This is a genomic window from Undibacterium sp. GW821-FHT11B02 (assembly GCF_058808955.1).
In genome coordinates this window covers 1-56,757 of record NZ_JBXASD010000021.1, presented here as the reverse complement: position 1 = coordinate 56,757, position 56,757 = coordinate 1, and the positions used below count along the sequence as shown (strand labels likewise).

Genomic DNA, 56,757 nt, shown 5'->3' with positions numbered 1-56,757 from the left:
GGGCGAGATCGATACCAAAAAATGGTTCTTGCCACAACTGGGTTTGCTGTGGGAAATCAGCCCGCGTGACCAGTTCTTCATCAACGCACAAAAAAATCTGCGCCAGTTTGTGACCTATGGCGGTGGTGGCGCATCCCCATGGAGCCTGGCCAGCCAGTCGGCCTTTGATCTGTTCAAGAACACGGCACAGCCAGAAACATCGGTCACCTATGAAATGGGCTGGCGCGGCAAGCGCAACCTGGATCTGGGCGTGCTGGACAAGGTGGATGGCCAGGTCAATATCTATCATGTCGATTTCAGCAACCGTCTGTTGCAGATCAGTCCGACACCAGTGATTTCATCCATCGTTGGCGGCAACCCTGTGCTCGCCAACGTCGGCAGCGTCAGCACTGACGGCATTGATATCGCCGGTACTTTGTTCTTTGGTAAAAACTTCAGCTTCTATAATGCACTGTCTTACAATCGTTCCGTGTATGCTGATGACTATAGCAATGGCAAGGCACTGGTGGCAACCGCAGGCAAGCGTGTACCCGGCAGCCCGGAATGGATGAACAAGTTCGTCGCCACCGCCACCTTTGGCAATATCGAAGCGCAACTGAGCGGTGATTACGTCGGCAAGCGTTATGCAACTTATACCAATGACCTGTCCGTCGATAGTTACTTCATGCTGAACCTGGGTGTGACGGCAAAAATCCCGCTGGAAGCAAATGGCTTTTTAAAAAATGCCAGAGTGCGTTTGAATGTCACTAACCTGAACCAGGTCACCGGCACATCGGTGGTGGTGGTTGGCGCAGCCAATGGCACTTACAATACCTTCCCGATTGCACCGCGCCAGGTGTTCGTCACTTTTGGTGGCAGCTTCTAACAACCTGTCTACGATCTTACTGCGCGCGCGTGATCGGGGCTCATGCGCTGCTCAAAATGCTCATGTACTAGAGTACATTCCGCTTTTTGCGCTGCTCTTCACTCCCGCTGACGCTCGCTCGCTACAGATCGTAAACAGGTTCTAAAGGAAAATAACATGAGTATGCAACGTAGACATTTTATGAAAACAGCCGCTGCATCTGCCGCGCTGTTGGGTGGCGCGCAATTTGGTTTGATACCCACTGCGCTGGCAGCAGGCAAAAGCAAGGTAGAGTTGTTTGCCCACCGTGGCGCATCTGCCCTGCGGCCTGAACACACGCTGGCGTCTTATGCCAAGGCGATTGCCGATGGTGCTGATTATATTGAACCTGACCTGGTCATCACCAAGGACGGTGTGCTGGTGGCGCGTCATGAAGCATTTTTGAGTGAAACCACCGACGTTGCCAGCAGGCCGGAATTTGCCGCCAAACGCGCCAGCAAAAGCATCGATGGCAGACCACAAGAAGGCTGGTTTGTCGAAGACTTTACCCTGGCAGAACTGAAAACCCTGCGCGCCGTAGAACGCCTGCCCAAGGTGCGCCCGCAAAACACAGCCTACGATGGCATGTTCCAGATTTTGACCTGGGAAGAAATCATCGATTTCGCTGCCGCCCATGCAGCGACGACAGGGCAGGTGATAGGCTTGATACCAGAGCTCAAGCATTCAACCTATTTCAACAGCATAGGCTTGCCGCTGGAAGACCGCTTCCTGAACATCATTGCCGCCCATGAATACACACGCCGCTGCCCGCTGGAGATACAGTCGTTTGAAGTCGCCAACCTCAAGTATGTCCGCAGTGTGCTGGGCAAGCGCCCAAATATCCGTCTCATGCAGTTGGTTGAGCGTGGTGATGTCCGTCCGGCAGATGTGGTCGCTGCCGGTGGTGACCTGACGTTTGGCAAAATGTGCAGCAAGCAGGGTTTGCGTGAAATGGCGAAATATGCTGACGTGGTGGCCCCACCCACCCGCGCCCTGATCCCCTTGCTGGCAGATGGCAAACTGGGCCAGCCCACCAGCCTGATCGATGATGCACATGAAGCTGGCTTGCTGGTACATACTTGGACCTTCCGCCCGGAAAACCGTTTCCTTGCCGCAGATTTCCGTGATGACAAAGGGGAAGATGCCCGGAACGAAAAAGGCTCAGTGGCAGAAATGCAGCGTTATATCGCTGCGGGCATCGATGGCTTTTTCTCTGATGACAGTGCTTTGGGGCGTAAGGCCATTTCTGGATGAGGTTGATTTTTGAGATAGAATCGATAGCGTAAAAATTTCATCGTTCAATCCAATACAACAACATGACAGCAACATGACTCAGCTTCTATTTTCTTATGGGACTCTTCAACAGAAAGAGGTGCAATTGGCAACATTCGGGCGTGAGCTAGTGGGGGCGGCTGATGAACTTCTTGGGTTTCATCAATCGATGGTGTTGATAGAAGATCCTGATGTGGTCAAAAAAAGTGGGAAAACGCATCACCCCATCGTGAAGCAGACCAATGTGCCAGAGGATAGGGTTGCCGGAACAGCTTTTGAAGTGACTGAGGATGAACTTGCTAGAGCTGACAAATACGAGGTGTCTGACTATAAACGCGTCTCGGCTTCGTTAGCTTCTGGTAGAACAGCCTGGGTTTATGTCGATGCTCGTTAATGTGCATACCAATTGGCAGCGAAAAAATGCTCAAGTAGACTGGCACGACTGAAATGTCGGTAAGCTGTTGAATCATAGCGTGTCAGTGCAGCCTTTGAACGTCCCATCTACGCTCTCCCTGTGTCCTGCGGAGCAGTGCAAAATGGGGGCGACGGAAGATGATATAGTCCCTTGTTGCATCGCATTTATGATAAGGCTTGCACAAAACTGCCCCAGCTGTGTTGCAGCTGGGGCAGTTTTGCCTTAGTCCTGATGATCAAGCTTTGGCAGCGATAATCTCTATCTCAACCAGAAAACCCGGCTTGACCAGGGCAGGGGTGATCAGCAACATCGATGCCGGGCGTGCATCGCCAATGAAACGACTACGCGCTTTAACGTAGTCAGCAATATCTGTCTCACGCGTCAGATAATGGGTTATTTTGACGATATCGCTTATGGTCATGTCGGCCTGTGCCAGCAGGCTGGTGATGTTGCTCCAGGCCAGTTCTGCCTGGTCGCTGACATTGTCGGGCAAGTTGCCTTCTTTATCCAAGCCTGGTGTACCGGAAGTAAACAACCATCTGACCGGGTTGGTAACTGAGTTAGAAACTTCAATCGCATCGCTGTATTTGCCTATCTGGCTGGCGATACCGATATTGTGAGGGATATGCATTTTCTGCTTTCGTTGTGGACAGGGATGTCCATTATCGGCAAGATAGCGTACTGACATTTCAGCCCGGGATGAAGTATGGACGACGCAAGCAATATTTCCACTAGCATTCCCCGCATTGCTGGCTTGTTGGCAGACCCGGCACGGGCCGCAATGCTTTGGACGCTGATTGATGGCACCACGCGCCCGGCGGGGGAACTGGCATTTGCGGCGAATGTGTCGGCGCAATCTGCCAGCGCCCATCTGGCCAAGCTGGTTGATGGCGGCTTGTTGCTGGCGCAGTCACATGGACGCCATCGTTATTTTCGCATTGCCAGTGCAGAGGCCGCCAGCCTCATAGAAAGCATGGCGGTACTGGGTGCAGCAAGCCAATCTGCTGGATCGCGCCCACCACCTCAAGCGGCATTGGCCCGCCGCATGCCCAGCGAATTTTTACATGCCAGGACCTGTTATGACCACCTGGCAGGTGAGCTGGCTGTACAAATACTCGACGCCATGCTGAAAGAAAATTGGCTGCAACCGGCAGGCAAGGATTTCAAGCTGACGTCGCAAGGTCAAGGCAAGCTTGCCGCATTGGGCATACACCCGAATGAACATGCCAGCAGCCGTCGCGTGTATGCACGCTGCTGCATAGACCTGACCGAACGTCGCCCTCATCTGGCTGGCGTGCTGGGCGCAGCGCTGCTGGATTTGTTTGTCCGTGAAAGCTGGATACTACGTACACCACGTTCGCGCATGGTCACCATCACACCCAAGGGCCAGCAGGCATTTCTGCAATTGCTGGGCCTGCGTGTTTAAAAGTTGCGGCTGGCTTTGTTCCTGCATCCCGGCTTGTCTCAATTTAACAACCACCTCTCACACCCGTAAACAAGCAAGTGCTTGATTATTTCGTCTGTGCTTGCGGTCCCGTCTGTTGCTAAAAATGATTAATGCATACAGAATGGTCTTTGGAATTGCTCCTGGCACAACAAGAGAGTGATCCACATAAAAATATAACGGAGACAAAATGCTTTTTAAAAAATGGCAGGCCGGCCTGTTGGCCCTCGCTTGTGGGATGGGTGTCGCCCACGCTGAAGAAATCAAAATCGGGTATGTCACTGGCCTGACCGGCCCCATCGCCATCACCGCCAATGAAGGCTTGACCATGGCGCGTGGTTTTATCGAACAGGTGAATGCCCAGGGCGGTATCAACGGCAATAAAATCACCCTGGTTGCCAAAGATGATCATTATGACGCCACCAAAACCGCCGGGCTGGTGGAAGACGCCATTACCAAAGATGGCGTGATGGCTTTCGTCAACACGGCTGGTACGGCCAATACCCTGGCCATCATCAAGTCTGGCACGCTGAACAAATATAAGGTGCCTTTGCTGGGTGTGTTCAGCGGGTCAGAAGCCATACGTGGTGCAGGGTCGGAACAGATTTTTCATACCCGCCCGAGCTATAACGACGAAGTATTCAAAATCGCCCGTATCGTGTCCACACTGGGTCTGAAAAAAGTGGCTGTCTTTTATCAGGATGATGGCTTTGGTGCCAGCATCAATGACAGCATTGCCAGGGCTGCGCAAGAGCACAAGTTTGAAGTCATCCTGAAAACTTCCTACAAATCTGGTGAAACCAATTTCAGCAAACAGGCCAAAGAGATTATCGCCGCGCAACCCCAGGCGATTTTTTTGATGGGTGTGCCAGAAGCGGTCATGCACTTCATGAAAGCCTATGACGCACCGACCGGCGCATCGCAAATTTATACCCTGTCGTTTGTGCCACCCAAGCTCTTGATTGATTTTGCTGGTGAAAGCCGCGTGCGTGGCCTGGCCATTACCCAGGTCGTACCCAATCCTGTCGGGGGTTCACTGCAACTGGCGAAAGACTATCAGGCATTGCTGGCCTCGCCCTATGGAAAGGGTACGATTGCCAGCCCGCTCAGTTTTGAAAACTACATGAATATGCGCCTGATGATGGAAGCGCTGAAAACCGCTGGTGCCAAGCCGACACCAGAAAAAATCACACAGGCACTGAAGGGGATGCGTAACTATCGTATAGGTGGGTTTGCGATTGATTTTGGTGATACCAATCGGCGTGGCTCGTCATTTTTGGATATTGCGGTGATTAGTATGAACGGACGGCTTGCTTATTAGTGGCTAGTAAAAAAATCGCTGCCTCATTTGACTGAGGCAGCGATTTAATTTTTGAGGCTGCCAGATTATGCCGCCAGACGCAATTGCAAGCCTGTGTCGGTATAGGTAGGTGTGGCGGTGAAACCATCTACCGTGATGGTAGTGAACTTACCTTTCAGGCTGCCTGCGGTGATGACGGTCAGCGTATCACCAACTGCTGGTTTATATCCGTTCATGAACTTGATACGCAGAGTGCCGCCAGCAATGGTCACGGTACTGCCAACTACCAGTTGGCTTTGTGCGCTGCGCAAATCCACTTCCAGCGTGCCTGTGGCTAACTGGGTGTATTTGCTGCTGATGCTGACATTGCTGGTGCTGTTGCAGATCAGCGTGCCAGCACTGTTGTACACATCGCCTGTGCCAAAGGCCGTTGCCGAATTGGCTTCCAGTGAGCCTGCATCCAGTTGCGTGCCACCAGTCCAGCTATTGTTGCCAGCCAGCTTCAGGCTACCGCTGCCCAGCTTGGTCAATTTCCCCGCGCCAGAGATATTATTGCGCCAGGTATCCTGTGCATTAAAGCTGCCTTTGCTGGCATCCATGGTAACCACCACGTTGCCAAAGAAACTGCCATAGCCATCAGCAGCAGCAAACAGGTTCAGACGACCCCAGCCTTCGGCATCATCCAATACCGGATAGCCAGAGGCGATGGCAGTGGTTTTCAGCACCACACGTCTTTGTGCATCGCTCAGGTAGGGCTGGCGTGTTTCCAGCAATACTTCAGCACCTTTTGGCACCACGGGTGCTACTGTGGTGCTGGCGATGGGGGCAAAGTTATACGTCAGGCGACGTTGGTAGCCAGCCTTGTTGGTGGCATAGTCAGCAAAGCGGTCCGTGGCTGTCGTGCCAGAATGGGCATAGGCATTGAAACCATCTGCGGTGGTATTGGTCAGGGCCATCAGCGCTGTGTGTGCCTGCGTGACTGCGGCGGCTTTTTTGCTGGCATTGGCCGGGTCTACCAAATTGGCGGCGGCTACGGCTTGTGCCAGCACGCGTCCGCTCATCACATCCAGTGGTGAATGCATGCCAGCGACGATACGGTTTTCACCCAGTTCCAGGCCACGTGCCAAAATTTCCTGGTAACGCTCTGGCATGACATAGGCCATGGCCAGTGCGTCACGTGTGGCTTCGGCTGCATGGCCGCTGGTGAAGCCACCATCGGTTGCTGGCGTGGTGCTTTCTGCCGGTATCAATGAAGGGGCAACGATGACCTTGCTGTTCCAGCGATAAGGGCGTGCGTATTTGTAAAAACGTTTGGCCGGTTCGGTAGAACCGTTGTTGCCTACCAGATTAACCAGGTCAACCACATTGCCAAAGCTGGTATTGGTGGTACTGCCCACGCCAGTATTGTTGCCTGTGTCATTGTACAAAACCGTGCCGGAATCAGATGCAATAGCAGTGATCGTGGTGGTTTGCTGTGCCGCCTGACGCCAGGCGCTGGTCAACGGGCCCATGCCATCTGTCACGCTATAACCCTTGCCACGACGGTCATCCAGATAGGCGGCCAGTTCCTGGTCAGCCGTGCGCTTGCTGGTGGTATCGATGACAAACTGAATATTCGCATCATGCACACCCTGGTTCAGGATAGTGCCGCCAGGTGTACCGTCATTCGGCAAGCCGGTCCATTTGGATGCCACGACCGCCGGGAAGCTATCTACCGCTGGTGCTGTCTGGCCCGCATCGACGATTTCTGTCAAAGGCTTCCAGATATCCTTAAAACCTGCCAGTACACGCACACCGGCATTAGTGTCCAGCGTGGCGTAACGGGCATCACCGCGCTGATTGGTAGCCACATTGTCGACAAAGGCAGGCACATTGGCAGCGGCAGGGGCTGTATCTACCACACCAGGGTCAGCCGGAGGGGAAGGAATGATCAGTGGTGTATCCACCGCAGCTGGAGTGCTGGAACCACCACAAGCTACCAACATCAAGGCGGTGCTGACCATGATCGCCAGCGGCAGGCGGCGAAATACATATAAATTGGACTTACCCAAAACCGCCCCAACTGCGTTGCAGCTCCTAGCCGTACTAAAGTACTGTCTTCGTCGCTGCGCCTTGTTGGGACAATTTTGTGTAAGTCCTGATAAATTTTGCATGATATGAAACCCGTTGGAATAAGTTTTAAAAAACCTTGGAAAAGCGTGTAGGAAGAAAGAATTGCAGCGGGGGAATAATAGAGGATGGGTGTGACGGTTGTATGACAACTGATGTGCAGCATAATGTGCGACAGGTTGTGTTGCCCCATGGAAATCCAATGTGGTGTAAACATCTCACCTTGTTGCTTGCAAGCGTGAAATCTTGTGTCAAGTCAATGTGGTAAAGGTTTTACCGCCTACCATGTGTCCAATCCATGCTGTTTCAGCATGCGACTCGGTAGTCCCTTATCTCTGCATAATGCTGCCCAAAGGATTGTTCATGAAGAATCTTTCCATCTCATCCCGCCTTATCGGCACTTTCACTTTAATTGTTGCTTTACTGGTGGTGGTTGCAGGTACCGCCTTTCTCAAGATGGTCGTCATGAAAGATGCGACCAGTGAGATCACAGGCAATTGGTTACCTAGTGTGGAAGTGGTCAACCAGATCAATTCGCGGACATCTAATTTTCGCATCATCGAATTCCAGCATGTACTCAATACCGATGATGCTGCCATGGCTGGCCTGGAAAAAAACATGGTGACATTACTGGCTACGCTGGATAAAGACTTGCAACGCTATTCCAAGCTCATCAGCAGTGAAGAAGAAAATAAGCTCTATGCCAGTTTTATGCTTGACTGGGGCAAGTATATGAAGATTCATGAGCAGGTGCTGGATCATTCAAGAAAAAATGAAAACGACCAGGCCAAGGCCATACTGGAAGGAGAATCAAAAAAACTGTTCGACAGTGCAAGTGACACACTGGCTAAACTGATAGAGCTTAATCATAGCGGTGCGATAGAGTCTGCAAAACAGTCAGACAATTCCTTCTATACGGCGAGGCTGACCATGGCGATTGTTACTGCCCTGGCGATTGTGTTAACGGTGATCAGCGCTTATGCCATAGTCCGTGCAATTACCCAGCCTTTATTGATTGCCCGACATGCGGCAGAAAGATTGGCAAATGGTGATTTGAGTCAGAAAATCGAAGTTGATTCAAACAATGAAATTGGGCGTGTCTTGCAAGCCATGCAAAGCATGCAGGAAGGTCTTGCCAATATCGTTGCACAGGTCAGGACCGGGGCAAATACCATTGCCGGTGCATCATCTGAAATTGCGACTGGTAACCTTGATCTTTCATCCCGCACTGAGGAACAGGCCAGTTCTCTGGAAGAAACGGCTTCGTCCATGGAAGAATTGACCTCTACCGTCAAACATAATGGTGACAATGCCCGGCAGGCAAATCAACTGGCAGTATCAGCGGCAGGTGTTGCCAGCAAAGGCGGGCATGTTGTGTCGCAAGTGGTAGACACCATGGGTATGATCAATGAATCGTCGAAAAAGATCGTGGACATCATCAGTGTGATCGATGGCATCGCTTTTCAAACCAATATCCTGGCGCTGAATGCTGCTGTCGAAGCTGCCCGTGCTGGCGAACAGGGCCGCGGTTTTGCCGTGGTCGCGTCCGAGGTACGTAATCTTGCCCAACGTTCTGCCAGTGCTGCCAAGGAAATCAAGGACCTCATCAGCGATTCGGTAGAAAAAGTCGCAACCGGCAGCCGCCTGGTTGACCAGGCCGGTATTACCATGAACGAAGTCGTATCTAGCATCAGTCACGTCACCGACATCATGGGTGAGCTGACCGCAGCCGGTCATGAGCAGGAAGCTGGTATAGAACAAATCAACCGTGCCGTGGCCGATATGGACTCTGTGACGCAAAAAAATGCAGCACTGGTAGAAGAGGCCGCCGCTGCAGCCGAGTCATTGCAAGACCAGGCAGCAAATCTGGTGCAACTGGTCAGCACCTTCAAGCTGAGTGAACACCAAACAGTTGCTGCCACGCCTGTGCGTAAAAGCACTGCGGCCCCTGCATCCGCCGGGGTGAACAAAAATGTTCGTGCTTTACCGGCTGCCAAAAAACCGGCAGCGGTGAAGCGGGCCACTTCTGCACCAGCGAAGGAAAATCCATCGGCTTCGGGGAAGGATGATTGGGAAGAGTTTTGATCGGGGTACCAGTTCCTTTTCCATCAAGGTGCAGCGCAGGACAGCGTGGGCAATGTGCAGGATAGAAAAAAGCATTTTCTTATCCATAGGTAAAGCGCGGGTTATATTTCCCGCAGATTTACTCACATCCTACTATCGTGCAAAGCCCCGCCGCTCAGGTCAACCATGTCGGCTGTAATGTCTGCATATTTGAGTATGCGCCCACCCCATTGCTTGATGAAGGCTTGTGCATCTGCCTCAGCAGCAAAGCTGGCGATGGTCGGCCCCATTGATCCTGCTCGTTTGCTGCCCAACACGAAATAGCCTGTCCTGGCGTCGAACCAGTTGTTTTCCGGCTTGTCCCAGTTGGCTTTGCCCATGTCTTGCACAAACACGGCACGTATGCGCCTGACTTGTTCAGGCAAGAGCACGGTATGGAATAATTCTATGGTGTCGCAAAAGAAGTCGGGCTGATCATTGCTTTCATACAGTATCTGTGCCTTGGGGCCGGGGTATTCTGTCAGCAACATGCCGTCCAGGCTGCAGGCAGTTTGCTTGCTGGGGTCTTGTGCATTGGTAGCCTTGTCGCTGGCAGCGGGGCTGCAGGCTGTCAGTAACAAGAGCATGCATATGGCAGGCAATCTGGTAACTCCAGAGGGGTGGTTTTTCATGATGTAAATCTCCAGCGGGCTAAGGCGAGTGGTGTGATGATCCAGCCTGCCATGACGGCATGCATGACCCATGGCTTGGCCAGGGCGGCAGGAATGATGCTGACGAGTCCATACATGGAACGTACGTCATCCAGGGAAAAAATATTCATAATGCGGAACACGTCAGCCGGGTTCAGCAATAACAGGTACACAAACAGGTCGCCATTGTATTTGTCGGCCATGCCAACCAGGGCACCAAGCAACACCAGGTCAAACACCAGCACAAAGAAAAACCACAGGGCAATTGCCATGCCGGAAGCGCGCGTGCGTTCACGGGCCAGCACCGACACCAGCATGGCCATGCTGAGAAAAACCAGGCCCAGCAAGATGGAACTGAAAACGAAGCTTAGATACTGGAACAGCCCATTCCATTGATAGCGCTGGAATACCAGCACCGCGACCAGTGAAAAGCCAATGATGGTGGACAAACCCAGCGCCGCCGCCAGACCCAGGTATTTACCCATCAATAGCTCAAGGCGGGTGATGGGCTGCGTCAGCAACAGGTCAAGCGAGCCACGTTCCCGCTCACCAACGATGGCATCAAAACCGAGCAATAAGGCGATCAAGGGGATCAGATAGATCACCAGGCTGACCAGGCTGGTGATGGTCACTTCTATGGATTTGATACCGATCTGTCCCTGCTGGGCCGCGCCGAAATAAGTGATGATCAGTGAAAAAGCAGTGAATACCAGCGCAATCGCCAACACCCATTTATTGCGTATGCGGTCGTGGAATTCTTTTGCGGCGAGGGTGAATATCTGTGTCCATTCCATATTGCGCCTCAATCGGTCAAGCCAAAAAACAGGTCTTCCAGTGAAGAATTCCTGATGTCTATATTGCGCAAATGCGGGCCAGCAAGCATGGCAGTCGCCAGTACCTGCATCTTGGCGGCTTGGCTGCAATTCACAGCGAGGCCACGGACATGGGGCTGGTAGCTGACACCAGGTATGCTGTCCAGTGTTTGCCGGACAGTCGCCATGGCAGTATCTGCCGCATGGTTGGCTACGTCATATTCCAACTCTATTCGCAAGGGCATGTGCATTTGTTCGCGCAACTCTGCGATACTGCCCAGTGCCTGTACCTGACCACTGAACAAAATGGCCAGCCGGTCTACCCTTTCCTGCAATTCAGCCAAAATGTGTGAAGTGATAATAATGGTGACGCCTTGCTCTTTCAGATCGTGCAAGACGCTATAGAAATGCCGTATCGCCACCGGGTCCAGGCCATTGGTGGGTTCGTCCAGAAACAGTACGCTGGGTTTGCCTATCAGGGCTTGCGCAAAACCAAGGCGCTGGCGCATGCCTTTGGAATATTCGCGCATGGGCTTGTTCATGGCAGCAGCCAGGCCGACTTGTTCCAGCAAGCCGGGGCAATGCTGTTTGTCCATACCTTTGAGGCGGGCAAAGAATTCCACGGTTTCCAACCCGGTCAAATTGTCGTACAAGACGATGTTTTCGGGCAGGTAACCGATCTGGCGGCGAATTTCACGAAACTGCCTGCCGCTGACCGCCGTATCGTTGATCAAGATGTCACCACTGCTGGGTTTGATCAAACCCAGCATCATCTTGAACAAAGTGCTCTTGCCAGCGCCATTCGGGCCTATCAGCCCAAAGATTTCGCCTGGACGTATCTCCAGGCTGACCTGGTTGATTGCCTGCAATTGCCCATAATGCTTGCTGACCTGCCTGATCTGAATGGCGGGCGCAGAGGCAGGCACGGGAGCAGATGAGCGATTATTTGCCGGGGAAGTATTTGCCATTCCAGGTTTTCCATTGCTGATGTTGTGCCTGCATACGCGGCTTGGGGTCGACCACCGTCGGCACGCGCAAGATAGGGAATTGTTGTGCCACCAGGCGCAATGCCTGTACAGCAGGGCTGGCCATCAATAGATTGGTGCCGGGGTGCTTCCAGCTCATGCGGTCAACCATGTCATTGGCTTCAAACGGGATATCACCTATGCCGTCTCCATTTCTGTCCCAACCGATATAACTGCTCCAGAAATTGCCGCTTTCCTTGCCCCAGATTTCATCCTTGGCCCCGACATAACGCACTTGCTCATGGTTGCCGATAAAGTCATTGCCTTCGACCTGATTGCGGGTAGAACCTGCCGACAAGTGCACACCTACATGATTATCGACGATCAGGTTACCGCTGATCTTGACGTATTCGACATCGTAGATAAACAGGCCGCGATTATTACCGGCGATGATATTATTTTCGATGACAGAATCCTGTATCGTGCGCAACATGATGCCATGGTCAGAATTACCCCAGGTGCGGTTATTACGCACGATCTGGTCACGGGTTTCCATCAGCGCCAAACCGCCACGGTTGTAATAACTGTCATTGTCTTCCCACAGGTTGTAGTAGGAATTCATATAGTGCGTGCCATAACGGCTGTGGTGCAGCCTGTTGCCCTTGAAGACTGCATGATGCGAGACATCCACATACAGGGCATCACGCACAAAGCTGATGTTGTTGGCCAATATCCTGGCCCCTGTGGTGTTATACAGTTGTATGCCATTCCCACGCTGCGACGAATTGTATTCGCGCTTGCCGGTGATCAGGTTATGTTCTATCAACACATCCTGGGATTTTTCTATCCACATGCCAAACAGGTTGTAAGTCAAATCACAATGGCGGATGACAGTGCGATGCGAGCCAGGGTAGACATACACACCCGCGTTCTGGTCCTTGAGGCTGTCGCCAGAATCGCGGATGATGAGGTTTTCCAGCGTGACATCGGTTGCCGTGATCCTGATGGTATCGCCGTGCAAGCCACCACTGATCGTGGGACGCGGCATGCCTGCCTTGCCCCGCAAAGTCAGCGCCTTGTCTATGTGCAGATTTTCGTCATAGCGACCAGCGGCAACCTCAAGCACATCACCGGGCCGCGCATGCTGTATGGCTGCCTGTATAGATTCGTTGACCCGCACATCGACAATAGCGGCTTGTACCTGCAGCGTGAACTGCGTGAGCAGCGTCGCCAGAGACAAGCCCACTAATAATGATAGCGGGGGCTTCATACGCTGAGCAACCCGAAAGTCTTGAGCGTGATGAAAAGGGTCGCGCCAATCAGCAGGTTTTTGAAAGACACATAGCACAACATATCCATCACACTGGCATAGCGGTAATTCTTCTTCCACCATGGGCCATCCTTGACATAGCGGCGACCCGACAGACGTATCAATACTTCATACACGCTCCAGCCAAACCACCAGGCAATAATGGCACCAGGCGACAGATTGCCAAATGCTGTCAGTACCCACGCCAGGCTGGCAGCCAGTGCCAGCACGATACCGCTGATTTGCAGCATGCGTTGTTTGGCCCAGCCCTCGGCACTCCATGGCCACAGATGGTCAATGATTTCCGAAACAATCCATCCCATGCTGGTACTTGCATTGTATGGCGGTGTGACAGGATCAGTCGGCATGCGCGGGTCAGGTATCTGTTTGACTTTGCTGGCTACCGGATAGATAGGGATGAAATAACCATCGCGGCCTATGGACTGAATCGGCAGGTTTTCACGCTCGCGCCGTTTTCTTTCTTTCGCCAAAGGTGGGCAAGCTTTGGGATCGGTGTACAAGACCATGCAGTCAAGGCAATGCAGGCATTCGCGATGGTCTATGCGGCCATCGGCATCAATCGCCAGCGAGCCGCAGCCCACCGCACAAGCCTTGCAGCTATTGCAGTCCTGTTTGCGCCGCAAGCCTGACCAGCGGAAGGTGCTCGGCACGGCCAGCGCAGCACCCAGCGGGCAGATGTATTTGCAATAGGGCCGCTCTATGAATAGCGAGATTCCCAGCAAGGTGCAGACGAACAAGCCATATGGCCAGGCGCGATGGGTAATACCAACCAGGAAGGTGGTCTTGAAGGGTTCAATTTCAGCCAGTTTTTCTGCCAGGCCCATGGAAAACATCGATACCGTTAGCAAGCCAAAGAAGATCACATACTTGAGCCACTTCAGCTTGTCATGCATCTTGCGGGGCAGATGTCCTTGCAGACGCCTCAGACCTGTCATGCTGCCGAATTTGTAGATAGCCTCGGACAATGAGCCGAACGGGCACATCCAGCCACAAAACAAACCACGGCCAAACAGGAAAACCGTGACGATGATAAAAATCCAGAACAGGAAAATAAACGGGTCAGTCAGGAACAAAGACCAGGTCCACTGGAACAACAGGGAATGGAACCAGGTCAGTACCTGGGTGACCGAGGGCTGCGCCATCAGGCCAAAACCAAGGAAAGAAATACTGAGCGCCCAGGCACTGTATTTGAAGATATTCACCGGCCATTTGTTTTTGTGAGTAGCACGGCGGGTCAATTGCTTACGCAGGGCATAGACCACGGTGACGGCTATCAGCAGCAGGGCGAACAGGGCGATTTCCACACGCTTGTTTTTCCAGATACGTTTCCAGGTGACGTCGCCATCTTCCACCTCTGGCCTGCCTGTCACCAGCATGGCATCGGGCAGCCAGTATTTGGCGTCAAAGGTGGTAAAGCTGCGCGTGCCAGTGGCACGGTCTACCCGGTTGCCAAGGAAAGACAGCTTCCATGGGTAAGCTGCAGAAAAGGATTTCGAACGGATGATAAAGATGGCAGATTCGTTATAGGACGGTGCACCGGCAGCGGTGATGCCGTACAGGTTACGGTAATCGAGGTCGCGGAAAGTGAAAGAATCTGCACCCTGCTTGACCTGCACCCGGTCATACATGCCACCACGGACAAAGCCGGAACCCTTGAATGATTCCTTGCCTGCGGTGCGGATAATGAAGATGGCATACTCATCCTCTTGTAATTGCGAACGCAGGTTATTCCAGACGCTTTCACCGATGAGGCTCTTGCCGATATCCGGATGATTCAGATCCCCAAACCAGAGTTCGATGAATGGTTCGCTGGATTTTTCCAACCCCAGTTGTTCGGTGCTGACCAGCAGGTGTTGCACACCGCCCTGTTTGACCAGTTCTTTCCAGTCATAGTTTTTGCCCGTGACCGCAAAATTGGCGGCTACCCGCTTGACTGGTGCCAGTATGCCGACCTGCCGCGCGATGGTACTGGCCGAGGTAGTCAAGACCTGGTTTTGCACCATCACCGTGACGGTCGCACCAGAGATTGCATCTACGCCAAGCACGCCTTCTTCTGGCCGGGACTGGCCAACCTCAATCTTGTCGGCGACGGATTTGCCCAGATACTGGTGGTTGAAATTGATCAGGGCTGATTCCGGTATGCCCAGCAACAAGATAGGTTCAGAATGTTTAATGACTTTGATGCCGACAAAGCGACCTTTGGTATCCATGCCTATCAGCGTGACCACTGGTTTGCCGGAATAAGCTGGCATGTCTGTGATATCAGTGGACAACATGACATAGCCGAGCAAGGTTTTCTTACCCGCAACAGCATCGCCATATGCCTCGACATAGGGCGGCTGGCCCATTCTTTCCGAAAAGCTGGTGGCACCAGGAAAAACGGCTCGGCAATCCAGCAGGGCACACATATCCCTGGCGGTTTTTAACTCTGGCGGCAGAGGTGCTTCATAAGTGTTGGAACCCGAGCTGGCACTGACACTGGCATGCGCGGTCCCCATGCTGGCGAGCAGCAGATAGCCCAACATTGCCAGCACGGCTTTCAGCAAACCAAAGGCCAGATTTTTTTTAAGTGACAACATTCATATCCCTGCAAGACTTGTGTGTTCGTCTTGTATTCGAAAAAAAGTGTTGCCCAGCACGCGCTGGGCAACACCTGAACTACAACAACTACCGGGTCAGGCTTCTACGATCATGCGGCTGCGCATTTCCAGATGCAGTGCATGGCAGAAATTGGTGCAATACATCCAGAACACACCGGGCAGGTCCGCCGTGAAACTGACAGAGGCTGTTTCCAGCGGGTTGACGACAAACTGGATGTTATATTTAGGAATCGCGATACCGTGGGTCAAGTCTTCGATTTTGTCGAGATTGGTCAAGATCAAAGTTACTTCATCACCCTTCTTGAGCTTGAATTCACGCAAGCTGAAAGCCGGTGCTTGCGAGGTCAACCTGACCGTGACTTTTTTACCGTTGCGGACCACGCCTGAATCCTTAGGGTCCTTGGTCGCCAGCGGGAAATCGTCAAGCGCATAGACTTGCTTGGGTTTCAGCAATTCACGTTTGAAGATGATAAAGTCATGCGGTTCGCCACGTACCGGGTGATCCGCCAGCAAAACCATTTTCTCGCCAGAGATATCAATGAATTGTTCATTCTCTGGATGCAGCGGTCCAACCGGCAAGAAGCGGTCTTTCGAGAATTTGCAACCAACGGCCAGGTATTTACCATCTGCCGCCTTGGTTTCTGATTGCGAGGCATTCAAATGACCAGGCTGGTATTGCACGTCCAGACGGTCCACGACATATTTGGCAGTCTTGTCACCCTTGTGGAACTTGATGGCGGCGTCAACATTCCATTTGACGATCTGGCTGTCAAGGAACAAGGTGGTGAAGGCATTGCCACGGCCATCAAAGGCAGTATGCAAAGGGCCCAGACCCAATTCAACTTCAGCAACGATACAATCGTCAATCTTCTCCATCTTGCCATCAAACCAGTCCAGCACCTTATTGAGTTCGATGACCGTGGTGGTAGGGGATAATTTACCGGCACAAATAAAATACTTGCCGTCCGGGCTGGCGTTGACACCGTGCGGGTTTTTTGGTACGGAGACATAGGCTGTCAACGCAGTTTTCTGGTCCTTGTTGGCATCGCGTGTCCCATCCACCACTGGCACTTTGGAATCACCTATCGTCTTGAATTTTCCCGCCTTGATTGCGGCTTCGACGCGACCGACGTTGAAGAACAGGCAGGCATCTCTTTCTGCCGACATCATGTCTTCATAATGCACACCCATTTCAGTGTTGTACTGATTGGTCGCTGCCAGTTTGCCGTCGTAAGAGGTGGCAACCAGGTCGCAATTGCCGTCGATCAGCACCTGCCAGCGGACTTCCATGCTTTCTGCATCAACACAAGAGAACAGTGAACGGTACTTGCTGCCGTCTTCTATGCCTGCGTTGGGCAAGGGAATGGCGAATTCGCCACCGCAAAAGACACGGGTGGTGTAATCAATTTTTTCATCGACAGGATCACGCTTGTCCGGGAAGATGCCATGGAAGCCCTGCACGTTTGGCAGATCAGTAATTTTGTCGCAGATAAAATAATCCAGACGTATGCGCGCCAGCCTGGCGTTGATCTTGTCGTTGATCCAGGCATAGCGTCCATCATAGTTACCGTCTTTGTAGGACGCGTGAACGTGATGGGTGTCGCCTACGTTATAGCGCAGGCGTCCATCCGGGCGTGTGCCCATGACTTTCTTGGATTCATTGGTAATGCCCCAGCCCACCAGCGCATCGGGTACAAAGCAGGGGATTCTTAAAATTTCGCGGCCAGACGGCATGCCCAGCACGCGCATGTCACCATTGTGACCGCCGCTCCACAAACCATAATAGGTATCGAGTTCGCCGGGTTTGAGGTGGGTGGCATTAGCAGCACCAGCAGCATGATCATTGCTGCCAGACGATGCAGCACTGGTTGTCGAAGCCGATGCAGAATGGGGTTTTTCTGAACAGGCAACCAGGCCGCCTATACTTGCTATGGCAGCCGTATTGAGAAATTTCCTGCGACCAAAGGTCAGTTTCCCGTCCGTGCCTTTCGTTTTCTCATCACTCATTTTGCAGTCCTCAATGGTAGTATTTGATGGTGTATTTGCTTGCGCAAAGTGCGTATTCGCTTACGCGTTTTTTGGGTTGGTACTTTTTCTTCTTGCTGCCATATCTGCTTTCGCATGCGACACGGCCAGGTGATGGCGTGGGCTAAATGAACTCGACAACGGCACGTATCTTGTTCGCATGGTTCAATTACTTCCTTGACCGTCGTCAAGGATTCCCAAGCGCTGCCCCTTAATGAAAAGCCCTTTGCGTTATCGCAAACTATGTGTGGCCTAGGTCTTCCGACGTATTTTTTTGTCGCGCTATCACGACTATTATTCGTGCACGTTGGCAGCATGACGACTAACATCACACGAAAGATATTCATGAAGATCAAGCATTTCTTACTCGCCACAGCAGGGGCTTTGGCGCTGAGCGCACTGGCTGCCTGTGGCAACAAGGAAGCAACTGCACCACAGCCAGATGCGGCATCGACACCTGTTGTAGTGGCTGCAGCATCAGCACCAGCAGCACCGGCAGAAAACCCGCTCGGTAAATCGACTTATGGCAAGACCTGCTATATGTGCCATGCCGCTTCAGTAGCAGGTGCGCCCAAACCAGGCGACAAGGCTGATTGGGGACCGCGCATTGCCCAGGGTATGGATGTCTTGTACAAACATGCGCTGGAAGGTTTTACTGGTGCCAAAGGCCAGATGCCATCGCGCGGTGGCAACGCCAAATTGACGGATGATGAGGTCAAGGCAGGGGTAGACTTCATGGCCAATCAGTCGCGCTAAATCAGCTCATTTCATCAGGCAGGAAGAAGCATGCAGCGTCGCCAACTATTGAAAGCAATCCCCGCCCTGGCTTCGATACTGGTGATTGCGCCTGTATCGGCCCAGGCTGCCCGGCAAGATGTTTTGCAAGTGTCACGCAAGCTCATGGGCACCAGAGTGGATTTGACACTGCAAGGTGCAAATGCACAAACCAGACAGGCAGCGGCGGATGCCGCCTTTGCCGAGATGGCGCGGCTGGAACAAATGATGAGCCGCTATGTGAACACCAGTGCGGTGAACGCCGTCAGATTGTTTGCTGGTATCCGGCCAGTGGCAGTGCCGGCACAAATGATGGAGGTGTTGCAGGATGCAAAGAAAGTCGCCATCAACAGCGGCGGCGCATTTGATATCACCGTAGGCAGCCTGAAGGACTGGGACTTTGATCCCACCCACCCGGTCTTGCCAGCCAAGTGGCAGGTGGCGGCACAACTGCCACTTGTGAATCATCATGACTTGCTGCTTGATGACAAACAGAGTACGGCATTTTTGCGCAGGCGCGGCATGCGTCTCGACCTGGGTGGTATCGCCAAACTGCCGATATTACGCGCCGGGCTGGAAGCCGCACGTCATAAAGGGATAGAAAATGTCATGCTCAATGGTGGTGGTGACGTGATGGTGCATGGCAGTTTGAATGGGGCACCCTGGCGCATCGGTTTGCGTGACCCCATGGTATCGGACCGTCTGCTCGGCGTAGTCACCTTGAATGACGGTGTGGTCGCCGCCTCTGGCGATTACGAACGTTGCTTTGTCCGTGACGGCCACAAATACCACCATATTCTCGACCCTAAAACTGGTTACCCCAGCCACGGCCCGCATGGATTGGCGCTGGTCAGCCGCAACCTGAGCAATGTAAATGGCCTGGGCGCTGCCATCATGGTTGCCGGTCTTGGGCAAGGGCAAACCTGGCTGGCAAAAATGCCTGCAGTAGACGCCATGGTGGTTGATGCCAGAGGCGAAGTGTGGTTGTCGCAGGGTATGCAACAGCGGCTGAAAACGGTGTGAATAGGATTTACACAAAACCGCCCCAGCTGCGTTGTAGCTCCAGCATTTAACAAAACCTTGTACTAAAGTATTGTCTTCGTCGCTGATGGTGTAGTCGGGGTTTCAGACAGTGATGTTCCCTAAAGCGATAGCTTTGCTGGGGTATTCCTGCGTAAACAAAAAAATTTACTGAATGCCGTCAATCAGCGCTGGTTTTGGGGTTGTCGTTGGTTTTGAATTTGCTGCTGTTTTTGACTTTTGCAGTTCCGCTGTGGCGATGCCGTTTGTGCGGTACAGAAAATGGAAAAAGAAGGGCCGATGTTTGAGGTGTAGCAGGGGTTTCGTGGTGCATGCACCACGCCTGCGTAACGGCAATCGCTTGCAAGCGATTGTGCGCCCTGCAAGGGAAGCGAGTTTCGGACCTTCCCATTTTTTGTACCGCACAAACGGGAACCCCGAAGGGGCAGCGACGCCGCGGGCGCATTCTTTTGCTTACTTTTCTTTGCAAGAAAAGAAAAGTGAGTAGCTGTCGGGCTACCCCCGACCTGCAATCGTAATTCACCAAATGAATGTATTAGAAAACGTGATCGTCGTGTCACATCGAATCAAGCAAACGGCGTACCACGAATGTCTTTGAAGCGCCATCATGATAGACTCCGGCCTGCGCCGGAGTGTCGTGAATGTTCAGGAAATGTTTATTTAAAACTGATCCCCTTATTCAATTTCGCCATCACATCATCCGGCACATTCTTGCTGCAGATCAGATAGCGTTCTCCTCCATCCGGCATATCACTCGCCTTGAACTGGCTGAACTTGTCCTTGGCCACATTCGATTGTTCAATCAGGTAATTGGCTTCCTCAGGTGCGGCGAACATCAGGTCGGCAGATTTGGTGGCGATCAGTTGCAGCATCTGCGTGTTGGTGCCGTTGGATACCACGGTTTGGGGTTTGAGCTTGGCCATTGCGGCGTCGATATGGTGACCATAAGAAAATTTCTCCTTGACCAGCACCTTGATGCCGGGCATGGTCAAGACTTCTTCCAGCTTGGCATTGTCCTTGATCTTGAAGCCGCTGCTGACGATCATGACGGTGGGTTTGTCGCGGTACAGAGCTTTGCTGAACTTGGCAAAGCCTTCGCGTTCTTCTGTTTTATACCAGCCTATGGCACAGGTTTTTTGCGTGTTTTCTTGCACCATGGCCAGTTGGCGGTTGGGCGCAACTTTTGACCAGGTAAAGGCGACACCAGCGCTTTTGAATGCATTGGCTGCGGGGCTTGCGGTCAATCCGGATGCAGAACCGTCTGGCTCTTCAACAATATACGGCGGGCGCACATTGTAGTTAAGGATAATCTTGTCGTCTGCCTGAACCTGGCTACTTGCAGTAACGGCCAGCATGGCCAGTGTGCAGAATTGAAAAAGTGTTTTTTTATTCATAGTGATCTTTCAAAATAGGCTCACGATAAAAACTGCTTTGACTGCAGTTCCATGTTAGTGGATGAATCTGATAAATTCCATGTATGGCTATGTTTTTTATTGCAGCAGATCTTGTAGCGCACGCGCTACCACCTTGGTCGCTTTCCGCAAATCCTCCAGGTTCAATCGTTCATCAGCCCGCTTGGCATGTGACTCCAGCACCGTACGCGGCCCCGCACCATAGATGACACCAGGAATACCCACTTCCGAGAATAAGCGCACATCGGTATACAAAGGCGTGCCCATCGCCGGAATCGCTTCACCAAATACTGTTTCGCCATGCTTTTGTATCGCATCCACCAGCGGTGTATTGCCGGGCAGAGGGCGCATGGAATTGGCCAGCAGCAGGCGTTTGATATCGACACTGATGCCGGGCAGGCTGGCGGCAGTGTCGGTGATCAGTTGACGCAGGGTGGCTTCCACTTCTGCCGGGTTTTCTTCCGGGATCATGCGGCGATCCAGTTTGAAAGTGACGCGACCAGGGATGACATTGGTATTGGTGCCACCTTCTATGGTGCCCACATTCAGGTAAGGGTGGGTAATGCCTTCCACCTTGGAGGTGATTTGCTTGTACAGCGTGTTTTGTGCATACAGGGCATTCAACATCTTGACAGCAGCCTGCAGGGCATCGACACCAGAATCGGGGATTGCCGCATGCGCCATCTTGCCGTGTACGGTCACTTCCATCTGCAGGCAACCATTGTGGGCAGTGATGACCTGATACGAAAAACCAGCGGCAATCATCAGGTCAGGCTTGACCAGCTTGTGCTTCAACATCCAGCCGGGGCCGACTTCACCACCGAATTCTTCGTCATAGGTAAATAACAGTTCCAGCGTACCAGCCTTGGGCTTGGCAACGGCTTCCAGTGCACGCAGGGCAAAGGTGTAGGTAGAAAAATCAGATTTGCTGACAGCAGTGGCGCGGCCATAGATATTGCCGTTTTCTATTTCACCGCCATACGGGGCTTTGGTCCAGCCTTCGCCGGGTGGCACTACATCACCATGTGCATTCAGCAAGATGGTCTTGCCGGGACCGTAGACGCGGCGCACCAGCAGGTTAGTGATGCTTTGCAGGCCAGCGGCTTTGACCTCGCTGTCGGGTACCGCATGTTTTTCTGCGTTGATACCCATGTCCTGCAACAGATCGGCAGTGCGGTCTGCATGTGGTGCATTGTTGCCGGGTGGGGTATCGGTGGGTACGCGTACCAGTTCTTGCAGGAACTTGACCTGTTCATCAAAGTGGCTGTCGATCCAGGCATCGAGTTCTTGGTAATGGTTCATGGTGGAGAGCTTTCTTGGTAAGTGTGATTGTGTGTGGCTGGGCGTGTGCATGTGCGTGTCATTTGTCACGCCTCGATGTAAAGTGTTCTACAAAATGGGCAAAAGCTTGCGCGGCCAGTGCGGCGTCTTCTGCCGTCATGATTTCATCCGGATGGTGGCTGATGCCGCCATTGCCGCAGCGTACAAACAGCATGGCAACATGACAGAGTGCGGCCATCGCCATGGCATCATGCCCGGCACCGGAAGGCAGGTAGCGCAAGCGCTGGTCGGAATGGACAATTGACTGTGCAAGCTGCTGTTGCAGCCATGGTGCGCAAGGTACGCTGGGGGCTTCATGGGTCTTGCGCAGATTGAACTGCACCTTGCGACGTGCCGCTATGCGATCGATTTGTGCCAGCACATCGGCCACAGCCTGTTCACGTATGGCATCCTGTTCCGCACGGATGTCGATTGAAAATACCGCCTTGCCCGGTACCACATTCGTGGCACCATTCGGTACATTAAACTGGCCCACCGTACCGACCAGACCTGGGATGTCCTGGCAACGCTGTTCTATATACAGGCCAACTTCAGCCGCTGCCATGGCGGCATCGCGGCGCATGCCCATGGGGGCGGTACCAGCATGGCCCGCCAGACCTTCCACTTCCACCATATAGCGGGTGGCACCTGAAATGGCGGTGACCACACCCAGCGCCAGGTTTTCATTCAACAAGACCGGGCCTTGCTCTATATGAACTTCGACAAAGGCCAGTACCTGTGCCGGGTCATACGCAGCCTTGACCAATCCGGCAGGGTGAAAGCCGGAAGCCGTCATCACCTCGCGCATGCTCAGACCGTTGTCATCCAGATTATCCAGTACCGTCATGTCGAACGTGGCTGCGACGGCACGGCTGCCAAGCAGGGTGGCTTTGAAGCGCACGCCTTCTTCTTCCGCAAAGCCGATGACCTCAATCGCAAACGGAAAACGCCTGCCTTCGGCATGCCATTGTCCTACGCAGGCCAGCGGCAACAGGATGCCCAGGTTGCCATCATATTTACCGGCATTGCGTACCGTATCAAAATGCGAGCCAGTCAGCAGGGCAGGGGCGTTGGGTTCCAGCCCTTCATAGCGACCAATGACATTGCCAGCCACATCGCGCCGTACGCTCATGCCGGCAGCACACATCCATTCGGCCAACTGGGCGGCAGCACTGTGGTGTGCCGGGGTCAGGTAAGTGCGGGTCAACATGCCTGGTGTTTCGGTATGTTGCGCCAATACGTCAGCCCTGTTCATGATTTGCGAGCCACAACTCGCGTAGGAATGCATCTTGCTCGACATCTTGGTCTCCTGCCTGCGTTGGGCCATTAATACGACCTTCAGTATGGTCTTCATAGTGGTTTCATGGCGGCCTGCTGTTTTTTCAACCTGGCGGATGCTGCTTGTCTGGTTTGAGAAGCACCATTTTGGCCAGTTTTTTGGATTCTACTATTGAATTCATTTATTGCATACAAAAATTGGATGCAGTATATTGAGTTTCAGATCGCTTCCTGACAAGCTGGCTTGGCGGTGAGATCTACCCCGTTTTTCTGTTATTTATCAAAGAGTTGTAGTCAGACCGTCACAGTCGTGCTAACCAGTCAATCAGGAGGTAATCGTGCAGCGTGTATATAAATCATTATTCGGCCAGGTGCTTATCGCACTGGTAGTAGGGATACTGGTTGGGGTCTTGTACCCCAGCTTTGGTGTCAGCCTGAAACCTATAGGCGACGGTTTTATCAAATTGATCAAGATGATTGTCCCCATGATCGTCTTTTGCGTCGTCGTCCATGGCATTTATGGTGCAGGCGAGTTGAAGAAAGTAGGGCGCGTTGGCCTGAAAGCCCTGGTGTACTTTGAAGTAGTGACCACGATTGCACTGGTGCTGGGCTTGATACTGGCCTTTGCATTTCATCCGGGGGAGGGCATGAATATCGTCCCTGCCTCGCTCGATGCCAGCACCCTGGGTACCTATGTTGACAATGCCAACAAGGTCAAAAGTGCAGGCTTTGCCGAATTTGTGATGAAATTGATACCGACCACAGTGGTCAGCGCATTCACGTCTGGCGACGTGTTGCAGGTCTTGCTGTTTTCGCTGCTGTTTGGCTGTGCGCTGTCATTGGTGGGTGAAAAAGCCCGCCCCATTGCCAACCTGATCACCAGCCTGTCAGAAGTGTTTTTCAAGTGCATGTCCTTCATCATCAAACTGGCCCCTCTGGGCGTGTTTGGTGCAATTGCCTTCACCGTGGGCAAATATGGGGTGGGTTCATTAAAGCAACTGGGCTTTTTGGTGATCCTGTTTTATGCCGCTGTCATCATCTTTGTATTTGTTATCTTGGGCAGCATATTGAAAGCAACAGGTTTCAATATTTTCAAATTCATCAAATACTTTCGTGAAGAATTGCTGGTGGTGCTGGCAACAGCTTCCTCTGACGCTGTCTTGCCACAGGTGATGAAAAAGCTCGAATACATGGGCATCAAGGACACCACTGTGGGTCTGGTGATACCCACCGGCTATTCCTTCAACCTGGACGCCTTTTCGATTTACCTGACACTGGCAGCGGTATTTATTGCCCAGGCCACCAATACCCCATTGGCGATGTCTGATTTGCTGGCGATATTGGCGATTGCCCTGGTCACTTCCAAAGGCGCACATGGCGTGCCAGGCTCGGCGATAGTGATTCTGGCGGCTACGCTGTCTGCCATCCCGGCGATACCGGTGGTGGGTCTGGTACTGGTGCTGTCGGTAGACTGGTTTATCGGCATTGCCCGTGCACTGGGTAACCTGATGGGTAACTGTGTTGCAACCGTGGTGGTGGCGTCATGGGAAAAAGACATCGACAAAGCCCGCGCCCATGCAGTCTTGAATGGCGACACAGCAGCGATTGCCAGTTATGATCTGGCAGCCAGTAAAGCAGAGCTGGTCGTAGCATGATGTTGTTTTCATTGACTGACTGAGCTAAGTCAACATAAGTGGAATAAAAATAACGCCCATGGATGGAAATCTATGGGCGTTTTGCTTATGGGGGTACAATCCACTAGCACTTATTGCAGCACGTTCAGTTTTACAGGTAAATAATATGACCGTTCCGATCCACTCAGACCAGGCAGACAGTTCTGAAGCCATTGCCAGCGATATCACCATGGCCATTGCCGAGCAAAGGCTGCCACCCGGCACCAAGCTCAGGGAAGAGGCGCTGGCGCGCATGTATTCCGTCAGCCGCACCAAGATTCGTGCTGCCCTGGTCATGCTGGCCAAAGACAAGCTGATTGATCTGGTGCCAGAAAAAGGTGCCTTCGTCAGCAAACCCAGCGAGCAAGAAGCACACGAGATATTTTCGGTTCGCCGCATACTGGAAACCGCACTCGTGCGTGAATTTATCGCCAAGGCCACCGCCGAAGATTACGCTAGCATAGAACAACACCTGATCCAGGAACGCCAGGCCATCATCGACAATAACGTGCAAGAACGTTCAACCCTGCTCAGTGATTTTCATATACTGCTGGCAAATACCGTCGGCAACCAGGTGCTGACCGATATCCTGGTGAAGCTGGCAGGCCGCAGTTCACTCATCACCATGCTGTACCAATCCAGCCGCGACGCCAGTTGCTCATCCGATGAACATGTAGAATTTATCCGCGCCGCCAAAGCCGGCGATGTAGAAAAAGCCGTGGAACTGATGGTGCATCATTTGCACCATGTTGAATCGGCACTGCAATTCAAGGAACCTGCAAAGAGCGACAAGAAGGATTTTATTTCAGCCTTGCTGGCTTGAGCTTTGAACTACAGGCTCACAAACAAAAACAGAGGTCATTGCTGGCCTCTGTTTTTATTGTCTGAAACAGCCGATAGCAACTGCCCGCAACTGATCAGGATACCATTGGCGCAGATGACGTAGATGATTCGGCAGCCTGCATCGCCGTCATCGCCTGTTGCACGGTCTCCAGATAGCTGGCTGCCTCTGCGCTAACGGCTGCATCCGGATAACGCTGCAAGATCACTCTCAGGATGCTGATGGCCTGTACATGTTTGCGGAAATGGTCGCCAGACAGGCGCGCTGCCAGCATATAAATGGCGGGTATATCTGCATGCTTGGGATGTTTTTTGTCAAAGCCCTGAATCATTTTCATGGCCCCTTTGAAATCACGTGCCGCATAGGCGGTGACTGCCATTTGCAATACATGGTCGGCCTGCATTTCAAAGGCCGGGTCACGCTTCTTTAACTCTGCCAGCAAATGCAGGGCTTTTTCATGGTAGCCAGCCTTGCTCAGCGCCAGCATATAACGCTGCCCCTGGTCCATGACGCGTTTTTCATCCTCCTTACGTTGCAAAAGCTTGTACAGCTTTTCATTCATGGTCAGGTTATCGCGGTCATAGCGCATTTCATCTTCCAGCATGCGGATGGCGGCATCCACTTCGCCTCTTTGCAACAATCCATCAATACGCTGTATGAACGGATCAGATGAGAGCGGGACCGTGTTTGTATCTTCTTGTGCACGCTGCGCATCAAAATCCACCTCAACCGGCATCCCCAATTGCTGGTGGTATTGGTACAGCACATAACCCATCATCGAGTAAGTCGCCAGGATCAGGTAGAAATTGATAAACGTGATCAACGGTACACTGACAAAGGGGGATAGGGTCGCCGGTATCACATGGCGCACGCCCTCAATCGCCAGCAGCACCAGCCCAAATATCGCCCAGACAATAAAGTACGAGGTACCCATGGCACGAATGAATAACAGGGACGTGAACGGGTTCAGTGCACGCCAGGCATTGTCTTCAATCGCCAGCACCATTACCGCTGCCGGTATCGGTATCGCAAACAGCAATGCGACCAGGTAAAACCATTTGGCAAAATGCACGTTTGGTTTCAAAAAACGATCCCATTTGTTGCCAGGGGTATTGCTTTGTGGTTCATCTGCAACGCTGTTGTCATCAGTGAGAGCCTGTTCCTGCATGGCAATTTTGCGTGAGGTAGCATCCTCCATGTCGCCGCCCTTGGAACCAGCCATGTCATATTGACCGCGTGTCTTTGGGGTGTCGGCGTCGTCATCATCGTCATCCTGTGCCGTGCGCTGCTGGCCCGCATAGATGTCATTACCCGCCTGGGCTGGCAATGAGGTTGCCGCTGCCGACATGGTTGGCGACACCTTTGGCACATCTGGCCGTATCGCAAAATTGGCGACAACCACCATCAACACAAAGTACAAGATAAACACCAGGTTTTGCTTGTAGGGACGCCTGTCCTTGTTACCAAATACCGTGATGTCATCCCACCTGGGTTCCAATTTGCCCATGGCTGCCATTTCCATCACTGCATAGGCGTAACGCAAAAAGAACAGCATCAACAAGCCACGGAACAGACCCATGGCAAATACAGTCACGATGCTGAGGGCAGACAACCCGGCAATCATGATCAGTGGGGCGGGCTTGAAAGGGAGCAAAAAAAATGCAGGCAAACGCCGCAAAAAAGGTGTGATATCGTCTTGATAGACTTTAACTTGATGTTCGGCGGACATGGCTTCCCTGAATGATTGTCTTACGCTCTTTGGCGCTAAACCTATGCTGGCAAGGCAGCACTATAAACGCAGTCCAAAAGGCTCGCAAGGCTGTTGCCGGCAGGTATTATTAATGAGCAAAACAATATATGCGATATGCTTAAAGCAGCAGTACAGACTAACGACTCAGGGCTGAAAGGCCGAATTGAATTTGGTGACCAGCAAGCGGACAATGTACTGGGTTTGCTTAACGCGGCGATAAAGAATGAGAGAAAGCATTGCCATGCAGAATGAGCCGCCAGGTATGAGCAAAGACCAGACAACCTCCAGCAAGACCGGCTATGGATTACACCCATCACCCCGTCAGCGGCAATTGAATGTGCAACAGCAAAATGCCTTGCTTAAACAAGGCATGGCAAATACCGTACTGGCATTTCGCAACAGACAGCCGGGTCAGGAACAATACCTGTGGATACTGGAATTGCTGGCCCATGCCGGGCTGCATCCTGATGAAGGCATTTTACTGTCGCATGAGTGGATACCTTGTGGCGGTCATGACGCTTTTGCCAGTGTATTCTGACTGACCCAGACAGCACGGTTTTTTGAATTGAACGGCGTTATAGATATCAGCAAAAACGAGCTCATAGAAATAGATAGGACTTACGCAAAACCGCCCCAACTGCGTTGCAGCTCCTAGCCGTACTAAAGTACTGTCTTCGTCGCTGCGCCTTGTTGGGACAATTTTGCGTAAGTCCTAATGGGATCTGTCACTTACGTGTCCGACAAGATAATTGTCAGTGCCCATTTGAAAGGTATTGGCAAAAGCTGGGGGCAACTGGCGGTGGAATTGTTGGGTGAAATTGTGCCGGAAGATAGCTGAACCTCACCGTTTTTGGTACCTGTATTGTGGCCACAACTGTTGAAACGACCAGGTCATCACACGGAAATTGGGCATTTTTCTGGTATTGTGGATGGTTGTGCCAAATAATCGGCAACCCTAAGCGGGACATAGGGGCGCTATGGCTTTTGGAAGATGTTAAACCGCACTACTCCTTGCACACGATATTAGCTGCTTGCGCGCAGACGACAAGTACATCACCGACGCATTTTTACAAAGGAAATCATGTCAAAGTCTTCCCCCAGATTAACGCTGCCAAGTACAAGCATAGGAGCGGGCATAGGAGCAGTACTTTTTTTCTGCTCTTTGTCTGCTTTTGCTCAGGAAGCCGTTTGTGAGGTCAAAGTATCCGGTACCGAAAACAGCTTCAAAATAAAAAATACCAGCGATCCTTTTGCTTTTGATACCCACGATCTGGATGGCGGTTTCCGCTTCAGCGCCCAGGTGTTGCAAGATCTAAAAACCGGACAAAGCAAGTTAAAAACGTTTACCTACCACGAGTCAAAGAAACGCTATGTGCTGGTCCATGCCAGTGAAACCAGCATCGATGCGGCCAGTTGCCAGACAGAGAAAAATGGCTTTGGCTTGCAGCGCGTGTATTCCCATAAATACGAACGTGAACTCAGCTTTAGCTGCAAAGCGGTGTGCGCAACAGGAACCGCCCAATGAAAAACTTATCAGTCAAACCGGCCAAACTAAGACATCTTTCTGTGGGCTTGCTGTGCATGGCAAGCCTGTGCAGCAATGTGTATGCGCAAAAGCAGGATGTACACATGCTATTTGTCGGCGATTTAATGCTCGATGAATTGCCTGGCAAAGTGATACAGCAAGGGAAAGACCCTTTTGCCGCCTTTCAACAGCAATTCAAGCAGGCCGATCTGACTTTTGGAAATTTGGAATGTGTAGTCGGGACAAGTGGGAAAAAAGAAGACAAGCCATTTACGTTTTTAGCGCATCCCCGTGTATTAAAAACCGTCAAGGCACATTTTTCAGGCGTGTCCGTGGCGAACAATCATACCGGCGATTACGGCCCTGACACCTTTGTGACGATGCTGGGTTTGTTGGAAAAAGAAAAAATACCTTACTTCGGCGGTGGCCGCGATCTACGTTCTGCCCATGCGCCTTATCTGGTAGAAAAAAATGGCCACAAAATTGCCATCCTGGGCTATGACAATTTCTTCCCGCGCAGCTTCGAAGCTCTCGAAGACAGACCCGGTGTCGCCTGGGCCGATGCTGATCAGGTCGCAGTTGATATCCACAATGCCAGAGAAAAGCTGGGTGCCGACATTGTGATTACCTACCCACACTGGGGCTGGGAACATGAACCGCATGCCTCCAGACATCAGGAAGAACTGGCGCGCATCATGATCGATGCGGGTGCAGATGCAGTGGTTGGTGGCCACCCGCATGTGACACAAAATATTGACATGTACAAAGGCAAGCCAATCTTCTACAGCCTGGGCAATTTTGTCTTCAACGGTTTTAATACCGAAGAATCACAAACCGGCTGGGCACTGGAGTTGAACTTTGCTGCCGACAATAAACTGACCTGGACAATTCATGTCGCCAAATTGGATAAAAATGGCATCCCGAAATATGCGGGTGTTTTATCTCAGCAAGAGATTGATAAAATTCTGAAATAGGCGACTCATTGTTGAATTGAATGGCGAATTCAGCTTTGTGCTTTGCAAATAGAAAATGCAGAAAATGCAGAAAATGCAGAAAGCGCAGCAAGTGAAAAAATAAAAAGCCTGCAGTTGCAGGCTTTTTTTACTTTGTGGGAGGTTCCCACAGTTCGACCCGGTTACCCTCTGGGTCCATCACCCATCCAAATTTGCCATATTCTGATTCGTCCACCTTGGCATCCACAGCGCAACCATCTGAACGCAATTGAGCCAGCAAAGCATGTAAATCATCGACCCGATAATTGATCATGAAATTCTGGGTACTCGGCGCAAAATAGTCTGAGTTGGCCGGAAATAAGGACCAGACAGTTTTTTCATTGCTGGTGGAGTCACTGGTACCACTTGGTTTAAATATCACGCTACCCCATTTTTCCAGGTTGAAACCAAGATGATCCCGATACCACTCGCGCAGTTTTTCAGGATCCTTCGCCTTAAAAAACACTCCGCCTATGCCAACAACACGTGCCATATTGCCTCCTTGGGAGAACTATCGAAAAAAACCGCTTTACGTAACTGCTTTACGTAAGCGCTTCACGTAAGCGATTAATAGCCACAGATATTACCTGATCAGATATCCTCATGCAAATTGGACCGTACTTGATTGGCGGCAAGCTTTGTACCGGCGTTTCTGGCGTGAATTCATGCCTGTTTCAATATACCGCCCTCTCAAATACACTGTACACGTGGATGACAAAAAACGAAGCTTGGGCGCGTGTTTATAGAAGGTGTTGCTGAGACAATAGTGCGATAGAATAATGTAAGCATAACGGCACCGGGGTTGATACAACGTGGTACTCAGACATGAAGTTGATCCAGGCTTCGACCATGAATGCCGCAAGTGCCGGTGCTGCCTTCGACCTCATGCACGCCGTTACCTATTCTTGAATTGATTCTCATTTCGACTTCATTTTTTCAACAACCATGATACAAACCAGTGGAACAAAGTGCGTGCGGAAAAACACATTTCGCCATAACATTTCCCGTTGCACGGCTTTGATATTGTTTGGCCTTGCTGGTGGCCCAGTGTGGGCAGCCTCTGAAGAAATACAGGTCTACATGGATGAGATGAATGAACCCGGCAAGGTCGGCCTGGACATTCATGGCAATTACGTTTTTTCCGGCAATGCTGTTCCTGATTACCCCGGCGCGCAAGCGCCCAGACATGTGTTCCGACTGACGCCAGAATTTTCTTATGGATTGACACCAGAATTTGAGTTGGGGGGATATATCCTGACATCAAGAAGTGCGAACGGAAATAGTGCCGTCGATGGAGAAAAGCTGCGCCTCAAATACATCAGATCGAAATCGCCTGACCAGGCGTATTTTGTGGGTGCCAATCTTGAAGTCGGCCGGGTTGATCATAGGCTTGATGAAAATCCCTGGAACGGCGAGTTGAAAGGCATTTTCGGTTACGACAACAAGCGCTGGTCCTTTGGAACGAATGCTAACGTCGATTTCAAAATTTCCGGGCCGGCGCCCAGCCCAGCTACACTCAATTTGGCCACCAAGATATCGTACAAGGCGAGTGCAGATTTGGAGGTGGGGGTAGAAAGCTATAACGACATCGGTGAGTTGCGTAATCTGGGTCACTTGGGCCAGCACAGCCAGGTGTTATTCGGCGTTGTTGAAACCAAGATTCATGGCTGGAACATTAATATTGGGCTGGGCCGTGGACTGACTTCTGTATCCGACCGGTGGACCGTCAAGACGATTCTTTCTGTGCCGTTTGGTTAGCAGCCTGTCTGCGTCGTACGGGGTTGTGTATTTGTGGCTAGATGGAAAATGCACGCCACAATTTGATTGTTCAATATAGTTTGTTGAAGCGAACTTTTCTGTATGTACCAATTTTTAGTCATCAGGCTCATCAGGCAACTGATCTGCGCATAAGCGAAGAAATTCCAGATAATTTCTAGCGATTACGGTGACTGATCCGCCTTCCCAGTTGACAGAAATAATTTGCCCAACGTCACCGCCTTCGGCGGGGTCAAAGTCTAGACATGTCGTTGACCAGTCGGTCATGTGAATAGGTATCCAATGTTCTGACCAAAGGAGGTTTTTGACTGGACCAAATGACTGTCGTCCCGTTTCAGCGTTGAATCCATCATTTTTGTAAGATTCAAGAAGATCTTGAGCTACGCCACGGGTTTCATGCAATGTCTGCAAGATTGATTTGATGTCGAACAAACTTCCTTTGTAAAACTTAGTCGTCCAGGCCGCAGTACCATCATGTCGGCGCAAGCTGTTCAAAAAATCATTCGGCAAGCGGTTTTCAAGCAGCGCATTTAATTCATTCACAGCATCATCTGATGCGGAGTTGTTGAGATAGGAGCCGAGTGTCGGGTGCCTATGCGACATATCCCACGATTCGATGTCTTCCCATATTTTTTCCAACGGTGGATTCATATTGTTTTCTGTCGTTATTCAACATGCTTATTATTGGTTTTACGTCGCAACAGAAGTTTTCTTTGCGGTTGCATGTAATTCCAGACCTAGTGATTTCATGACCTTTAAAATCGTGGCAAAGGAAGGATTGCCGTCAACCGACAAAGCCTTGTACAGGCTTTCACGGGAAAGCCCGGTATCGCTCGCGATTTGGGACATGCCACGTGCCCGCGCAATATCCCCCAGTGCTTTGGCAATAAATGCCGCGTCGCCATCGGCTTCTTCTATGCAGGCATCCAGGTACAGTGCCTGATCTTCTTCCGTTTTGAGATAATCGGTCACATCCCAAGTGCTTGTTTGTGGTTTCATGATTTCAGTTCCATTGAAAGTTGCAGGGCGGTCTGAATGTCTTTGCTTTGTGATGATTTGTCACCACCAGCCAGCAAAATCACAATTTCAGTCCCTTTTTGCATGTAATACACCCGGTAACCCGGGCCATGGTCTATGCGTAACTCAGATACACCTTGGCCAACTGGCTTGACATCACCGGGATTGCCCATAGCCAGGCGGCTGATGCGGGCGTTGATACGTGCTTTGGCCATGCCATCACGCAGAGCTACAAACCATGCTTCATAGATACTTGTTTTTTGGATTTCCATTGTCTCAATTGTAGTCTATGGGATACATTTGTCAAATGCGTTCTAAGTTCCACCTCAATCTCCCAATACCTTGTCCCAATAAACCAGCTCGCCAAACAGGCTGCCCAGATGGGAGATGAGGCGTTAGGATCTGGCAGCGCGGGAGCGGCCAATATTCGTACGGCGTGGATGCCGGGGCGGATTTTGGCGGGGATGCTGCTGTCGGGAAAGAGCGAGATCAATTACCCGGATTTGATGTAGTCACAGATTATCAGTTGCCCAGTGGACGATGTCTTTGTTGCTCAAGTCAGTTTTTAAAAATAGTTTGCCAAACGGAAAACTGTCATGTTATAGTTCGCCATATGGAAAACTATTCTTCATCGCTCAACAACGTATTTCACGCATTGGCTGACCCTACCAGGCGGGCCGTGATTGCGAGGCTTGGTGGCGGCTCGGCATCGATCAAAGAGCTTGCAGAGCCATTTGGTTTGGGTTTGCCGACGTTTTTGAAGCACATCAAGGTTCTCGAAAGCAGTGGTCTTCTTGCATCAGAGAAAGTAGGGCGAGTGCGGACTTGCAAGCTAAACCGTGGAAACCTGACTGCTGCTGAAAAGTGGTTTGACGAGCAGCGCAAGTCTTGGGAAAGCAGATACAACAATCTCGATAATTTATTAACTAGCCTGAAAGGCGATGAAAATGAAAGCTGATCTTCAATTTGACTTCCTTGTTGACAAGGATAAAAACACCATCACAGTCAAAAGAGAATTTGCTGCCAAACGACAAATGGTGTGGGATTGCTATACAAAAAGTGAATTGCTTGATCAGTGGTTTGCTCCTAAACCCTTAACCACCAAAACCAAGTTTATGGATTTCCGTGAAGGTGGGCATTGGCTTTACGCGATGGTAGAACCCAATGGGCAAGAATACTGGGGCCGCTCGGACTATCAAACCATTCACGCTATCGACAATTACACTGCCCTTGACGGCTTTTGTGATGACACCGGCACGCTGAACCCTGATTTGCCCAGATCCAAATGGGATGTCACCTTCTCGGATGTTGCGAAGCATACCCTGGTAGAGACGGTCGTTTCTTATTCGTCAGCTGAAGCACTGCAGCAAGTCATTAACATGGGACTGAAAGAGGGGCTGACCTCAACACTGGAACGTCTGGACGAGCTTCTTTTAATCCTCAAATAAGAGGCTGTTGAAAAATTAACCTGGCGTTGTTGCGCCTCCTTGTCGTACTAAAATACTGTCTGCGTTGACGACGCCTGGCCATCTTAATTTTGCAACAGCATCTACACATTGAAAGACCCCCATCCTATGCCCACGCCAAAATACAATCCCAAGCTTGACGCCTATGCCGAAACGGTAGAAGACTTTGCGAAACCCATCTTCGCTCACCTGCGGACGCTCATCCATGCAAGCTGTCCAGAGGTGATGGAAGAGGTCAAATGGGGGAATCCGCATTTCGACTACAAAGGCGACATGATGTGTATTTTTGCCGCTTACAAGAAGCATTGCTCCTTCACGTTCTACAAGGATGCATTGATGGGGGATGCGCGTCTCAAGGCTAATGATGGCGTCCCGGCTGCGAAGCGTTTTATGGGCAAGCTGACTGCCATTGCTGATTTACCGACAGACAAAGAACTTAGCTCCTGGATCAAGGAAGCAATGGCGCTCAATGAACAGGGCCTGAAACTCCCGGCGCGAGAATCCAAGACTCCCAAAGAAGTCGACATGCCTGAAGCATTCGCCGAAAAACTTCAGGCCAACCCAAAGATCGCAAAGATCTTTGAGAGCAAATCGGCGTCATTTCAAAAAGAATACAATGTCTGGATCGGCGACGCGAAGACTGACGCAACGCGCGACAAACGCATCGAAGAATCGATAGCCTGGATCGCGGAAGGCAAGGGACGTTTTTGGAAATATGCCAAGTAGTGACCGCATTCCAACGATATTGATGACACGCGTCGCTTGCATTTGACCGGTTCAATGGTCTTTCGCTGCCGTTGACCTTGTCTGCCCGAGGTGGCATGCGGTCAGCTATGGATGGTTACCGACTTCTCCATATTGATTTTCCTCCAGAATCTAATTACTCTATCAGGACTTACGAAAAATTGTCCCAGCAAGGTGTCAGCGACGCAGACAGTACTTTAGTACAAGGTCTTAGTAAATGCTGGAGCTGAGACGCTTTGGGGCGGTTTTGCGTAAGTCCTTTCTAGAACTCATTTCATCAATAGGGGTGAGATGCGTTTGCCTCATAACGTGGGCTGGCAAGGGTAAAGCAGGGGTTTCGTGCAGCATGCTGCACGCCTGCGTACGATGTGCGCTTACCAGCGCACATGCGCCCTGCAAGGGGACGAGGCAGTCAATAGCGGGTCTATTGACAACGAGTCGAATTGTTCACACCTTGCAGTCCAGCACGCGTTATGAGGCAAACCCTCCGGGAGCTGGCCGCATTGACACTTCGCGGGCGCATTGCTACGTTGCGCCGCTTGCTAAGGCACCAGCCTTAGCTGCAAGTGTCACCCTTACGCCTTGCACTGCATCCCGAATCGCCTTGCTCGCACTCATCCCTATTTATGAAATGAGTTCTATGTATTTTTCTTTGCGATCCCCCTGTGTTAGACTAATTTCCTTAACCAATCAGGGGCGTTTGACGAGTCGAGTAGCGCCAGTGAATCGCACTCTCACGCTCTCACAGAAACGGACGTGAACTTCTCGATTCATCCGGCTCTCCTCTCTTAAGCCTTGGAATTGGGATTTTCAGCACTCGAACCTATGGAATAATCAGCATGCTGACATTTTTTTCTCCTCTTGAATTTAGCAAATTTGACGTGTATTGCTTTACAAAAAATTTGAAGTGGCACCAGATCGATATACTTGCGTCGAAGCGCGTCAACAGTTCACTTCAACAAAGCTAGCAACAAAAGAGCAAAATGGATTCTTTAAAACGACGTTTTTTATTCGTTTCCCTTTCGATGGCATTGAGTGCAGCGACGTCAGCTGCAGAGCCTACGTTGACTATGCTCGTCGGCACAAGTAATGCACCTAAAATGTTTTTGAATGATGCTGAGAAACCTGTTGGCTATTTCACCGAACTTGCAGAGTTAATTGGCAGGCGCGCAGGCTATAAGGTTGTGATCGTTGCGGTTCCTTGGGCACGTGCAGTGCAAATGGCTGAGCGAGGCGAGGGTGTCATTTGTAGTTTATCCAAGACGCCTGAGCGTGAAATACTTTTTAGGTACTCAAATACCGTCCTTGTTGATCGTGTAGTGATCGTCACCTTAAAGAAACGAAACCTAGTTGCAGCGAATTTGGCTGATTTGAAAGGGATGACCGTTGGTGTAAACCGAGGGTCAAAATACGGTGCAAAGTTTATTGAAGAACTTCCGATGGTAAATCTGGATGAAGATAACAGTGGCGTTTCCCGTTTGCGTAAGCTTGTATTAGGTCGAATTGATGCTGCAATTATTCCCGGTGGTATTGCAGCCGTGACGTTTAATGCAAAATTGGCAGGAATAGACTTCAATGACTTAACTGTACAGAAGACACCTTTGGCAATAGATAAAAATTATTTTGGAATTTCTAAATCACGTGCAGACGCGAGTGATGTGTTAGGGCATCTCAACGCTGCAATTGATGCATCCATCGCAGATGGAAGCATCGAGGCAATAATGAATAATTATGGTGGCATGCCTTAACTGTAACGGCTCGCGTTTGAAGCCGGTCGTGCTCGCATTTGAAGCACTTTCCGGCTCAAATTAACTGCAAATGAAACATGAACGGAATGCGGCCGCATAAAGCCGCAAGCACAATTACTCGTCTTGCACCGGGTCTTTCTTGCGCAGCCCATCGACATAGATACCCAAACCAAGCAGGCTGCCACCCACCAGCAATAAATGGATAAACCACAGTGATGGACTTTTACTGACCAAAAACTGGAAGTAGAAGGTATATAAATTAATCATCAAAAAAGTATAGGCGTAGGCGCGCAGCAGTTGCAGATTGAAATGCACACTTGCCCACACCGAACCGCCAGACACCGCCGCCCACAAGATCGAAAACGCCAGACGTTCGCCCCCGGTATCGTCCCAGCGCACATCAAGGTTCTCGTAATAACCAAACACACTGAGGAACCATAGCGACAGATTGATCAGCAGCAGGCCATAATGAAAATATACCCGCGCAAACGGTGCCAGGCGGCCACGCAAAAATGTCACATGCACCCATGCCAGACAAAGTACCCCGGCCCCTATGGCCAGAAAGCGTGCCGGATAAGTCATGCCCAGGTAATACGCTCCCCAGCCAGAGTCATAGCCTGTTTCTGCCCCGCAAAAGAAAAAGAACAGCGCCAGCGAATACCATAACAACAGGCGATTGGCGAGCGCATAAGCCAGTGCCAGCAGCAGGGCCGCGTCGACGCCCACCAGTGCAGGCCAGTTTTTGCTGCCGCTGGGGTGATGCAGGGCCAGCACGATACTCAGGCCCTGCAAAGCCATACCGCTTGCCAGCTCCAGCGCTTCGGCCAGGATGGGCATGTTGCGATGCGTCTTCAGCCAGTGTGCCAAAGCCAGGCCACCCAAAAAAGAGCCAGCCAGGGCGGCTTCACCCATCAGCCACCAGTTCATATGTTCGCGCAGCAAAATGAGTGTGCCAGCCACGCAGGTCAGCACACCCAATACCGTGAACGAGCGTACCAGTGCCAACATATTCCACGCTTCGGTCGGATAGCGCAGCTTGATTTGCTCTGCTTGTTTTACCTCAATGATCTTGAGTGCGACCAGATCATCCAGTTCATTGTGGACGCCACGGTTGAGGCTGCGCTGGTTCATGCTGCACCTCCGTCGGTGTGTTGAACGCTGCTACCAGCCTGGCTCAGGCTACGGGAAATGACTTCCATCAAGGCACCGGTGACTAGCAGCAGCAAGCCGCCAGCGGCCAGATAAGTACCCAGATCAAGCTGGTTCCAGAAATGTTCATGAAAGCGGGTGAACAGATTGATGCCGAAAAAAGTGATGCCAAAGCCACGCAACAAACCACTGTGCAGACGTGCACCTGCCACTATCTGGGCAACGGTAGCGATGCTGAACGCGAAGACCCAGAAGACAGTCTCCTCTTCATAGTGGTGCCAGACCGATAAAATCAGCAGCGACATGTTCAGGTACACCAGCCCGACTGACTGCCAGGCCTGATAAAACCGCCCCGTGGCGGGGTAGGCCATGCGTTCATGCCCGTAACCTATGGCGACGGCGATGAGGGCGACCACACTCATCATCTTCGGGTCCTGGATCGACAGCGCATAACTGGAACGACCAAACATGGCCGACCATGAGCCTACCCAGTGAAACAGCACGAGCAAGGCCAGAATCAGCAAATAGGTGTTGTGGCGCTGGTAAGCAAGGTAAAAAGCCAGTGGGATGGTCAGCAATCCGGTCAGTATCAGCACCACATTGTAGTCCAGGTGCAGCACTTCACTCAAAAATCCCCCCACCGCACTGGCCCACAAGGCGATGCCCAGGGTAACGATAAACTTCGACGAGGTGGCATAGCGCTGCTGCACATCGTCAGCCAGCCGTAAACCGCCCCAGGTTAACGCTATGCTGATGCCTGCACCAATCAGCGCTGCGAACGCTACCGATTGCGAGATGACACTGATCAAGCCCATCAATCCAAGAAAAGCACAAAAGCCGCCAAAAATGCCGCAATACTTCACCACCCCGATCAGGCCGAACGTGCTTACTTCATAGCGCTGCGACAAGAGTTCATAGGCAGATTTTTCAATCAAGCCATCGGCATGCCAGAGCGCGAGGTCTTGCTGTAATTGTTGTTTGACTTGTTTGCTGGTCATAAAAATTTTTTGGCGTGTTAACTTCAAATATTGGCGAACGGATGCTGAAATCTACGCTGCGACAATGTTGTATCAGCGATTAGCGAAAAAGTTCTGGTGGAAAAATCGTTTTCGGTAGCGAATATACATCTATTTGTATTCATTCCAGCCAATTTATGCAGCTTTTCTTACATGTTTTACACTTCAATCCCCCAATACCCTGTCCCAATACACCGGATCTCCAAACACACTGCGCAGATGGGCGATGAAGAGCTGGGCTTTGGCGGCGTGGGAACGGCCAGGCATGCGGACAGCATGAATGCCGGGGCGGATTTTGGTGGGGATGCCGCTGTCGGGGAAGAGTGAGATCAATTGTCCGGATTCGATATAGTCACAGACCATCCAGCTACCCAGGTGGACGATGCCTATGCCAGCCAGGGCCATTTGTAACAGTGATTCGGTATCGTCAGAGCGGAAGCTGCCACGGATGGGCAGTGTCATTTCGCGATTGACGTTGGGATAAGTCCACCAGCCAGCGGGCAGGGGTGGTGTTGCCACGGTCAGGCAGTTGTGCTGCAGCAGGTCTTGCGGTGCGGCAGGGCGGCCATGGCGTGCCAGATAGGCGGGGCTGGCGCAGGTCAGTCTGTAATGTGGTGCAAAGGTGCTTGCCACCAGGTCGCTATCGGGCAATACGCCGATACGTATGGCAACGTCCACCCGCTGGGTGGACAAGTCAACCACCTGGTCGCTGGCATGCAGGTCCACTTCCATCAATGGGTAACGCTTTAAAAAACTGGCGATTGCCGGTGCCACATGACGGCGGCCAAAGGCTGCCGGGGCTGTCACGGTCAGCAAGCCGCGTGGGTCGGCATTGAGTGCGGACATGGCTTGCCGGGCGTCGTCCAGTTCTGCTGCAATGGTTTTTGCCCTGGGCAGGAATTGTTCGCCAGAATCAGTCAGCAACAAGCGTCTGGAACTGCGGTGGAATAATTTGATGCCCAGTTCTGTCTCCAGCGCATCGATCTTTCTGGAGATGGATGACACCGCCACATTGCGCTTTTTAGCGACCGCAGACAGGCTGCCTGCCGCATGCACGTCCAAAAAAATCTGTATCGCGTCAAACATGGAGTACCTGGGCTTTGATTTGCGTAAAACGCAAAGATGGTTTGCATTGAGAGTGATTGTACCTATTTTTGCAAAGAAATAGAATCTGTCTCGCTGTCTGCTCGACAACGCAACAACCCACCAACCCATGGCGATCAACGCCCGAAGGAAGAATCATGATGAAGAACACATTAATGCAATTTGCCCGTGCCGCCTTATTTCTGTCTGTTGCCGGTGCCATTGGCTTTGGTGGCACGCCTGCACTGGCTGCCGCACCGATGGTAAAAACATCGGCACCCGCGTATTACCGCGTGATGCTGGGCGCGTTTGAGGTGACGGCCCTCAGTGACGGCACGGTCAAACTGCCGGTCGATAAAATCTTGATGGAGCCAGCAGAAAGAACCACTGCCGCCCTGTCGAAATCATATTTGCAGGCACCGCTGGAAACCTCGGTGAACGGCTACCTCATCAATACTGGCAGCAAGCTGATCTTGATCGATACTGGTGCCAGCGGCCTGTTCGGCCCCAGCCTGGGCAAGCTGATCGCCAATTTGAAGGCATCTGGCTATACGCCTGCGCAAATCGACGACATCTATCTGACCCACATGCACCCTGACCACGTAGGTGGCTTGATGGTCAACAATGAAATGGCATTTGCCAATGCCAACATCCACGTGGACCAGGCAGAGGCAGATTACTGGCTCAGCGAAAAAAATCTGGAACAGGCACCTGCCGACGCCAAGGGATTTTTTCAGGGCGCGATGGCGTCACTGAACCCTTACAAGGCAGCCAACAAGTTGCAGACCTTTGCCAAGGATGGCGAACTGCTGCCTGGCCTGACAGCGTATTCCACCCATGGGCATACTGAAGGGCACACCTCGTACCTCATCGAAAGCCAGGGCCAAAAATTGTTGGTGGCCGGCGATTTGATCCACGTTGCAGCCGTGCAGCTGGATAAGCCAGAAGTCACCGTCGGTTTTGACACCCACGCCAAAGAAGCCGCTGCCACGCGCCAAAAAGTATTTACGCAGGCAGCAAAAGACGGCACCTTGATCGCGGCATCGCACATGCAGTTTCCTGGCATGGGGCATTTGAAAAAGACGGGTTCGTCGTATCAGTGGTTGCCGGTGAATTTTACGCAAATGCCATAGTTGTTTGAAGTTTGATGGCTGAAGCGGGTGATGAGCTTGGTTATCAGGTTCATCATCCACGTTCGATGGAACAATCAATTAAGCGTCGCCGGAAACCCTATCCGCTCGGCTGAATTAATGTGTCGCCCCAACAGCATGGCGGCGCGTTCAAAATTGCTGCTGCGCAGGGCGTCGATGATCAGGCTGTGGTCCTGATCAGAATGCGGTTGCCAGGTCCGCACTTGTCCCACCGCGAAAACAAAGCGCGAATTGGTCAGCCACAGCATCTGTAGCGTTGCCAGCAAACGTGGCATGTCACAGGCATCAACCAGTGATTCATGAAACTTGCGATTGGCAGCATCCCATTCTGCCAGAGACGTTGCGTTATTGCATTGAAGCTGCGCAGCTTCAATGGCCTGCAAGTGCTCCGCCTTCAATTTGGGTGCGGCATGTTTTAAGGCCAGCACCTCCAGGGCGCAGCGCATTTCCACCATTTCCTTGATCGTGGCGGGGTTGATTGGCGTCACTTTTACCCCACGTCTTGGCTGGCTGATCACTAGCCCTTGTGCTTCCAGGCGTTGAAACGCTTCCCGTACCGGCACGTGGCTGGTGCCAAATTCTTCTGCAATATGATCCTGGCGCAGTGGGGTGTTGCCGCTGAGTTGTCCGGAGACGATACGATCCCGCAGTATTTCCGCAATACGGTCCGCCGACGTGAACGTTTGTAAGACATGCTCACCCATATTTTATAGATAATTGATTTGTATTGCAGCTAAATATACATCAAGATCAGATTAATTGAGCTAAAGACCAGTTATCTAGATTTAATTATAGATTATAGATAATTTTCTGGTCTGGCTTGAAATGCCAGGGCCTATCCTGGCACTGGCAAAGTTAACCGGAGTGCATCGCAATGACATCGCAACTTTCACAATCTCAACCATCGGCACCATCGGCACCGCATGAAAACCAGACCGTGGCCCCCGCCATACTTCGCTGGAACATCAAGGACATAGAAGCGCTGTACGAGCAGCCATTTTCAGATTTGTTATATGAAGCCCAGCGCGTTCACAGGCTGCACTTTGCGCCAAATGAAATCCAGATATCCACCTTGCTGTCCATCAAGACGGGCGGTTGCCCGGAAGATTGCGGTTATTGTTCACAGTCAGCAAAATATGACACCGGCATCAAGGCAACAAAACTCATGGAGCTGGAAGAAGTGCTCGATGCCGCACGTGCAGCCAGGCAGCTTGGTGCCAGCCGTTTTTGCATGGGGGCAGCCTGGCGAAATCCCAAACAAAGGGATATGCCAGCTTTGGCCGGGATGATACGGGGCGTGCGCGCATTGGGGATGGAAACCTGCATCACCCTGGGCATGCTGACCCCAGATCAGGCGACATCCTTGAAAGATGCTGGCCTTGATTTTTACAATCACAATATCGATACTTCGGCTGATTTTTACGGCAGCATAGTGACCACACGGGCCTATCAAGACCGGCTGGATACGCTGCAATGTGTGCGGGACGCGGGTCTTAAAATTTGCTCTGGCGGCATACTGGGCATGGGTGAAAACCGCAGGCAAAGAGCGACCATGATCGCGCAACTGGCAAATCTTGATCCTTACCCTGAATCAGTACCGATCAATCAGCTCATGCCTGTCAAAGGCACGCCGCTTGAACATGCTGCCCCCATTGATCCTTTTGAATTTGTACGAACGATTGCCATCGCCAGGATATGCATGCCACTGAGCCGTGTCAGACTTTCCGCAGGACGAGAAAACATGAGCGACACCCTGCAAGCACTGTGCTTCATGGCTGGAGCAAATTCCATTTTCTGCGGACAAAAACTGCTCACCACAGATAACCCGGATAGGGAACGCGACGCCGGTCTGTTTGAAAAATTGGGCCTGAAGCCAACCCCACAGGAAACACCAGATGAGAATTGAAAATTTACGTGACCACCCAGAATTGGTGCCGGAGGTTGCCCATTGGCAGCATGAATTATTTTCTTATTTGAGTCCCCAGACAACGCTGGAAGAAAGGGTGTCGCGCATACGGGCTGGCTTAAGTACAGATTTACTTGAAAACGCGTTGCCGGTGACACTGATTGCCATGTCAGATGAAGGTCATCTGCAAGGTGCGGCCAGCCTGGTTGCCAGTACGATCACCCATAAGCATTTAACACCCTGGCTGTCGTCGGTGTTGACTGTTCCTGCATATAGAAATCGCGGCGTGGCATCTGCCCTGACCAAGAGACTGATTACGGAAGCTGAACAATTGCACTATACCCAGCTATATCTGTTCACACCGCACAATGAATCACTGTACGCAAGTCTCGGCTGGCAGGCGATGGAATCTGTAGACCTAGGCCCTGTCAGTGCAGTCCTTATGTCTAGAGTCATAGGACGTGTATAGGAGCAAAATAATCTTGCTGCACCCACCCGCAATGACTCAAAGCGGGTGGGCTGGAACTGCTCAAGTCGAGCAAAGTCTAGCAAATTCTAGATGATGCAGTTCCGTGGTCTTTTAATTCTTGATCAAGGTAAAATCATCCACCCGCACCCAGTTGTTGGCATTGGCTACCGAGTACACACCCACTTGCGCCGTGCCATTGCTGACGACGATGTTGGGAATGGAAATCTGCGTCCAGTTAGCCATGGTTGCATTGATGGAATAGTCTATTTCAGCGCTGCCAAAGTTTTTGACGAAAATTCTCGCAATACTTTGTCCGCCACTGCTTTTTACCCAGGCAGTCAGCGTGTAAGTGCCATTTGGCAGCGTGACATTCTGGTACATGCTGGCGCTGTAGGCGGCAGTATAACTTTGCGTCATCGCCCAATGACCACTGTGGCCGCCGGACACATTGCTGTTCGGGTCAACGCCCGACAGATTGCTCCAGTTTGACCAACCTGCCAGAACGTTTTGCCCTACACGGTCTGCTTCAAAACTCGGGTTCAAAATGTAGTTGTTGCCACTACCCACGGTCCAGTTGCCTGTCGCTGCATCAAGATTAAACTGGCTCATTGAGTTAAATTTAGGGGTGGTGCCGCTAAACGATAATGGGGTCCATTGGTTGTAGCCTATGCCGTTACCGGCAAAATCACTCCAGCGGTCACCGGCAAATAATATCGTCGTACCGGCACTGCCATGTACAGGTATAAAAAATCCTGTCTGCGTCACATGGGAAAAATCGGCATCCGTACCGGCCATGACAAATTCAGCAGAATAGGGGCCGGTAATATTGTTGGCCGTGATGCAGTAAGTGTGCGAGGCGTTCCAGCCATGCAGATCAGATGAACAGAAATAATAGGTGCCATTGTATTTAAACATGGCATTGCCTTCACGACCACCGGATCCGCTATTGTAGATATTGGTAGCCGGTTCAATGTTCAATGAATCAGACGTACGTACTGGTGCCACATATAAATGCGAGCGACCATTGGAGTTACTAAAAATTAAATACGCCTTTCCATCATCGTCAATGAACACCGTCTGATCACCTGTAGCAGGCGTGACCACGTTGGTAATTTGTGCCTGCATGTGGTCATACACAAACGGGCCGGTGGGTGAACTGCTGGTGGCGAACAACACGCCAGCCCCCATGGCAGTGCTGGAATACTGCGTGATCAGCACATACTTATGCGTCGTGCTGTTGTACACCACGCCAAGGCGACCTAGCCACGTGGCAGATTCAAACACTTGTCCTGCCGGTGCGACGGAAACGGCATTGGCTTCAAATTTCCAGTGCGCCAGATCGGTCGATGAATAGACCGTCACGGCATTAAAACTGGTGTCTGAATTTTTTGATGCAGGGTTGGCCGCATAAGTGACCGCGCCATTATATTTAACGCCGTACCAATAATAGGTGCTGCCTACCTTCAATATGCCGCCCCCCTGAGAATAGACAGGGGTGCCGGAGGTATCTTTCCAGAACACGTCATTTTGTATGACCTGGCTGGCAGCAAAAGAGGGGGCCGCAGTCAAAGCATATGCACCCAAGGCGCAGACGCTCATCAGCAGTGATCTGGCCCATCTTGAAAATAATCTTTGTGTAGTTCCATTGCTCATCTTTGTCTCCAATATTGTGATTTTTAGTTTGGCTTTTAGTAGCCTTAGAGGCTGTTGCAAAATTAAGATGGCTAGGCGCGCCGACGAAGACAGTACTTTAGTACGGCAAGGAGGCGCAACAACGCCAGGTTAATTTTGCAACAGCCTCTAAGGCTGGATGGGCGATGGTCGATATTGCCCATCCAACAAGCAGCATCGTTCACAATATTGGAAATAACCAATGCCTTTTTTCGCTTTTGCTAGATGGAATTAGCATAGGAATCGTGGTGCGGGGCAGCAAATTTTTGCCGCGCAAGAGGGCTGCCGAGGAGATGCGGGGGAAGGTATCAGACTACCAGGCAAGACTGCGCAAGCGCATCTTTTGCAGCAGATGTCTTGCTGCATTGCAGATGCTGAAGCTTGGTCAGCGGAAGCGGAGCTTGACGTTTATGTGACTGAGGTAGCTGATGTGGCTTATTGCCTCTGTCTTTTGATCAAGCCGCAATCCGCAAGGCATCTTTCAAACGCTGCAGCATGGCCGTGTCGCGCCATGCCATTAGCAAGGTATGGGCGGCCAGGGCGTGCGGGTTGGCTTCTACCTGGCGGCCACAGGCGCACAAGGCCAGGGCCAGGTGGGCGCGGATTTCTGTCACGGTGGACTGCATCAGTGGCATGCTGGCATAGGCTGCGGTGATCTCATAGGCTTCACTGAGCTGGGTGATGGACAGTTCTGGCCGCCCGGTGTTCAGGCTGACGACGCCCTGGCAATACAGGTAAAACAGGCGTTCCATCTGCGACAGGTTGGCGCTGTTGAGTTCTGCCAGCAATAGTTCCGCCCCTTTGTAATTGCCCAAACGGCGTGCCAGGGTGGTGGCCAGGTCGATGGTGGGGGCAGGGCCAGAATTCAGTTTGCGTGAAGCATGCTGGGCCACGGCGACCTGCTGAAAGTCCCGCGCTGCAAAATAGATGGACGATAACCTGGATTCATAAAAGCCGGGCTTCAGCGACCGATCATTTTTCAACACCGCTGCGCGTTTCAAACCATCTGCCAGGCGGCCCTGGCCGGCTTCGGCGGTGGCCAGACGAAAGATGATTTCATGTTCAGGCATGGGCGTCTTGAACCATGATTTCCAGCGTGCAATGGCACGCATGAGCCGTTCTGCCTCTGCCCAGCGGTTCCAGGTGCAGGCTTCCAGCGTACGGTTATACAAAACCATGGGTACCTTCGACCAGATAAAGCCTACCACATGAAACGCCAGCAAGGCGGTTGGGATCAGCGCGGCTGTACTGGCATAGCCATACATGGCCGTGGCGATGGCCCACCACACCAGCAATGGCCCCCACCAACTGGCATTGCGGGCAAACAGCATCGCCAGTTGCATCAGCAGGCTAGGCTGGCGCTGCAATTGCTGCTCTTCTGCTGCTGTCAATTCCAGCCGGTTTCTGGCACTTTCATCGTTGAGGTTAATCGCCGTATCAGCACTGCTGATCATATTGATGTCGGTATAACCGGCTTTTTTCAGCGTCACCAGTGCTTCTTCATAGCTGGTAGCTACAACCCGGTCGGTGACGACCTGCTGCGCGCTGTTTTTTGCGGTAAAGTTGAAGGCGAACAAGATCTGTCTCGGATGGTCAGTCAATCGGCCTGTGTGGGGCATAGTCACTACTGCGACTGTATCCAGATTATGCGAGCAGCTACAGGGTTTGTCCAATCGTCTGGATACATGCCGTTACATGCGTTGCAGAACGGGTACGAGATGGGTATGAGATGGGTACGTAAGGGGTACGTAAGGGGTACACAATGGGTCATGTGGCGTTTCAAATTGCCAATTGGCGGATTGTCACCTATAGTCTCAACAATGCACTGCAGCAGTTTGCTGGCGGTGCTTGAATTTGAAACTGAATTTGAAACTGAATTTGAAACTGAACAAACCCTGGAGACCATAGCATGAAATCCCGTCTGTTATTTTGTATTGCCGCCACTTTCCCCCTGTTGGCGATGGCTGACGTTACCATTACCATGAACCAGGTCAGCGAAGCTGGCGTCGGTGGCAAAGTGGGACAGGTAGTAGTTTCTGAAAGTAAATATGGACTGGTATTTACCCCGGCATTGACCGGCTTGACACCTGGCCTGCATGGCTTCCATGTACATCAAAACCCTGATTGCAGCACCAAAGAAAAAGACGGCAAGATGGTACCCGCCATTGCTGCCGGTGGCCACTATGATCCAGAAAACAGCAACCACCACGGCACCCCATGGGGCGATGGCCACCTGGGCGATTTACCACCGTTGTTTGTCGATGCCAGTGGTAATGCCAACCAGCCCGTATTGGCCCCGCGCCTCAAAATGTCAGACCTGAAAGGCCGTTCACTGATGATACATTTCGGCGGCGACAACCACTCTGATCACCCGGCAGTGCTGGGGGGCGGTGGTGCACGCGTGGTCTGCGGCGTTTCTTAGAGCCAACAGGTTCTTAAACGCAGATAGCGGGGCAGGGTAGCAGCGGTGTTTGAGATTTATGCAGCCTCTGCCGCATCCTTGCCCGCCTTGGCTTTCTTGAAGGGATTGCGCTCCGGCGCGTCTTCATGTTCTATACCTAACAGCAGGCGCTTCATCAGCTTGTTCAATACCGGCTGGCGGTGGCGCACAAAAATGCCAAAGGTTTGCGGCTTTGCACCCAGGGCCGCCTTGGGTTCCAGCGCCGTACGGCCAAACGATATTTGCTTGCACCCCAGCGCCAGTGCATCAGCAATACCGACATGCAGCAGGCGCAAATAAATTGGCAAATCAGCAGCCGCAGCACGGTCAAAACCAATATGGTAGGCAATCGCCGTGTCACCATCCGCCACCGAAATCAAAAAGCCCAGTAAATTGCCATCACGTTTAACGACGCTGCAACGGAAGCGGTCACCAGCGACGTTTTGCAGTGCCAGAAAATAATCCGGCAACAGTTCAAACGGACGAAACCCGGCATTCACCTGCACCGCCTTGTACAGAGTAAAAATGCTGTCCATGTGCGGGGCCAGATCAGGCAAGTGCTCTATCGTGCAGCCCGCTTCGTCCATAGGCTTAAAAATCGCATTACGGATATTGGCGCGGTATTTGGATGCCAGGCTGGCCAGGTAATCGTCATAGTTTTTCCATTCCGGCGCCAGCGTCAACATCATATTCGGCTCGGTTTCGATATAACGATAACTGAGGTTTTCCAGATGCGCTGCCTGCTTGATGTAAGGATCATGCAAATCCTTAATCATCACAAAATGCGTCTTGCCCGCCAGCTTTTCTGCCTGGCGCACGCGGTACAACACTTCCACCACGCCATGCCAGGCCAGCTTGCTATCGACATCCGGCGCAAAGGCGATGCCGTGCTGCCCATAGATCAGCAAGTTACCGCAAGTCAGCACACGCTGCTTGGCCGCCTGCGCCAACTGGTCTATTGGCAAACCCCATTTTTTATCGGCATCTGCGGGTTTTTCTGGCTTCTCTGGCCGTGCCTGCGCCAGGCTGATGTCAGCAATCTGCATATACACCGCCGCCAGCAATTGACGTTCAGCACCCAGCCCACTAAAAATCAAGGCATAACGGGCCGACAGGTTGACAGGCAACACCTGTTCCAGCGTGCTGAGATAATCCAGCGACATAAAAAAACCAGCCTGCGCCGTCACTTCCCGCCACGCCGCTGCATCCAGCATGCTGATCGAATCGGCCAGTGCATAATGCAAATCCGCAGGACCACGCAGGCGTTTTCTTTCCTTGTTGCGTGCGATGAGTGAAGTGGTCAGTGATTGCAGGGCGGCTGGGATTTTCATGGGTGTAATGTGATTGGTGAATCTGAATTTCGCCTATTGTATATCCAGTCGGAACATGAACATGATTTCTGCTCCAGCGCTTTGTGCTAATGTGACGTATCACGCAGCAGCGCTGGTTTATTTTTGCGCGCTGTGTCAAAGCTAAACAGACGTTAAAGTATAAAAGGATTTTGTGGATATATTATTTTTAGGCACCTCTGCCGGTGCCCCGACGCGGCAGCGGAATGTGACCGGGCTGGCGGTGCTGGCAGAGCAGGGCAGTGACTGGTATCTGGTGGATTGTGGCGAAGCCACCCAGCACCAATTGCAGCGTACACCCTTGTCCGTACACGGCTTGCAGGCGATTTTTATTACTCATATTCATGGCGACCATTGCTATGGCTTGCCGGGTTTGCTGGCAGGTGCAGGCATGTCCGGCCGCAAGGCATCGCTGCCGATTATTGCCCCGGCAGGTATTGCTGACTGGTTGAAAGCGACGCAAGAATTGACGGAGTTATTCTTGCCGTTTGACCTGGAATTCATCGCCGTAGAAAGCATGCAAGCCTGGACCGACGGCAAGCTGCAGGTGCAGGCCACAAAGCTGTCACACCGCGTACCTTCATTCGCCTACAGCTTTACCGAAACCCGCACAGAATCCGTACTGGACATTGCGAAATTGCGTGCAGAAGGCATACCGCAAGGCCCCCTGTGGGGACGATTAAAAAATGGTGAAGATGTAGCACACGAAGGGCAAACCCTGCACAGCAGCGATTACCTGACTTACCCGCACACTGCGCGCCGTATCGTGGTCGGCGGTGACAACGACACACCAGCCCTGTTGCGCGAGGCATGTGCCACGGCCCAGGTACTGGTACACGAAGCGACCTACACCACCGACATCGCAGAAAAAGTCGGCGCGAGGGTACAACACAGTTCCGCCGCAGACGTGGCCACATTTGCCGCAGACATCGCTTTACCCAATCTGGTACTGACCCATTTCAGCCCGCGTTACCAGTATGACCTGGCACAATCCCCATCGATTGTCGACATCCAGGCCGAAGCACAAGCCCATTACCACGGCAATCTCTTCCTGGCAGAAGACTTTGCCCGTTTCAGGCTGCATAAGAATGGGGAGTTGAGTCGGGTGGAGGTGCTTTGAGTGTGGTGGTTCACCGGAGGACCTGCCGTCAGCAGGTCTGCTTGATTGGTCTGTCTGTTCCAATGAAATAAAAGCAGGAAGAATGCATGCTCATTGCGGATCAGTTGGACTTGAAAATTTGCGTATCGCTAACACAGCAACAATGTAATCTTTTGTATTGCTCAAAAAAAGAGCCAAAATAAGTGCGTCCGTGAAGCCCAGCGGAGATGCCTTCCAATCCTTGATCGCGATGATCAATATCAAGACTGCGAGGAAAAATATGCCAGACTTCAAAGAGTTCCGCCCTTTGGTCATTGTGTGGGCATCCAGTTTTTTGTACTCGTCAGTACTGACATAACCATACAGGACAAGGAAGACAAAGGCTGGCAGCCAGAACTTCAGAAGTGGTGCCTGGTTGAGAATGGCGTTGACAACGTAAAAAGATAAGCCTGCAATGTTGCAGATGATCAGTGCATAGAGCGCCATGCTCTCGCTACCAAGATTGGTTGATTTTGCTGAGTTCATTCGAAATTTTCTTCATAAATTTTTTTTAACCTGGCTTCCACTTTACTACCTTCAGAAAACAAGACAATGTAAATCTCAATTCGTCGCCGACATGCAGTAAAACGAGATTTTTGAAATTTTGCTATGCATGTATTGTTCCTCAGTGACTGTATCCCTGTTACCTACTTCCAGATACGGTACGAGATGCCTCTTACTGTCCTGTGTGACCACATAAACCTAACGTAAAGTACCGAGACAATCGCCAAGAAAAAGAGCTTAATCCCCACTACGACAGAATCATTTACTCCCTGAACGACAAAAAAAAGAAAATACCCGAGAACCAAATTAAGAATTAGCGTATAGACGGTAGTTATTAATATTATTGCTGTTTTACGTTTCATTACGTCACTCCAATGTAGATAGTTTGCCTGTTGGGCGTTGCTCAAGATCGTGCTGGCTGTCACTTTACCAAGCGCGCCAATACCTGATCTTCATTGATGGTCTATCCGTTTTGCTACGCAAGTTTCAACCCTGTCACATCCTCAAGCACTGTCTTGGGTACTGCAGCCCGTACTTCTATAACAGTACCATCTTGTATGGACACCACGCGTTCAGCTGCATTGATGGTTTCTGGTCTGTGCGCCACCATGATGCGGGTGAGCTTCAATTGACTCAGAGCCTGATTGACCTTGTGTTCATTATTCACATCCAGGTGGCTGGTCGCTTCGTCCAGTGCCAGCACCTTGGGCTGCTTGTACAAGGCACGGGCCAACAAGACGCGCTGCTTTTGTCCACCGGACAAGCTGCTGCCCATGTCACCCACCAGCGTCTGAAAGCCCATGGGCATGGCGCTGATTTCCTGATGGATGGCGGCCTGCATGGCGCTTTCTTCGACACGTTCCTGATTGATGTGGCTATCAAAGAAGCTGATGTTATCCATGATGGAACCGGCCAATAAAACATCGTCCTGCATCACGGTCCCCACCAGTTGGCGGTAAGTTTTGACACCCAATTGCGTGATGGGGATATTGTCAATCAGCACTTCGCCTTCTGTCGGCTTTAATAAACCGAGGATGATCTTGCACAAGGTCGTCTTGCCACAGCCACTGGGGCCAACCAGGGCAATGCTTTGTCCTGCCGGGATAGTCAGGTTAATATCCTTCAAGACCCAGGGTTCGCCCTCTGCATAACGGAACTTGATGTTTTTGAGAACAATCTCAGGATGGATGCGCGAAATATCCGTTTCCATTGCTGTCTCTGGTTCAGCCTCTTCCAGCACGATATCGGCCAGCCTTTCGCTATGCAGACTCAACATGCGGTAACTGATAAACACATCAATCAGGCTGGAAATGCGGCTGGTGAACGTGCCCGCATAACTGGAAAAGGCCATCAGCATGCCTACCGTCAGTGCGTTTTGCATGACTAATCCAGCACCGATATAAAACAGGGCCAAGCCTTGCACACCAAAGATCAGGGTATTACTGACCTTGAAGATGATGGACAGTTTTTGCGTCTTGATATCGCGATTCTGCACATCCATTTTCAAATTTTGCCAGCGCGACAGGCGTTCAGTTTCGCGGCCAAACAACTTCAATGGGGTGACCGCACGCATGGTTTCCAGGAAATGGCTGCTTTCTTTGGATGACAAGACCAGTCTTTCTTTTGATGCTTCACGAAACGGCTGGTAGAAAGCCCAGCGCAAGCCTGCGTACAAGACCACAGCGCCCACCACCAGCGCGCTTAATTTCATGCTGTACACCAGCATCATGACAAAGGCCAGCAAGGCCATCAAGCCATCGAGGGCGCTTTCAACAAACATGGAAGTCAGCGTGCCTTGTATGGCGCCGATAGAACCAAAACGGGATACCACGTCACCAAGGTGGCGTTTTTCAAAATACACCACGGGTAGGCGCACCAGATGGGCAAATACCCGTGCTGACCATTGCAGGCTGATATCCATACTCCAGCGCATCAAGAACCAGCTACGCGCCAGACCGATGGCATTCTGGGTGATCATCAACAAGACAAAGCCAAACACCAGCACGGTCAGCAATTCTTTATCGCCACTGACAATCACTTCATCAATCACAAACTGATTGAACAAAGGGGAGCAAATGGCGAAGATTTCCAAGGCCAGAGCCAGGGCAATGACTTTGACAATGGCCGGACGCAGGCCAACGATGTGACCAGTCAAATCACGCAGGGCAACTTGCTTCTTTTCTTCCTTGGGTTTAAAGGCAGGGCTGGGTGCCAGCTCAAGGGCGACACCAGTAAAATGTTTGGATGCTTCTTCGACAGAGACGCGGCGTTCACCAACAGCAGGGTCAAGCAAAATCAGTGTTTGCTTGCCGCGCCAGTCTTTGCGCACGGCTTTCAGCACCACGAAGTGATTCAGGTTCCAGTGCAGAATGCAAGGGACGGCCAGTTGGTCAAGTTCATCCAGTTCCAGACGCAAAGGCCGGCTACTCAACTGCATGGCCGATGCATGACGCATCAGTTGCGCCAGCGTTGCGCCTTTGAGACTGATAGAGAACTGGCGACGCAGGTCCGCGAGGTCAGTGTTGTAGCCAAAGTGGCTGGCGACCATGGCGAGGCAAGCAAGGCCGCATTCGCTGGATTCGGTTTGGAGTAGGGATTTCATCAAATTTACGCTTTACTCACCAATGGAAATACCTAAGTCTTGTGGTTTGACGCCTTTAATCGGTTGGCAGGCACGAAGAAATGGCACTTCGTCTCCTGCACAAAACAGAACATAGGCTTCACCCTGACCCGTCAATATTGGTTCACGAAAAATATAAATTCCGCCTTGTGTATTTTTTGCATCAAAAATTTTATCGAGCAATTCCAATGGAATTTTTCCAGCACTCTTTGAAACAATTCTTTTATTCATCTTCTCAGAGCCGCCGTAATCTATCTCTCCATTACTACTTGTTCTGGATACGTGTATCATCAAGTGTGTGCGGACTTTATTTAGGGACGGTAATAAAGTTCGCTTGGGGCTTAAAAGAAAGATGTTGGCGCACGTCGATGCACACTGGCCGCGTGCAAAGGTGTGTATTCCCTTTGTGTCAATTTGTGTTTCAACCGCATCCGTTAAGATACCCGCCTTTGCAGGCGCACCACGCGAGTTTCTAAATTCAAGCTCATTCAAAGTATTTTGATCTTTGATTTTATTTAAAAAATCTTGATACTTGCTTTCTACAACTTCGCCATCCCAAATATATCGCGTATCAGAACCTTTACAGGCTGATGTAAAAAGAAAAATACTGGTAATTGTCAAATACTTTATGAGGTTCTTTTTCATGAGTGCTGAATATATTCAAATTTCTTCAAAGAGATATGCTGAGAGCGTGTCGCACAAAATTCTCAGCATATCCAGACAATTCAGTAACTTATGAAATCAATTGCCAAATAAATTCCAGTGATTCCAATCGTCTGTGTTTGTTGTCTCGCCAGTTTCAGGAATTGAGTTAATGATAAATACTGCACAGGTAATAATGTCACCCTGCGCGCAAGCATCTATCCCGGTGGCAATAGCTGCTTTTTCATTGTCGAAATCGGCCTTTTCTTGGTCTGTCATACGAGGGCTGGATATTTCAACAGTTTGAACGTCATCATCCGGCTCAAGATCTCCACCTGCAACACTATTCAACAATGCTTCATTTGTAATTTCGAACATTTTATGTGTATCCTTCATATAGTTAAAGAGAACCATGCCTCACGGTATGGCTTTACTGCTCCGTTCAAGGTCTAGTCCACCTTGAACGGTTTTTCCGAGCTGGGTCTGTTGGGTTTTCCTGGCAGACCCAGCAACGAATTCTGAAATTCTTTTCTCATTGCATTCAGGTATGTTGCGTCATTGCCAGCACCGGCTCCAGCACCCATTCCCAAATCTTTCTACTGTCTTGCAGCACATCTGCTTCCAGCGTCATGCCAGGCTTGATGGTTTGCGCTTGGCCATAAGTATTGATGCTTTGTTCATGTTGCCCGATCTTGATGCGGTAGAGCGCTTTGTTACTGTTAAACCCGTTTTAATGTGATTCATTACCTAGTAAGTAAAGCACGTACCTGAGGACAGGCAGCATTCCTGATATGGCCATGTTATGCAAAATATGAATTGCCATCACTACGACAAGTGCATGCTTGTAGCTTTTCTTTTCCCAGACTATAAACGATGCGCTAAATATTGTGCCCGCGAAAAAGGCGCTTACTATTGAGATCAATCCATTTGGATAATGAAGAACTGCAAATGGAATTGTCATCACCAATACCTTAGAAAAAGTATTGAAACGCAACAGACGGGCAATACTGAATGGAAGCGCTTGAAAAACTAAGGTCTCAATCATTGGCAAAACAAATACGACTACATAAAAAACATGTTTCCGTATAGGTATACTTTCGTCAATTGGAATGAGAAAAAACGCCAACATTGAAGCCAAATAACTTATCGCCGCGAAATAAATGCAGTATCGTACGATTCCTTTATTTTTTTGTGTTTCAAAAAAATGAATGAAATCCAAGGTTTTTTGCTCAACTGACTTCATATTTTTATAGTTTTTCAAAAAGCAGGGCGATACTTTGATACTGGCAATTATTGACATATCAAATCCAACCAAGCTCAAAAAGCTTGGTTGGATTTTTTTATTTAGGTTGGCAAACTTTCACCATTCGGCAGTGTATAACCATCTGATCCACCGCTGTATGTGCCGTTAATTTTGTCGGATACATATGTATAAGTGTTTTCAACAACCGTTACTATGTCACTAACCGTTTGGACTATATTAATAGCATTGTAGATTTTTATTGCAACATTAGCGACTTGGGTAGGGTTAATTGCTGCCACCATCATGTCTGAATTGCCATTGAATCCTGCATCAATTGGAAGTTGGTCAATTGCAATGTCCTTCTGGCTGTCGTCACTTGCAAAGTCGCCACCGCCAACTTGATTCAGCAATGCTTCATTTGTAATTACGTGCATTTTGTGTATCCTTCATATAGTTAAAGAGAACCATACCTCATGGCATGGTTTTACTGCTCCGTTCAAGGTCTAGTCCACCTTGAACGGTTTTTCCGAGCTGGGTCTGTTGGGTTTTCCTGACAGACTCAGCAACGAATTCTGAAATTCTTTTCTCATTGCATTTAGGTATGTTGTGTAACAGCCAGAACCGGCTCCAGCACCCATTCCCAAATCTTTCTACTGTCTTGCAGCACATCTGCTTCCAGCGTCATGCCAGGTTTGATGGCTTGCGCTTGGCCATAAGCATTGATGCTTTGTTCATGTAGCCTGACCTTGATGCGGTACAAGGCTTCATTGCTGTTAAAGCCGTTAATCGCTTGCTGGGCATTGCTCAAGATTGTGCTGGCCAGATTTTGTGGCAATTCTGACGGTGCAAACGGGGTACGGCTGACATCAATCACAGTAGCCTTGTACAAACCAAATTTCTGGTAAGGAAAGGCGGCATAGCGGATGAATACTTCTTGCCCTGGGGTGATGAAACCGGCTGTACGGCTGGGCGCATATAAGTGTGCTTCAAGCTGATTGTTCAAAGCAGTTTTGCTGTTTCCCGCTTGGTTCTCTGGTATCAAGCTCGCCAACACCTGACCTGCATTAATGGCTTGTCCATTTTGATTGGTCAGCGCCGTCACAGTACCTGC

General features: G+C 51.1%; 53 protein-coding genes and 1 pseudogene (1 of these 54 only partly in view). 24 read left to right on the top strand and 30 right to left on the bottom strand.

All coding sequences use genetic code 11. The annotated features are described in order from the left end of the window. From AC1RVX_RS28765 to AC1RVX_RS28755, 3 genes are all read left to right on the top strand, one after another. Positions 1-865: the final stretch of a TonB-dependent receptor gene (locus AC1RVX_RS28765; protein WP_493220017.1), read on the top strand. It extends 1,538 nt beyond the left edge of the window; only the last 865 of its 2,403 coding nucleotides appear in the window; the start codon falls outside the window, past its left edge; the stop codon is at positions 863-865. A gap of 156 nt (positions 866-1,021) precedes the next feature. Further along, on the top strand, positions 1,022-2,137 hold the full coding sequence (locus AC1RVX_RS28760) for a glycerophosphodiester phosphodiesterase (RefSeq protein ID WP_493220016.1): 1,116 nt from the start codon (positions 1,022-1,024) through the stop codon (positions 2,135-2,137). Between the two features lie 73 nt (positions 2,138-2,210). Continuing rightward, on the top strand, positions 2,211-2,549 hold the full coding sequence (locus AC1RVX_RS28755; RefSeq protein ID WP_493220015.1) for a gamma-glutamylcyclotransferase family protein: 339 nt from the start codon (positions 2,211-2,213) through the stop codon (positions 2,547-2,549). A gap of 256 nt (positions 2,550-2,805) precedes the next feature. On the opposite strand, the gene AC1RVX_RS28750 is transcribed toward AC1RVX_RS28755, so the two are convergent. Beyond that, positions 2,806-3,201, bottom strand: a complete 396-nt coding sequence (locus AC1RVX_RS28750) for a RidA family protein (protein WP_493220014.1) — start codon at positions 3,199-3,201, stop codon at positions 2,806-2,808. Positions 3,202-3,276: 75 nt separating this feature from the next. Between AC1RVX_RS28750 and AC1RVX_RS28745 the strand changes: the two genes are divergently transcribed. Together AC1RVX_RS28745 and AC1RVX_RS28740 are read left to right on the top strand one after the other, a co-directional pair. Further along, positions 3,277-3,996: an ArsR/SmtB family transcription factor gene (locus AC1RVX_RS28745; RefSeq protein ID WP_493220013.1), complete on the top strand. Its 720-nt coding sequence runs from the start codon at positions 3,277-3,279 to the stop codon at positions 3,994-3,996. Positions 3,997-4,204: 208 nt separating this feature from the next. Further along, positions 4,205-5,335 (top strand): ABC transporter substrate-binding protein, encoded by a 1,131-nt coding sequence (locus AC1RVX_RS28740; RefSeq protein ID WP_493220012.1) that lies wholly within the window; start codon positions 4,205-4,207, stop codon positions 5,333-5,335. Between the two features lie 65 nt (positions 5,336-5,400). Here AC1RVX_RS28740 and AC1RVX_RS28735 read toward each other — a convergent pair whose 3' ends face one another. Continuing rightward, positions 5,401-7,317, bottom strand: coding sequence for an acid phosphatase (locus AC1RVX_RS28735; protein WP_493220044.1), 1,917 nt, complete (start codon positions 7,315-7,317; stop codon positions 5,401-5,403). Positions 7,318-7,786: 469 nt separating this feature from the next. On the opposite strand from AC1RVX_RS28735, the gene AC1RVX_RS28730 reads away from it, so the two are divergent. Next, positions 7,787-9,508, top strand: a complete 1,722-nt coding sequence (locus AC1RVX_RS28730; protein ID WP_493220011.1) for a methyl-accepting chemotaxis protein — start codon at positions 7,787-7,789, stop codon at positions 9,506-9,508. A gap of 122 nt (positions 9,509-9,630) precedes the next feature. Here AC1RVX_RS28730 and AC1RVX_RS28725 read toward each other — a convergent pair whose 3' ends face one another. The 6 genes from AC1RVX_RS28725 to nosZ all read right to left on the bottom strand — a co-directional run bounded on the left by AC1RVX_RS28725 (position 9,631) and on the right by nosZ (position 17,890). After that, positions 9,631-10,158: a nitrous oxide reductase accessory protein NosL gene (locus AC1RVX_RS28725; RefSeq protein ID WP_493220010.1), complete on the bottom strand. Its 528-nt coding sequence runs from the start codon at positions 10,156-10,158 to the stop codon at positions 9,631-9,633. Then, the gene (locus AC1RVX_RS28720; protein WP_493220009.1) at positions 10,155-10,970 is read right to left on the bottom strand and encodes an ABC transporter permease; all 816 of its coding nucleotides are present in this window, start codon (positions 10,968-10,970) and stop codon (positions 10,155-10,157) included. The genes AC1RVX_RS28725 and AC1RVX_RS28720 overlap by 4 nt, the downstream gene beginning before the upstream one ends. Positions 10,971-10,978: 8 nt before the next feature. Next, a complete protein-coding gene (locus AC1RVX_RS28715; RefSeq protein WP_493220008.1) occupies positions 10,979-11,956 on the bottom strand; it encodes an ABC transporter ATP-binding protein in 978 nt (325 codons plus the stop codon). Beyond that, positions 11,931-13,223, bottom strand: a complete 1,293-nt coding sequence (locus AC1RVX_RS28710; RefSeq protein WP_493220007.1) for a nitrous oxide reductase family maturation protein NosD — start codon at positions 13,221-13,223, stop codon at positions 11,931-11,933. Before AC1RVX_RS28710 ends, AC1RVX_RS28715 begins: the two co-directional genes overlap by 26 nt. Then, on the bottom strand, positions 13,220-15,781 hold the full coding sequence (locus tag AC1RVX_RS28705; RefSeq protein WP_493220043.1) for a 4Fe-4S binding protein: 2,562 nt from the start codon (positions 15,779-15,781) through the stop codon (positions 13,220-13,222). The genes AC1RVX_RS28710 and AC1RVX_RS28705 overlap by 4 nt, the downstream gene beginning before the upstream one ends. A 177-nt stretch (positions 15,782-15,958) precedes the next feature. Beyond that, positions 15,959-17,890: a TAT-dependent nitrous-oxide reductase gene (gene nosZ, locus AC1RVX_RS28700; protein WP_493220006.1), complete on the bottom strand. Its 1,932-nt coding sequence runs from the start codon at positions 17,888-17,890 to the stop codon at positions 15,959-15,961. Positions 17,891-18,253: 363 nt separating this feature from the next. Between nosZ and AC1RVX_RS28695 the strand changes: the two genes are divergently transcribed. Continuing rightward, positions 18,254-18,664 carry a c-type cytochrome gene (locus AC1RVX_RS28695; RefSeq protein ID WP_493220005.1) on the top strand — a complete coding sequence of 137 codons (411 nt, stop codon included), beginning with the start codon at positions 18,254-18,256 and terminating at the stop codon, positions 18,662-18,664. Between the two features lie 30 nt (positions 18,665-18,694). Then, the gene (locus tag AC1RVX_RS28690) at positions 18,695-19,705 is read left to right on the top strand and encodes an FAD:protein FMN transferase (RefSeq protein WP_493220004.1); all 1,011 of its coding nucleotides are present in this window, start codon (positions 18,695-18,697) and stop codon (positions 19,703-19,705) included. A gap of 674 nt (positions 19,706-20,379) precedes the next feature. Here AC1RVX_RS28690 and AC1RVX_RS28685 read toward each other — a convergent pair. From AC1RVX_RS28685 to AC1RVX_RS28675, 3 genes are all read right to left on the bottom strand, one after another. Beyond that, entirely contained in the window at positions 20,380-21,117 is a 738-nt protein-coding gene (locus AC1RVX_RS28685) for a substrate-binding periplasmic protein (protein ID WP_493220003.1), read from the bottom strand. Between the two features lie 96 nt (positions 21,118-21,213). Continuing rightward, entirely contained in the window at positions 21,214-22,437 is a 1,224-nt protein-coding gene (locus AC1RVX_RS28680) for a M20 family metallopeptidase (protein ID WP_493220002.1), read from the bottom strand. A gap of 58 nt (positions 22,438-22,495) precedes the next feature. Next, entirely contained in the window at positions 22,496-23,755 is a 1,260-nt protein-coding gene (locus tag AC1RVX_RS28675; protein ID WP_493220042.1) for an allantoate amidohydrolase, read from the bottom strand. A gap of 316 nt (positions 23,756-24,071) precedes the next feature. Here AC1RVX_RS28675 and AC1RVX_RS28670 point away from each other — a divergent pair, with 316 nt between their 5' ends. Both AC1RVX_RS28670 and AC1RVX_RS28665 read left to right on the top strand, forming a co-directional pair. Continuing rightward, positions 24,072-25,388, top strand: a complete 1,317-nt coding sequence (locus tag AC1RVX_RS28670; RefSeq protein WP_493220001.1) for a C4-dicarboxylate transporter DctA — start codon at positions 24,072-24,074, stop codon at positions 25,386-25,388. 145 nt (positions 25,389-25,533) lie between these two features. Then, entirely contained in the window at positions 25,534-26,229 is a 696-nt protein-coding gene (locus AC1RVX_RS28665) for a GntR family transcriptional regulator (RefSeq protein WP_493220000.1), read from the top strand. 94 nt (positions 26,230-26,323) lie between these two features. Here AC1RVX_RS28665 and AC1RVX_RS28660 read toward each other — a convergent pair whose 3' ends face one another. Continuing rightward, on the bottom strand, positions 26,324-27,976 hold the full coding sequence (locus AC1RVX_RS28660) for a tetratricopeptide repeat protein (RefSeq protein WP_493219999.1): 1,653 nt from the start codon (positions 27,974-27,976) through the stop codon (positions 26,324-26,326). A 244-nt stretch (positions 27,977-28,220) separates the two neighbouring features. On the opposite strand from AC1RVX_RS28660, the gene AC1RVX_RS28655 reads away from it, so the two are divergent. From AC1RVX_RS28655 to AC1RVX_RS28645, 3 genes are all read left to right on the top strand, one after another. After that, positions 28,221-28,535: a hypothetical protein gene (locus AC1RVX_RS28655; RefSeq protein ID WP_493219998.1), complete on the top strand. Its 315-nt coding sequence runs from the start codon at positions 28,221-28,223 to the stop codon at positions 28,533-28,535. 543 nt (positions 28,536-29,078) lie between these two features. Further along, positions 29,079-29,522 carry a hypothetical protein gene (locus AC1RVX_RS28650; RefSeq protein WP_493219997.1) on the top strand — a complete coding sequence of 148 codons (444 nt, stop codon included), beginning with the start codon at positions 29,079-29,081 and terminating at the stop codon, positions 29,520-29,522. Beyond that, on the top strand, positions 29,519-30,496 hold the full coding sequence (locus AC1RVX_RS28645) for a CapA family protein (RefSeq protein WP_493219996.1): 978 nt from the start codon (positions 29,519-29,521) through the stop codon (positions 30,494-30,496). Before AC1RVX_RS28650 ends, AC1RVX_RS28645 begins: the two co-directional genes overlap by 4 nt. 127 nt (positions 30,497-30,623) lie before the next feature. Here the strand turns inward: AC1RVX_RS28645 and AC1RVX_RS28640 are convergent, their stop codons facing one another. After that, positions 30,624-31,007, bottom strand: coding sequence for a VOC family protein (locus AC1RVX_RS28640; RefSeq protein ID WP_493219995.1), 384 nt, complete (start codon positions 31,005-31,007; stop codon positions 30,624-30,626). Between the two features lie 479 nt (positions 31,008-31,486). Between AC1RVX_RS28640 and AC1RVX_RS28635 the strand changes: the two genes are divergently transcribed. Then, positions 31,487-32,272 carry a hypothetical protein gene (locus AC1RVX_RS28635; protein ID WP_493219994.1) on the top strand — a complete coding sequence of 262 codons (786 nt, stop codon included), beginning with the start codon at positions 31,487-31,489 and terminating at the stop codon, positions 32,270-32,272. A 114-nt stretch (positions 32,273-32,386) separates the two neighbouring features. On the opposite strand, the gene AC1RVX_RS28630 is transcribed toward AC1RVX_RS28635, so the two are convergent. From AC1RVX_RS28630 to AC1RVX_RS28620, 3 genes are read right to left on the bottom strand one after another with little or no spacing between them, the layout of a single operon-like run. Then, positions 32,387-32,941, bottom strand: coding sequence for an SMI1/KNR4 family protein (locus tag AC1RVX_RS28630; RefSeq protein WP_493219993.1), 555 nt, complete (start codon positions 32,939-32,941; stop codon positions 32,387-32,389). A gap of 39 nt (positions 32,942-32,980) precedes the next feature. Then, the gene (locus tag AC1RVX_RS28625; RefSeq protein WP_493219992.1) at positions 32,981-33,289 is read right to left on the bottom strand and encodes an addiction module antidote protein; all 309 of its coding nucleotides are present in this window, start codon (positions 33,287-33,289) and stop codon (positions 32,981-32,983) included. Further along, positions 33,286-33,579, bottom strand: a complete 294-nt coding sequence (locus tag AC1RVX_RS28620) for a type II toxin-antitoxin system RelE/ParE family toxin (RefSeq protein ID WP_493219991.1) — start codon at positions 33,577-33,579, stop codon at positions 33,286-33,288. Before AC1RVX_RS28620 ends, AC1RVX_RS28625 begins: the two co-directional genes overlap by 4 nt. A 341-nt stretch (positions 33,580-33,920) precedes the next feature. On the opposite strand from AC1RVX_RS28620, the gene AC1RVX_RS28615 reads away from it, so the two are divergent. The 4 genes from AC1RVX_RS28615 (at position 33,921) to AC1RVX_RS28600 (ending at position 37,265) form a co-directional block, all read left to right on the top strand. Next, on the top strand, positions 33,921-34,265 hold the full coding sequence (locus AC1RVX_RS28615) for an ArsR/SmtB family transcription factor (protein WP_493219990.1): 345 nt from the start codon (positions 33,921-33,923) through the stop codon (positions 34,263-34,265). Further along, entirely contained in the window at positions 34,255-34,755 is a 501-nt protein-coding gene (locus AC1RVX_RS28610) for an SRPBCC family protein (RefSeq protein WP_493219989.1), read from the top strand. The genes AC1RVX_RS28615 and AC1RVX_RS28610 overlap by 11 nt, the downstream gene beginning before the upstream one ends. Before the next feature lie 126 nt (positions 34,756-34,881). Continuing rightward, a complete protein-coding gene (locus AC1RVX_RS28605) occupies positions 34,882-35,499 on the top strand; it encodes a YdeI/OmpD-associated family protein (protein ID WP_493219988.1) in 618 nt (205 codons plus the stop codon). Positions 35,500-36,500: 1,001 nt separating this feature from the next. Then, the gene (locus AC1RVX_RS28600) at positions 36,501-37,265 is read left to right on the top strand and encodes a substrate-binding periplasmic protein (protein WP_493219987.1); all 765 of its coding nucleotides are present in this window, start codon (positions 36,501-36,503) and stop codon (positions 37,263-37,265) included. A gap of 114 nt (positions 37,266-37,379) precedes the next feature. Here AC1RVX_RS28600 and AC1RVX_RS28595 read toward each other — a convergent pair whose 3' ends face one another. The 3 genes from AC1RVX_RS28595 to AC1RVX_RS28585 form a co-directional block, all read right to left on the bottom strand. Continuing rightward, positions 37,380-38,396 carry a hypothetical protein gene (locus tag AC1RVX_RS28595; RefSeq protein ID WP_493219986.1) on the bottom strand — a complete coding sequence of 339 codons (1,017 nt, stop codon included), beginning with the start codon at positions 38,394-38,396 and terminating at the stop codon, positions 37,380-37,382. Continuing rightward, complete coding sequence (locus AC1RVX_RS28590; RefSeq protein WP_493219985.1) at positions 38,393-39,412, bottom strand: hypothetical protein; 1,020 nt, start codon at positions 39,410-39,412, stop codon at positions 38,393-38,395. The genes AC1RVX_RS28595 and AC1RVX_RS28590 overlap by 4 nt, the downstream gene beginning before the upstream one ends. A gap of 183 nt (positions 39,413-39,595) precedes the next feature. After that, on the bottom strand, positions 39,596-40,516 hold the full coding sequence (locus tag AC1RVX_RS28585; protein WP_493219984.1) for a LysR family transcriptional regulator: 921 nt from the start codon (positions 40,514-40,516) through the stop codon (positions 39,596-39,598). A 155-nt stretch (positions 40,517-40,671) separates the two neighbouring features. On the opposite strand from AC1RVX_RS28585, the gene AC1RVX_RS28580 reads away from it, so the two are divergent. Continuing rightward, positions 40,672-41,646 (top strand): MBL fold metallo-hydrolase, encoded by a 975-nt coding sequence (locus tag AC1RVX_RS28580; RefSeq protein ID WP_493219983.1) that lies wholly within the window; start codon positions 40,672-40,674, stop codon positions 41,644-41,646. Between the two features lie 74 nt (positions 41,647-41,720). Here AC1RVX_RS28580 and AC1RVX_RS28575 read toward each other — a convergent pair whose 3' ends face one another. Continuing rightward, the gene (locus AC1RVX_RS28575; protein ID WP_493219982.1) at positions 41,721-42,368 is read right to left on the bottom strand and encodes a GntR family transcriptional regulator; all 648 of its coding nucleotides are present in this window, start codon (positions 42,366-42,368) and stop codon (positions 41,721-41,723) included. 170 nt (positions 42,369-42,538) lie between these two features. Here AC1RVX_RS28575 and bioB point away from each other — a divergent pair, with 170 nt between their 5' ends. Together bioB and AC1RVX_RS28565 are read left to right on the top strand one after the other, a co-directional pair. Continuing rightward, a complete protein-coding gene (gene bioB, locus AC1RVX_RS28570) occupies positions 42,539-43,570 on the top strand; it encodes a biotin synthase BioB (RefSeq protein WP_493219981.1) in 1,032 nt (343 codons plus the stop codon). After that, positions 43,560-44,039, top strand: coding sequence for a GNAT family N-acetyltransferase (locus tag AC1RVX_RS28565; RefSeq protein ID WP_493219980.1), 480 nt, complete (start codon positions 43,560-43,562; stop codon positions 44,037-44,039). Before bioB ends, AC1RVX_RS28565 begins: the two co-directional genes overlap by 11 nt. 111 nt (positions 44,040-44,150) lie before the next feature. Here the strand turns inward: AC1RVX_RS28565 and AC1RVX_RS28560 are convergent, their stop codons facing one another. Continuing rightward, on the bottom strand, positions 44,151-45,692 hold the full coding sequence (locus tag AC1RVX_RS28560) for a family 43 glycosylhydrolase (RefSeq protein ID WP_493219979.1): 1,542 nt from the start codon (positions 45,690-45,692) through the stop codon (positions 44,151-44,153). A gap of 164 nt (positions 45,693-45,856) precedes the next feature. Here AC1RVX_RS28560 and AC1RVX_RS28555 point away from each other — a divergent pair, with 164 nt between their 5' ends. Continuing rightward, positions 45,857-46,126, top strand: coding sequence for a hypothetical protein (locus AC1RVX_RS28555; protein WP_493219978.1), 270 nt, complete (start codon positions 45,857-45,859; stop codon positions 46,124-46,126). A gap of 39 nt (positions 46,127-46,165) precedes the next feature. On the opposite strand, the gene AC1RVX_RS28550 is transcribed toward AC1RVX_RS28555, so the two are convergent. Beyond that, positions 46,166-47,329, bottom strand: a complete 1,164-nt coding sequence (locus AC1RVX_RS28550; RefSeq protein ID WP_493219977.1) for a hypothetical protein — start codon at positions 47,327-47,329, stop codon at positions 46,166-46,168. Between the two features lie 290 nt (positions 47,330-47,619). On the opposite strand from AC1RVX_RS28550, the gene sodC reads away from it, so the two are divergent. Beyond that, positions 47,620-48,132 carry a superoxide dismutase [Cu-Zn] SodC gene (gene sodC, locus AC1RVX_RS28545; RefSeq protein ID WP_493219976.1) on the top strand — a complete coding sequence of 171 codons (513 nt, stop codon included), beginning with the start codon at positions 47,620-47,622 and terminating at the stop codon, positions 48,130-48,132. Between the two features lie 56 nt (positions 48,133-48,188). Here sodC and AC1RVX_RS28540 read toward each other — a convergent pair whose 3' ends face one another. Further along, positions 48,189-49,481, bottom strand: coding sequence for a GNAT family N-acetyltransferase (locus AC1RVX_RS28540; RefSeq protein ID WP_493219975.1), 1,293 nt, complete (start codon positions 49,479-49,481; stop codon positions 48,189-48,191). A 172-nt stretch (positions 49,482-49,653) separates the two neighbouring features. Between AC1RVX_RS28540 and AC1RVX_RS28535 the strand changes: the two genes are divergently transcribed. Continuing rightward, complete coding sequence (locus AC1RVX_RS28535; RefSeq protein WP_493219974.1) at positions 49,654-50,619, top strand: ribonuclease Z; 966 nt, start codon at positions 49,654-49,656, stop codon at positions 50,617-50,619. A gap of 90 nt (positions 50,620-50,709) precedes the next feature. On the opposite strand, the gene AC1RVX_RS28530 is transcribed toward AC1RVX_RS28535, so the two are convergent. The 7 genes and pseudogenes from AC1RVX_RS28530 to AC1RVX_RS28500 all read right to left on the bottom strand — a co-directional run. Beyond that, on the bottom strand, positions 50,710-51,123 hold the full coding sequence (locus tag AC1RVX_RS28530) for a hypothetical protein (RefSeq protein ID WP_493219973.1): 414 nt from the start codon (positions 51,121-51,123) through the stop codon (positions 50,710-50,712). A gap of 493 nt (positions 51,124-51,616) precedes the next feature. Then, positions 51,617-53,743, bottom strand: coding sequence for a peptidase domain-containing ABC transporter (locus AC1RVX_RS28525; protein WP_493219972.1), 2,127 nt, complete (start codon positions 53,741-53,743; stop codon positions 51,617-51,619). 12 nt (positions 53,744-53,755) lie between these two features. Then, complete coding sequence (locus AC1RVX_RS28520) at positions 53,756-54,406, bottom strand: hypothetical protein (RefSeq protein ID WP_493219971.1); 651 nt, start codon at positions 54,404-54,406, stop codon at positions 53,756-53,758. Positions 54,407-54,502: 96 nt separating this feature from the next. Continuing rightward, positions 54,503-54,781, bottom strand: coding sequence for a hypothetical protein (locus tag AC1RVX_RS28515; RefSeq protein WP_493219970.1), 279 nt, complete (start codon positions 54,779-54,781; stop codon positions 54,503-54,505). A gap of 352 nt (positions 54,782-55,133) precedes the next feature. Then, entirely contained in the window at positions 55,134-55,703 is a 570-nt protein-coding gene (locus AC1RVX_RS28510) for a CPBP family glutamic-type intramembrane protease (protein WP_493219969.1), read from the bottom strand. A gap of 44 nt (positions 55,704-55,747) precedes the next feature. Continuing rightward, complete coding sequence (locus tag AC1RVX_RS28505) at positions 55,748-56,080, bottom strand: hypothetical protein (protein ID WP_493219968.1); 333 nt, start codon at positions 56,078-56,080, stop codon at positions 55,748-55,750. Between the two features lie 161 nt (positions 56,081-56,241). After that, positions 56,242-56,757, bottom strand: a pseudogene (locus tag AC1RVX_RS28500) (hypothetical protein); the annotation flags it as partial.

What these genes read in the sequence shown, in the direction of transcription:
- AC1RVX_RS28760 (WP_493220016.1), top strand. Translation starts at nt 1,022, where the DNA reads ATGAGTATGCAACGTAGACATTTTATGAAAACAGCCGCTGCATCTGCC.
- AC1RVX_RS28755 (WP_493220015.1), top strand. Translation starts at nt 2,211, where the DNA reads ATGACTCAGCTTCTATTTTCTTATGGGACTCTTCAACAGAAAGAGGTG.
- AC1RVX_RS28750 (WP_493220014.1), bottom strand. Translation starts at nt 3,201, where the DNA reads ATGCATATCCCTCACAATATCGGTATCGCCAGCCAGATAGGCAAATAC.
- AC1RVX_RS28745 (WP_493220013.1), top strand. Translation starts at nt 3,277, where the DNA reads ATGGACGACGCAAGCAATATTTCCACTAGCATTCCCCGCATTGCTGGC.
- AC1RVX_RS28740 (WP_493220012.1), top strand. Translation starts at nt 4,205, where the DNA reads ATGCTTTTTAAAAAATGGCAGGCCGGCCTGTTGGCCCTCGCTTGTGGG.
- AC1RVX_RS28735 (WP_493220044.1), bottom strand. Translation starts at nt 7,317, where the DNA reads ATGGTCAGCACCGCCTTGATGTTGGTAGCTTGTGGTGGTTCCAGCACT.
- AC1RVX_RS28730 (WP_493220011.1), top strand. Translation starts at nt 7,787, where the DNA reads ATGAAGAATCTTTCCATCTCATCCCGCCTTATCGGCACTTTCACTTTA.
- AC1RVX_RS28725 (WP_493220010.1), bottom strand. Translation starts at nt 10,158, where the DNA reads ATGAAAAACCACCCCTCTGGAGTTACCAGATTGCCTGCCATATGCATG.
- AC1RVX_RS28720 (WP_493220009.1), bottom strand. Translation starts at nt 10,970, where the DNA reads ATGGAATGGACACAGATATTCACCCTCGCCGCAAAAGAATTCCACGAC.
- AC1RVX_RS28715 (WP_493220008.1), bottom strand. Translation starts at nt 11,956, where the DNA reads ATGGCAAATACTTCCCCGGCAAATAATCGCTCATCTGCTCCCGTGCCT.
- AC1RVX_RS28710 (WP_493220007.1), bottom strand. Translation starts at nt 13,223, where the DNA reads ATGAAGCCCCCGCTATCATTATTAGTGGGCTTGTCTCTGGCGACGCTG.
- AC1RVX_RS28705 (WP_493220043.1), bottom strand. Translation starts at nt 15,781, where the DNA reads ATGGGGACCGCGCATGCCAGTGTCAGTGCCAGCTCGGGTTCCAACACT.
- nosZ (WP_493220006.1), bottom strand. Translation starts at nt 17,890, where the DNA reads ATGAGTGATGAGAAAACGAAAGGCACGGACGGGAAACTGACCTTTGGT.
- AC1RVX_RS28695 (WP_493220005.1), top strand. Translation starts at nt 18,254, where the DNA reads ATGAAGATCAAGCATTTCTTACTCGCCACAGCAGGGGCTTTGGCGCTG.
- AC1RVX_RS28690 (WP_493220004.1), top strand. Translation starts at nt 18,695, where the DNA reads ATGCAGCGTCGCCAACTATTGAAAGCAATCCCCGCCCTGGCTTCGATA.
- AC1RVX_RS28685 (WP_493220003.1), bottom strand. Translation starts at nt 21,117, where the DNA reads ATGAATAAAAAAACACTTTTTCAATTCTGCACACTGGCCATGCTGGCC.
- AC1RVX_RS28680 (WP_493220002.1), bottom strand. Translation starts at nt 22,437, where the DNA reads ATGAACCATTACCAAGAACTCGATGCCTGGATCGACAGCCACTTTGAT.
- AC1RVX_RS28675 (WP_493220042.1), bottom strand. Translation starts at nt 23,755, where the DNA reads ATGTCGAGCAAGATGCATTCCTACGCGAGTTGTGGCTCGCAAATCATG.
- AC1RVX_RS28665 (WP_493220000.1), top strand. Translation starts at nt 25,534, where the DNA reads ATGACCGTTCCGATCCACTCAGACCAGGCAGACAGTTCTGAAGCCATT.
- AC1RVX_RS28660 (WP_493219999.1), bottom strand. Translation starts at nt 27,976, where the DNA reads ATGTCCGCCGAACATCAAGTTAAAGTCTATCAAGACGATATCACACCT.
- AC1RVX_RS28655 (WP_493219998.1), top strand. Translation starts at nt 28,221, where the DNA reads ATGAGAGAAAGCATTGCCATGCAGAATGAGCCGCCAGGTATGAGCAAA.
- AC1RVX_RS28650 (WP_493219997.1), top strand. Translation starts at nt 29,079, where the DNA reads ATGTCAAAGTCTTCCCCCAGATTAACGCTGCCAAGTACAAGCATAGGA.
- AC1RVX_RS28645 (WP_493219996.1), top strand. Translation starts at nt 29,519, where the DNA reads ATGAAAAACTTATCAGTCAAACCGGCCAAACTAAGACATCTTTCTGTG.
- AC1RVX_RS28640 (WP_493219995.1), bottom strand. Translation starts at nt 31,007, where the DNA reads ATGGCACGTGTTGTTGGCATAGGCGGAGTGTTTTTTAAGGCGAAGGAT.
- AC1RVX_RS28630 (WP_493219993.1), bottom strand. Translation starts at nt 32,941, where the DNA reads ATGAATCCACCGTTGGAAAAAATATGGGAAGACATCGAATCGTGGGAT.
- AC1RVX_RS28625 (WP_493219992.1), bottom strand. Translation starts at nt 33,289, where the DNA reads ATGAAACCACAAACAAGCACTTGGGATGTGACCGATTATCTCAAAACG.
- AC1RVX_RS28620 (WP_493219991.1), bottom strand. Translation starts at nt 33,579, where the DNA reads ATGGAAATCCAAAAAACAAGTATCTATGAAGCATGGTTTGTAGCTCTG.
- AC1RVX_RS28615 (WP_493219990.1), top strand. Translation starts at nt 33,921, where the DNA reads ATGGAAAACTATTCTTCATCGCTCAACAACGTATTTCACGCATTGGCT.
- AC1RVX_RS28610 (WP_493219989.1), top strand. Translation starts at nt 34,255, where the DNA reads ATGAAAGCTGATCTTCAATTTGACTTCCTTGTTGACAAGGATAAAAAC.
- AC1RVX_RS28605 (WP_493219988.1), top strand. Translation starts at nt 34,882, where the DNA reads ATGCCCACGCCAAAATACAATCCCAAGCTTGACGCCTATGCCGAAACG.
- AC1RVX_RS28600 (WP_493219987.1), top strand. Translation starts at nt 36,501, where the DNA reads ATGGATTCTTTAAAACGACGTTTTTTATTCGTTTCCCTTTCGATGGCA.
- AC1RVX_RS28595 (WP_493219986.1), bottom strand. Translation starts at nt 38,396, where the DNA reads ATGAACCAGCGCAGCCTCAACCGTGGCGTCCACAATGAACTGGATGAT.
- AC1RVX_RS28590 (WP_493219985.1), bottom strand. Translation starts at nt 39,412, where the DNA reads ATGACCAGCAAACAAGTCAAACAACAATTACAGCAAGACCTCGCGCTC.
- AC1RVX_RS28585 (WP_493219984.1), bottom strand. Translation starts at nt 40,516, where the DNA reads ATGTTTGACGCGATACAGATTTTTTTGGACGTGCATGCGGCAGGCAGC.
- AC1RVX_RS28580 (WP_493219983.1), top strand. Translation starts at nt 40,672, where the DNA reads ATGATGAAGAACACATTAATGCAATTTGCCCGTGCCGCCTTATTTCTG.
- AC1RVX_RS28575 (WP_493219982.1), bottom strand. Translation starts at nt 42,368, where the DNA reads ATGGGTGAGCATGTCTTACAAACGTTCACGTCGGCGGACCGTATTGCG.
- bioB (WP_493219981.1), top strand. Translation starts at nt 42,539, where the DNA reads ATGACATCGCAACTTTCACAATCTCAACCATCGGCACCATCGGCACCG.
- AC1RVX_RS28565 (WP_493219980.1), top strand. Translation starts at nt 43,560, where the DNA reads ATGAGAATTGAAAATTTACGTGACCACCCAGAATTGGTGCCGGAGGTT.
- AC1RVX_RS28560 (WP_493219979.1), bottom strand. Translation starts at nt 45,692, where the DNA reads ATGAGCAATGGAACTACACAAAGATTATTTTCAAGATGGGCCAGATCA.
- AC1RVX_RS28555 (WP_493219978.1), top strand. Translation starts at nt 45,857, where the DNA reads ATGGTCGATATTGCCCATCCAACAAGCAGCATCGTTCACAATATTGGA.
- AC1RVX_RS28550 (WP_493219977.1), bottom strand. Translation starts at nt 47,329, where the DNA reads ATGCCCCACACAGGCCGATTGACTGACCATCCGAGACAGATCTTGTTC.
- sodC (WP_493219976.1), top strand. Translation starts at nt 47,620, where the DNA reads ATGAAATCCCGTCTGTTATTTTGTATTGCCGCCACTTTCCCCCTGTTG.
- AC1RVX_RS28540 (WP_493219975.1), bottom strand. Translation starts at nt 49,481, where the DNA reads ATGAAAATCCCAGCCGCCCTGCAATCACTGACCACTTCACTCATCGCA.
- AC1RVX_RS28530 (WP_493219973.1), bottom strand. Translation starts at nt 51,123, where the DNA reads ATGAACTCAGCAAAATCAACCAATCTTGGTAGCGAGAGCATGGCGCTC.
- AC1RVX_RS28525 (WP_493219972.1), bottom strand. Translation starts at nt 53,743, where the DNA reads ATGAAATCCCTACTCCAAACCGAATCCAGCGAATGCGGCCTTGCTTGC.
- AC1RVX_RS28520 (WP_493219971.1), bottom strand. Translation starts at nt 54,406, where the DNA reads ATGAAAAAGAACCTCATAAAGTATTTGACAATTACCAGTATTTTTCTT.
- AC1RVX_RS28515 (WP_493219970.1), bottom strand. Translation starts at nt 54,781, where the DNA reads ATGTTCGAAATTACAAATGAAGCATTGTTGAATAGTGTTGCAGGTGGA.
- AC1RVX_RS28510 (WP_493219969.1), bottom strand. Translation starts at nt 55,703, where the DNA reads ATGTCAATAATTGCCAGTATCAAAGTATCGCCCTGCTTTTTGAAAAAC.
- AC1RVX_RS28505 (WP_493219968.1), bottom strand. Translation starts at nt 56,080, where the DNA reads ATGCACGTAATTACAAATGAAGCATTGCTGAATCAAGTTGGCGGTGGC.